General features: G+C 58.1%; 55 protein-coding genes (1 of these 55 only partly in view). 29 read left to right on the forward strand and 26 right to left on the reverse strand.

Annotated elements, in window-relative coordinates; genetic code table 11:
• Window positions 1-138: 138 nt before the first annotated feature.
• On the reverse strand, window positions 139-1,620 hold the full coding sequence (locus tag HCU74_RS13475; protein WP_168450962.1) for a YifB family Mg chelatase-like AAA ATPase: 1,482 nt from the start codon (window positions 1,618-1,620) through the stop codon (window positions 139-141).
• Window positions 1,621-1,674: 54 nt separating this feature from the next.
• Entirely contained in the window at window positions 1,675-1,932 is a 258-nt protein-coding gene (locus tag HCU74_RS13480) for an accessory factor UbiK family protein (RefSeq protein ID WP_168450963.1), read from the reverse strand.
• Between the two features lie 239 nt (window positions 1,933-2,171).
• Here HCU74_RS13480 and HCU74_RS13485 point away from each other — a divergent pair, with 239 nt between their 5' ends.
• From HCU74_RS13485 to ureG, 7 genes are read left to right on the forward strand one after another with little or no spacing between them, the layout of a single operon-like run.
• On the forward strand, window positions 2,172-3,068 hold the full coding sequence (locus HCU74_RS13485) for an urease accessory protein UreD (protein WP_168450964.1): 897 nt from the start codon (window positions 2,172-2,174) through the stop codon (window positions 3,066-3,068).
• 40 nt (window positions 3,069-3,108) lie between these two features.
• Window positions 3,109-3,411, forward strand: coding sequence for an urease subunit gamma (gene ureA, locus HCU74_RS13490; protein WP_168450965.1), 303 nt, complete (start codon window positions 3,109-3,111; stop codon window positions 3,409-3,411).
• A gap of 30 nt (window positions 3,412-3,441) precedes the next feature.
• Window positions 3,442-3,792 (forward strand): urease subunit beta, encoded by a 351-nt coding sequence (locus HCU74_RS13495; RefSeq protein WP_168450966.1) that lies wholly within the window; start codon window positions 3,442-3,444, stop codon window positions 3,790-3,792.
• Complete coding sequence (gene ureC / locus HCU74_RS13500; RefSeq protein ID WP_168450967.1) at window positions 3,789-5,492, forward strand: urease subunit alpha; 1,704 nt, start codon at window positions 3,789-3,791, stop codon at window positions 5,490-5,492. Before HCU74_RS13495 ends, ureC begins: the two co-directional genes overlap by 4 nt.
• Window positions 5,493-5,510: 18 nt before the next feature.
• The gene (gene ureE / locus HCU74_RS13505) at window positions 5,511-6,047 is read left to right on the forward strand and encodes an urease accessory protein UreE (protein WP_168450968.1); all 537 of its coding nucleotides are present in this window, start codon (window positions 5,511-5,513) and stop codon (window positions 6,045-6,047) included.
• Window positions 6,040-6,708 carry an urease accessory protein UreF gene (locus HCU74_RS13510; RefSeq protein ID WP_168450969.1) on the forward strand — a complete coding sequence of 223 codons (669 nt, stop codon included), beginning with the start codon at window positions 6,040-6,042 and terminating at the stop codon, window positions 6,706-6,708. The genes ureE and HCU74_RS13510 overlap by 8 nt, the downstream gene beginning before the upstream one ends.
• A gap of 43 nt (window positions 6,709-6,751) precedes the next feature.
• Window positions 6,752-7,369 carry an urease accessory protein UreG gene (gene ureG / locus HCU74_RS13515; protein WP_168450970.1) on the forward strand — a complete coding sequence of 206 codons (618 nt, stop codon included), beginning with the start codon at window positions 6,752-6,754 and terminating at the stop codon, window positions 7,367-7,369.
• Between the two features lie 35 nt (window positions 7,370-7,404).
• Here the strand turns inward: ureG and HCU74_RS13520 are convergent, their stop codons facing one another.
• Both HCU74_RS13520 and HCU74_RS13525 read right to left on the reverse strand, forming a co-directional pair.
• Window positions 7,405-8,235 (reverse strand): SDR family NAD(P)-dependent oxidoreductase, encoded by an 831-nt coding sequence (locus HCU74_RS13520; RefSeq protein WP_246864643.1) that lies wholly within the window; start codon window positions 8,233-8,235, stop codon window positions 7,405-7,407.
• Window positions 8,236-8,327: 92 nt separating this feature from the next.
• The gene (locus tag HCU74_RS13525) at window positions 8,328-9,317 is read right to left on the reverse strand and encodes a zinc-dependent alcohol dehydrogenase family protein (RefSeq protein ID WP_168450971.1); all 990 of its coding nucleotides are present in this window, start codon (window positions 9,315-9,317) and stop codon (window positions 8,328-8,330) included.
• A gap of 146 nt (window positions 9,318-9,463) precedes the next feature.
• Here HCU74_RS13525 and HCU74_RS13530 point away from each other — a divergent pair, with 146 nt between their 5' ends.
• The 10 genes from HCU74_RS13530 to HCU74_RS13575 all read left to right on the forward strand — a co-directional run bounded on the left by HCU74_RS13530 (window position 9,464) and on the right by HCU74_RS13575 (window position 20,614).
• Window positions 9,464-10,378: a LysR family transcriptional regulator gene (locus HCU74_RS13530; RefSeq protein ID WP_168450972.1), complete on the forward strand. Its 915-nt coding sequence runs from the start codon at window positions 9,464-9,466 to the stop codon at window positions 10,376-10,378.
• Between the two features lie 642 nt (window positions 10,379-11,020).
• Complete coding sequence (gene urtA, locus HCU74_RS13535) at window positions 11,021-12,337, forward strand: urea ABC transporter substrate-binding protein (RefSeq protein ID WP_210425282.1); 1,317 nt, start codon at window positions 11,021-11,023, stop codon at window positions 12,335-12,337.
• A 63-nt stretch (window positions 12,338-12,400) separates the two neighbouring features.
• Window positions 12,401-14,116: an urea ABC transporter permease subunit UrtB gene (gene urtB / locus HCU74_RS13540; RefSeq protein WP_246864644.1), complete on the forward strand. Its 1,716-nt coding sequence runs from the start codon at window positions 12,401-12,403 to the stop codon at window positions 14,114-14,116.
• A gap of 39 nt (window positions 14,117-14,155) precedes the next feature.
• A complete protein-coding gene (urtC, locus tag HCU74_RS13545) occupies window positions 14,156-15,283 on the forward strand; it encodes an urea ABC transporter permease subunit UrtC (protein WP_210425312.1) in 1,128 nt (375 codons plus the stop codon).
• The gene (gene urtD, locus HCU74_RS13550) at window positions 15,280-16,056 is read left to right on the forward strand and encodes an urea ABC transporter ATP-binding protein UrtD (RefSeq protein WP_210425283.1); all 777 of its coding nucleotides are present in this window, start codon (window positions 15,280-15,282) and stop codon (window positions 16,054-16,056) included. Before urtC ends, urtD begins: the two co-directional genes overlap by 4 nt.
• 1 nt (window position 16,057) lies before the next feature.
• Complete coding sequence (gene urtE / locus HCU74_RS13555) at window positions 16,058-16,753, forward strand: urea ABC transporter ATP-binding subunit UrtE (protein WP_168450974.1); 696 nt, start codon at window positions 16,058-16,060, stop codon at window positions 16,751-16,753.
• A 132-nt stretch (window positions 16,754-16,885) separates the two neighbouring features.
• Window positions 16,886-17,761, forward strand: coding sequence for a coiled-coil domain-containing protein (locus tag HCU74_RS13560; RefSeq protein WP_168450975.1), 876 nt, complete (start codon window positions 16,886-16,888; stop codon window positions 17,759-17,761).
• A 466-nt stretch (window positions 17,762-18,227) separates the two neighbouring features.
• Window positions 18,228-18,872 (forward strand): TorF family putative porin, encoded by a 645-nt coding sequence (locus HCU74_RS13565; protein WP_168450976.1) that lies wholly within the window; start codon window positions 18,228-18,230, stop codon window positions 18,870-18,872.
• 90 nt (window positions 18,873-18,962) lie between these two features.
• The gene (gene glnK, locus HCU74_RS13570; RefSeq protein ID WP_168450977.1) at window positions 18,963-19,301 is read left to right on the forward strand and encodes a P-II family nitrogen regulator; all 339 of its coding nucleotides are present in this window, start codon (window positions 18,963-18,965) and stop codon (window positions 19,299-19,301) included.
• Window positions 19,302-19,369: 68 nt separating this feature from the next.
• Entirely contained in the window at window positions 19,370-20,614 is a 1,245-nt protein-coding gene (locus tag HCU74_RS13575) for an ammonium transporter (protein ID WP_168450978.1), read from the forward strand.
• 142 nt (window positions 20,615-20,756) lie between these two features.
• Here HCU74_RS13575 and HCU74_RS13580 read toward each other — a convergent pair whose 3' ends face one another.
• Both HCU74_RS13580 and HCU74_RS13585 read right to left on the reverse strand, forming a co-directional pair.
• Window positions 20,757-21,983 (reverse strand): hypothetical protein, encoded by a 1,227-nt coding sequence (locus tag HCU74_RS13580; RefSeq protein ID WP_168450979.1) that lies wholly within the window; start codon window positions 21,981-21,983, stop codon window positions 20,757-20,759.
• A gap of 2 nt (window positions 21,984-21,985) precedes the next feature.
• On the reverse strand, window positions 21,986-22,768 hold the full coding sequence (locus HCU74_RS13585; protein ID WP_246864645.1) for an outer membrane lipoprotein-sorting protein: 783 nt from the start codon (window positions 22,766-22,768) through the stop codon (window positions 21,986-21,988).
• 183 nt (window positions 22,769-22,951) lie between these two features.
• On the opposite strand from HCU74_RS13585, the gene HCU74_RS13590 reads away from it, so the two are divergent.
• Window positions 22,952-25,390 carry an efflux RND transporter permease subunit gene (locus HCU74_RS13590; protein WP_168450980.1) on the forward strand — a complete coding sequence of 813 codons (2,439 nt, stop codon included), beginning with the start codon at window positions 22,952-22,954 and terminating at the stop codon, window positions 25,388-25,390.
• A gap of 4 nt (window positions 25,391-25,394) precedes the next feature.
• Here the strand turns inward: HCU74_RS13590 and rsmD are convergent, their stop codons facing one another.
• The gene (gene rsmD / locus HCU74_RS13595) at window positions 25,395-26,003 is read right to left on the reverse strand and encodes a 16S rRNA (guanine(966)-N(2))-methyltransferase RsmD (RefSeq protein WP_168450981.1); all 609 of its coding nucleotides are present in this window, start codon (window positions 26,001-26,003) and stop codon (window positions 25,395-25,397) included.
• Window positions 26,004-26,075: 72 nt separating this feature from the next.
• On the opposite strand from rsmD, the gene ftsY reads away from it, so the two are divergent.
• Genes ftsY through ftsX form a run of 3 tightly spaced genes read left to right on the forward strand, consistent with a single transcriptional unit; the run spans window position 26,076 to window position 28,907 of the window.
• Window positions 26,076-27,206, forward strand: coding sequence for a signal recognition particle-docking protein FtsY (gene ftsY, locus HCU74_RS13600; RefSeq protein ID WP_210425285.1), 1,131 nt, complete (start codon window positions 26,076-26,078; stop codon window positions 27,204-27,206).
• On the forward strand, window positions 27,203-27,880 hold the full coding sequence (gene ftsE, locus HCU74_RS13605) for a cell division ATP-binding protein FtsE (protein ID WP_168450982.1): 678 nt from the start codon (window positions 27,203-27,205) through the stop codon (window positions 27,878-27,880). The genes ftsY and ftsE overlap by 4 nt, the downstream gene beginning before the upstream one ends.
• Window positions 27,867-28,907 (forward strand): permease-like cell division protein FtsX, encoded by a 1,041-nt coding sequence (gene ftsX, locus HCU74_RS13610; protein ID WP_168450983.1) that lies wholly within the window; start codon window positions 27,867-27,869, stop codon window positions 28,905-28,907. The genes ftsE and ftsX overlap by 14 nt, the downstream gene beginning before the upstream one ends.
• Before the next feature lie 139 nt (window positions 28,908-29,046).
• On the opposite strand, the gene HCU74_RS13615 is transcribed toward ftsX, so the two are convergent.
• The 4 genes from HCU74_RS13615 to HCU74_RS13630 all read right to left on the reverse strand — a co-directional run bounded on the left by HCU74_RS13615 (window position 29,047) and on the right by HCU74_RS13630 (window position 31,695).
• Window positions 29,047-29,628, reverse strand: coding sequence for a YceI family protein (locus HCU74_RS13615; RefSeq protein WP_168450984.1), 582 nt, complete (start codon window positions 29,626-29,628; stop codon window positions 29,047-29,049).
• Entirely contained in the window at window positions 29,628-30,218 is a 591-nt protein-coding gene (locus HCU74_RS13620; protein WP_168450985.1) for a cytochrome b, read from the reverse strand. Before HCU74_RS13620 ends, HCU74_RS13615 begins: the two co-directional genes overlap by 1 nt.
• 102 nt (window positions 30,219-30,320) lie before the next feature.
• Window positions 30,321-31,199 carry an LLM class flavin-dependent oxidoreductase gene (locus tag HCU74_RS13625; RefSeq protein WP_168450986.1) on the reverse strand — a complete coding sequence of 293 codons (879 nt, stop codon included), beginning with the start codon at window positions 31,197-31,199 and terminating at the stop codon, window positions 30,321-30,323.
• Between the two features lie 106 nt (window positions 31,200-31,305).
• Window positions 31,306-31,695, reverse strand: coding sequence for a septal ring lytic transglycosylase RlpA family protein (locus HCU74_RS13630; protein WP_210425286.1), 390 nt, complete (start codon window positions 31,693-31,695; stop codon window positions 31,306-31,308).
• Between the two features lie 260 nt (window positions 31,696-31,955).
• On the opposite strand from HCU74_RS13630, the gene HCU74_RS13635 reads away from it, so the two are divergent.
• Complete coding sequence (locus tag HCU74_RS13635; protein WP_168450988.1) at window positions 31,956-34,601, forward strand: TonB-dependent receptor; 2,646 nt, start codon at window positions 31,956-31,958, stop codon at window positions 34,599-34,601.
• A 22-nt stretch (window positions 34,602-34,623) separates the two neighbouring features.
• Window positions 34,624-35,502 (forward strand): SDR family NAD(P)-dependent oxidoreductase, encoded by an 879-nt coding sequence (locus tag HCU74_RS13640; RefSeq protein WP_168450989.1) that lies wholly within the window; start codon window positions 34,624-34,626, stop codon window positions 35,500-35,502.
• A gap of 117 nt (window positions 35,503-35,619) precedes the next feature.
• Here the strand turns inward: HCU74_RS13640 and metF are convergent, their stop codons facing one another.
• The 6 genes from metF to argH form a co-directional block, all read right to left on the reverse strand.
• Window positions 35,620-36,450 carry a methylenetetrahydrofolate reductase [NAD(P)H] gene (gene metF, locus HCU74_RS13645; RefSeq protein ID WP_168450990.1) on the reverse strand — a complete coding sequence of 277 codons (831 nt, stop codon included), beginning with the start codon at window positions 36,448-36,450 and terminating at the stop codon, window positions 35,620-35,622.
• 206 nt (window positions 36,451-36,656) lie between these two features.
• The gene (ahcY, locus tag HCU74_RS13650; protein WP_168450991.1) at window positions 36,657-38,051 is read right to left on the reverse strand and encodes an adenosylhomocysteinase; all 1,395 of its coding nucleotides are present in this window, start codon (window positions 38,049-38,051) and stop codon (window positions 36,657-36,659) included.
• Window positions 38,052-38,122: 71 nt separating this feature from the next.
• Window positions 38,123-38,476 (reverse strand): four helix bundle protein, encoded by a 354-nt coding sequence (locus HCU74_RS13655; RefSeq protein ID WP_168450992.1) that lies wholly within the window; start codon window positions 38,474-38,476, stop codon window positions 38,123-38,125.
• A gap of 127 nt (window positions 38,477-38,603) precedes the next feature.
• Entirely contained in the window at window positions 38,604-39,812 is a 1,209-nt protein-coding gene (gene metK, locus HCU74_RS13660) for a methionine adenosyltransferase (RefSeq protein ID WP_168450993.1), read from the reverse strand.
• A 48-nt stretch (window positions 39,813-39,860) separates the two neighbouring features.
• Window positions 39,861-40,880, reverse strand: coding sequence for an ArsR/SmtB family transcription factor (locus HCU74_RS13665; protein WP_168450994.1), 1,020 nt, complete (start codon window positions 40,878-40,880; stop codon window positions 39,861-39,863).
• A 165-nt stretch (window positions 40,881-41,045) separates the two neighbouring features.
• A complete protein-coding gene (gene argH, locus HCU74_RS13670) occupies window positions 41,046-42,443 on the reverse strand; it encodes an argininosuccinate lyase (protein WP_168450995.1) in 1,398 nt (465 codons plus the stop codon).
• Between the two features lie 206 nt (window positions 42,444-42,649).
• Here argH and HCU74_RS13675 point away from each other — a divergent pair, with 206 nt between their 5' ends.
• The 6 genes from HCU74_RS13675 (at window position 42,650) to HCU74_RS13700 (ending at window position 48,853) form a co-directional block, all read left to right on the forward strand.
• Window positions 42,650-44,257: a hypothetical protein gene (locus HCU74_RS13675; protein ID WP_168450996.1), complete on the forward strand. Its 1,608-nt coding sequence runs from the start codon at window positions 42,650-42,652 to the stop codon at window positions 44,255-44,257.
• A 149-nt stretch (window positions 44,258-44,406) separates the two neighbouring features.
• Entirely contained in the window at window positions 44,407-45,351 is a 945-nt protein-coding gene (hemC, locus tag HCU74_RS13680) for a hydroxymethylbilane synthase (RefSeq protein ID WP_168450997.1), read from the forward strand.
• Window positions 45,335-46,141, forward strand: coding sequence for a uroporphyrinogen-III synthase (locus HCU74_RS13685; RefSeq protein WP_168450998.1), 807 nt, complete (start codon window positions 45,335-45,337; stop codon window positions 46,139-46,141). The genes hemC and HCU74_RS13685 overlap by 17 nt, the downstream gene beginning before the upstream one ends.
• Window positions 46,122-47,267 (forward strand): uroporphyrinogen-III C-methyltransferase, encoded by a 1,146-nt coding sequence (locus HCU74_RS13690; RefSeq protein WP_168450999.1) that lies wholly within the window; start codon window positions 46,122-46,124, stop codon window positions 47,265-47,267. The genes HCU74_RS13685 and HCU74_RS13690 overlap by 20 nt, the downstream gene beginning before the upstream one ends.
• Entirely contained in the window at window positions 47,264-48,472 is a 1,209-nt protein-coding gene (locus HCU74_RS13695) for a heme biosynthesis HemY N-terminal domain-containing protein (RefSeq protein WP_168451000.1), read from the forward strand. The genes HCU74_RS13690 and HCU74_RS13695 overlap by 4 nt, the downstream gene beginning before the upstream one ends.
• Window positions 48,473-48,529: 57 nt before the next feature.
• Window positions 48,530-48,853 (forward strand): tetratricopeptide repeat protein, encoded by a 324-nt coding sequence (locus HCU74_RS13700; protein WP_168451001.1) that lies wholly within the window; start codon window positions 48,530-48,532, stop codon window positions 48,851-48,853.
• Window positions 48,854-48,953: 100 nt separating this feature from the next.
• On the opposite strand, the gene HCU74_RS13705 is transcribed toward HCU74_RS13700, so the two are convergent.
• The 9 genes from HCU74_RS13705 to proC all read right to left on the reverse strand — a co-directional run.
• The gene (locus HCU74_RS13705; protein ID WP_168451002.1) at window positions 48,954-49,298 is read right to left on the reverse strand and encodes a HopJ type III effector protein; all 345 of its coding nucleotides are present in this window, start codon (window positions 49,296-49,298) and stop codon (window positions 48,954-48,956) included.
• 176 nt (window positions 49,299-49,474) lie between these two features.
• Window positions 49,475-51,121: a TIGR03545 family protein gene (locus tag HCU74_RS13710; RefSeq protein WP_168451003.1), complete on the reverse strand. Its 1,647-nt coding sequence runs from the start codon at window positions 51,119-51,121 to the stop codon at window positions 49,475-49,477.
• Between the two features lie 140 nt (window positions 51,122-51,261).
• Window positions 51,262-51,876 (reverse strand): 2Fe-2S iron-sulfur cluster-binding protein, encoded by a 615-nt coding sequence (locus HCU74_RS13715; protein WP_168451004.1) that lies wholly within the window; start codon window positions 51,874-51,876, stop codon window positions 51,262-51,264.
• 5 nt (window positions 51,877-51,881) lie between these two features.
• Window positions 51,882-52,481, reverse strand: coding sequence for an RdgB/HAM1 family non-canonical purine NTP pyrophosphatase (gene rdgB / locus HCU74_RS13720; RefSeq protein ID WP_168451005.1), 600 nt, complete (start codon window positions 52,479-52,481; stop codon window positions 51,882-51,884).
• 2 nt (window positions 52,482-52,483) lie between these two features.
• Window positions 52,484-52,951, reverse strand: coding sequence for a DUF4426 domain-containing protein (locus HCU74_RS13725; RefSeq protein ID WP_168451006.1), 468 nt, complete (start codon window positions 52,949-52,951; stop codon window positions 52,484-52,486).
• Between the two features lie 29 nt (window positions 52,952-52,980).
• On the reverse strand, window positions 52,981-53,571 hold the full coding sequence (gene metW, locus HCU74_RS13730; protein ID WP_168451007.1) for a methionine biosynthesis protein MetW: 591 nt from the start codon (window positions 53,569-53,571) through the stop codon (window positions 52,981-52,983).
• Entirely contained in the window at window positions 53,571-54,740 is a 1,170-nt protein-coding gene (metX, locus tag HCU74_RS13735) for a homoserine O-succinyltransferase MetX (RefSeq protein WP_168451008.1), read from the reverse strand. Before metX ends, metW begins: the two co-directional genes overlap by 1 nt.
• 162 nt (window positions 54,741-54,902) lie before the next feature.
• Window positions 54,903-55,490 carry a YggT family protein gene (locus tag HCU74_RS13740; protein ID WP_168451009.1) on the reverse strand — a complete coding sequence of 196 codons (588 nt, stop codon included), beginning with the start codon at window positions 55,488-55,490 and terminating at the stop codon, window positions 54,903-54,905.
• Window positions 55,491-55,495: 5 nt separating this feature from the next.
• Window positions 55,496-55,844 carry the 3' end of a pyrroline-5-carboxylate reductase gene (proC, locus tag HCU74_RS13745; protein ID WP_168451010.1) on the reverse strand. The gene runs 479 nt beyond the window's last position, so only the last 349 of its 828 coding nucleotides appear in the window; its start codon lies off the right edge, out of view; its stop codon occupies window positions 55,496-55,498.

Consider the following 55,844-nt stretch of genomic DNA (forward strand, 5'->3'; position numbering starts at 1 on the left):
GACCCCCGGGACAGACCCCCGGGACAGACCCCCGGGACAGACCCCCGGGACAGACCCCCGGGACAGACCCCCGGGACAGACCCCCGGGACAGACCCCCGGGACAGACCCCCGGGACAGACCCCCGGGACAGACCCCGGTTAAAGGTCGCCGCGGTAGAGAATGGCTTCGTGGAGGTGGGGCAGTTCAATATGGTCAGCGGCGGCGAGGTCGGCGATGGTGCGGGCGACTTTCAGAATGCGGTGGTGGGCGCGGGCGCTGAGGTTGAGTCGCGCTTCGGCCTGCATCATAAATTGCGTGCCGTCGCGGTTCAGGCTGCAATCTTCGGCCACCTCTGGAGCGTCGAGCAGGGCGTTGACTTTGTTCCGGCGCTGCATTTGCCGCTGACGGGCTTCGCATACCCGCTTGCGCAAGGTGGCGCTGTCTTCTCCGGCGGGGCTTTGTTGCAGTTCGCCCACCGCCATGCGCTGTACCCGCAGGCGCAGGTCGATGCGGTCGAGCAAGGGGCCGGAAATACGATTGCGATAGCGTTGTATCTGGTCCGGTGTGCAGCGGCAGGGTTGGCGGTCGTCGCCATCGTAGCCACAGGGGCAGGGGTTCATGGCGGCGATAAGTTGAAAACGAGCCGGAAATGTCAGTTGCTGGCGTGCGCGGGAGATCACCACTTCGCCGGATTCCATCGGTTCCCGCAGTACCTCCAGCACTTTGCGGGGAAACTCCGGTAGTTCGTCCAGGAACAGCACACCCCGGTGGGCCAATGAGATTTCTCCAGGGCGGGGGCTGCTGCCTCCGCCAACGAGGGCGGCGGCGGAGGCGGTGTGGTGGGGTGTGCGGAAGGGGCGTTGCAGCTTTAACGGCTGGCCGGCCACCGATTGCATAATGGCGATATCGCACTGCTCCTCATCGGTGAGCGGCGGCAATATTCCGGGCAGACGGCTGGCGAGGAGGGTTTTCCCAGTGCCAGGAGGGCCGCTGAAAAGGAGGCTGTGGCAACCGGCGGCGGCAATTTCCAGCGCACGTTTGGCCATCGCCTGCCCCCGCACATCGGCAATGTCCGGGTAGCGCCCGCCGTCGTCGATAATATCGGCGCAGCTGCCCTCGGGCAGTGGCTGGCGCTGGCAGAGGTGGGCGGCCACGCTGAGCAGGTCGGTCGCTTCCCGCAGTGCGCTGGCGTTCACCAGTGAGGCCAGACCGCTATTGTCTTTGGGGAGAACCAGGGTTCTTTGGGCCTGTTCGCACTGGATGGCGGCGGGCAGGGCGGCGGCAACGGCGCGCAGTTCTCCGCCAAGACCGAGTTCGCCGAGAAATTCATAGTCGGCGGTTTGCTGCTGGGTAAGTTGGCCGGTAGCGAGCAAAATACCGATGGCAATGGGCAGATCGAAGCGGCCCCCTTCCTTGGGAAGGTCTGCCGGTGCCAGGTTGACGGTGATGCGGCTGACGGGGAAGTTGAACTGGGAGTTTATTAATGCCGATCGCACACGGTCCTTTGCCTCGCGCACGGTGGCCTCGGGCAGACCGACTATATTGAAGGCGGGCAGTCCCCCTGAGAGGTGGACTTCGACGGTGATTAGTGGGGCATCGACACCCAGGCGGGCGCGGCTGTATACCGTGGCAAGGGCCATAGACTCATCCTTGAGTAGACGGCACCGAATCTGCGCGAGGGCGCGCGGAGTCGGCTAGGTCGGAGTGTTGTCGTCAAGTTGACGGGTGATGTCGGCGAGCTGTGCCTCGAGGGCCTCGACCCGCGCCCGAGTGCGGTTGAGCACGGCCAGCTGCGCGTCAAACTCGTCCCTGGACACCACATTCATTTTGCTGAAGGCGTTCTGCACCAGTACCTGGAGTTTGGCCTCGATATCCTGCTGAATCTCGGGCCCCTGACTGATAAGCCGGCCCGCCTGTTCGGCGAGTTGAGAAATAAAGTCCGGTCGTGCCATGGATCTGCTACCTTTTTTAACAATGGGGCATCGCCGCTTAGTGTACTGTATTTTACCCGCAGGCGCGTCGTGGCCGGAGTTGGCGGCACGCACAAATGAGGTGCGATTAGCGGCTGTAAATTAATGTTGCGCGAGGGTGGTGCACAATTCTGGTACAAAGTTTGCTGTCGGTAGTTTGAATCAGGCGACTCACGCGCCACCAAAGTGCAGCACACTCGCTGTCAAAGTAAGGGTATTTTTTGAAGGTTTTACCACGTATAGCGCCGATTTCGGCACCTGCCGGGACACCGGGCGTCGCCGCGACGGCGGCAAAGCACTGGGCGGCGGCCATTGAATTGGACTTTGAACATCGACGGGATCGCACTGCTTTGGTGCGATCAAGCCATGTTGGTCCCCTGAGAGTGCAACGACCCTTTTACCCGGAGGGAGGGTGTTGCCACTTATATTTACTGCACCCACCGGGCGGCATGGTGCCCGGTGATGAGCTGAGTGTTGCCCTGTCGCTGGCCAGCGGCAGCCATTTGTTAATGACCACGCCCTCTGCCGGCAAGGTGTATCGCAGCGATGCACATGCCACCCGTCAGCGCCAGGGCGTTATGGCCAAGGTGGCTGCGGGGGCGATGCTGGAATGGCTGCCCCAGGAAACGATCGTCTTCGAGGGTGCTCAAGGCATTTTGCACAACCGCTTTGAATTGAGTGGCGACGCCCGCCTGTGCGCCTGGGATATTGTGGTGCTGGGCCGCCGCGCCAGTGGTGAGGCCTTTCGCCATGGCCGCTGTGAGCAGCTCTTTGAGGTCTATCGGGAGGGGCGCCCCCTGTTGCACGAGCGCACGAACTATATTGGTGGCTCGGCAATGTTAACGGCACCCTGGGGCATGGCCTCGGCTTCGGTCAGCGGCAGTATGGTGGTTACGCTGAGCACTAACCGCGACCAGTTGGACAGCCTGCGCGAGTCACTGGCGGCGTTGGCGCTGGCCGGTGAGTGGGGGCTGAGCCAGAAGGGAGAGTTGCTATTGGTGCGATACTTGGGCGATTCAGCGGAAAAGGCGCGCTGGGGGTTTGAGCATATCTGGGCGCGTGTGCGGCCGATGATGGGGCAGGCGGTGGTGAGCCGTCCGCGTATCTGGAATACCTGATTTTGATAATTCGACAAGCTGATAAGGCAGGAAATTAACGATGGAATTGAGTCCACGGGATAAAGACAAACTGCTGATTTTTACCGCGGCCCTGCTGGCCGAGCGGCGCAAGGCCAAGGGATTGAAACTGAACTACCCCGAGGCCATTGCGCTGATTAGCGCAGAGGTGATGGAGGGGGCCCGTGAGGGGCGCAGTGTGGCGGAAATGATGAGTGCCGGTCGTCAGGTGCTGGGCCGGGATGATGTGATGGATGGTGTGGCTGAAATGATCCACGAGGTTCAGGTAGAGGCCACCTTTCCCGACGGCACCAAGCTGGTGACCGTGCACAACCCCATTGTTTGATTGCCTCAGTGGCAGCATAAGGAGACAGCCATGATTCCCGGAGAAGTGCAGGTTGCCGAGGGCGAAATCGAATTGAATGCAGGGCGACAAACCCTGCGCATAGACGTGGCCAATAGCGGCGACCGCCCGATACAGGTGGGCTCTCACTACCATTTTTACGAAACCAACCTCGCACTGGTGTTTGATCGGGAGGCGGCGCGGGGATTTCGCCTGAATATAGCCGCGGGCACGGCGGTGCGTTTCGAGCCCGGACAAAGCCGCGAAGTGGAGCTGGTCGCATTGGTCGGCAAACGAGAAGTATATGGATTTCGCGGCGATGTGATGGGACCGCTGGATGGTCCTTCGGCATCGTCAACCGCAAATAAGGGAGCAGACGCATGACTCGCATTGACCGCCGCGCCTACGCGGATATGTATGGCCCCACGGTGGGCGATCGCCTGCGTCTGGGTGACACCGAGCTGTGGATTTCGGTCGAAAAGGACTACACCCATTACGGTGAGGAGGTGAAGTTCGGGGGAGGCAAGGTCATTCGCGACGGTATGGGCCAGAGCCAGCTGGGCAGCGCCGACACCCCTGACACGGTGATTACCAATGCCATTATTCTCGACCACTGGGGCGTGATCAAAGCCGATGTGGCCATCAAGAGCGGGCGTATTGCGGCAATCGGCAAGGCCGGTAACCCGGACATCCAGCCCGATGTCGATATTATTGTTGGCCCCGGCACCGAAGTGATCGCCGGTGAGGGTCAGGTACTCACCGCAGGGGGCATCGACGCTCACATTCACTTTATTTGCCCCCAGCAAATTGAAGAGGCCCTGATGAGTGGGGTGACCACCATGATTGGTGGCGGCACCGGCCCGGCCACCGGCACCAATGCCACTACCTGTACGCCGGGGCCTTGGCATCTCGGCAAAATGCTGCAGGCGGCGGAAAGTTTTCCGATGAACCTCGGCTTCCTTGGTAAGGGTAATGCCAGCCTGCCCCTATCGCTGGAAGAACAACTGGAAGCGGGGGCGATGGGCCTCAAACTGCACGAGGACTGGGGAACCACTCCTGCGTCGATAGACTGTTGCCTGAGTGTGGCGGAAAAATACGATGTGCAGGTGGCAATTCACACCGACACCCTCAATGAGTCCGGTTTTGTTGAAGATACCCTCGCAGCCTTCAAGGGGCGTACCATTCACACCTACCACACCGAGGGTGCCGGGGGTGGTCACGCGCCGGATATTATCAAGGCCTGCGGCTCCGACAATGTGTTGCCCTCGTCAACCAACCCCACTCGGCCGTACACGGTGAATACCGTGGACGAGCATCTGGATATGTTGATGGTGTGCCATCACCTCGATCCCAATATTCCTGAAGACGTCGCCTTTGCCGACTCGCGTATTCGCAAGGAAACCATCGCCGCCGAAGATATTCTTCACGACCTGGGGGCGTTTTCGATGATCTCGTCGGATTCCCAGGCCATGGGCCGCGTGGGTGAAGTGGTGTGCCGCACCTGGCAGACTGCCCACAAAATGAAGGTGCAGCGCGGTCCTCTGCCCGAGGACAGCGAGCACAACGACAACTTCCGCGCCCGTCGTTATATTGCCAAGTACACGATTAACCCAGCCATCGCTCACGGTATTTCCCATGAAGTGGGATCGGTGGAGGTGGGCAAACTGGCAGATCTGGTGCTGTGGAAGCCGATGTTTTTCGGTATCAAACCGTCGATGATTATCAAGGGCGGGGCGATTGCCGCGGCGCCGATGGGCGATCCCAATGCCTCGATTCCCACCCCGCAGCCGGTGCATTACCGAATGATGTTTGGTGCCTATGGCAAGGCCTGTACCGCAACCGCGGTGACCTTTGTCAGCAAGGCGGCGTTGGAGACTGATCTGGCAGAGCGGTTGGGGCTGGAGCGCCCGCTGGTGGCGGTGAAAAACTGCCGCTCGGTGACCAAGGCCGATATGGTGCACAATAATTATCAGCCGGTGATGGAAGTGGACCCCGATACCTACGAGGTGCGCGCCGATGGTCAGCTGCTGATCTGCGAGCCTGCCACGGAATTGCCCCTGGCCCAGCGCTACTGTCTGTTTTAAGAGAAGCGAATACCCACTATGCTCGAATGTTATGAATACTTTACCGGTGCCGACGCCCAGGCGTTGTCGGTGGCAGCTGACGCCGAATTACGGCTGGTGTTTCAGGACCGGCAGCGCAGCCGCTGTCGCGCCCGTGCTGTAGATGGCCGGGAAGTCGCCTGGTTTGTGGAGCGCGGCGTGGTGCTGTGTGATGGCGATGTATTGACCGCAAGCAGCGGTGAAACCGTGCTGGTGTTGGCGGCGGAGGAAACCCTGTCGGTGGTGACGAGTAACGATGCCCTGCTGTTATGCCGAGCGGCCTACCACCTGGGCAATCGGCATATGCCCTTGCAGGTTCTAGAGGGGGAGCTGCGCTACCAGCACGACCATGTGCTGGACGATATGGTGCGGGGTTTGGGGCTCTCGGTGGAAGTTGCACAGCGTCCTTTTCAGCCGGAAAACGGTGCATATCATGGCTCGGGTCACGGCCATGCCCACGGTCACTCCCACTCTAACTCCCATGGGAATGGCCATTCCCATGGGCACAGTCACAGAGATGAGCACGCCCATGGCTAAGCCACTGCTGCACCTGATGCAACTGGTCAGCCCGGCGCTGCCGGTGGGGGCCTATGCCTACTCCCAGTGTCTGGAGTTTGCGGTGGAGAGCCGCTGGGTGAGCTCACTGGCAGAGGCCGAGGACTGGATCGGCGAAGTTATGGGGCACAGCCTTGGCGGGCTGGACCTGCCGGTACTGCGCAGGCTTCATCAGCTGGCCACTGCTGACGATGACGAGGGGCTGATTTACTGGAACGACTTTTTACAGGCCAGCCGGGAATCCCGGGAGCTGCTGCTGGAAGATGTGCAGATGGGCGAGGCCCTGCTGCGGCTGATGCGGGATATCGACCTTCCTGCCGCCCAGCGCTGGCCCGAGGAGCGCCCGCCCAGCTTTGCCACCATGTTTGCCCTGGCCGCTGTGCATTGGCAGGTGGAGCTTGACGACTGCCTGGATGGCTTTGCCTGGAGCTGGCTGGAAAATCAGGTGGCGGCGGCGATAAAGCTGGTGCCGCTGGGACAGACCGATGGCCAGCGACTGCTGCTGCGCCTGATGCCGAAACTGAGCGAGGCGGTGGCCAAGTCGGCCCACCTCGGCGACGACGAATTGGGGGTGGGGCTGCCGCGTCTGGCGATGGCCTCGGCCCAACACGAAACACAGTATTCACGTTTATTCCGCTCCTGAGTCAGGGTGACTCGCTGCGGAACTATCTGGTTTGGAGAGATACATGAAAAAACCCGCCTTGCGTTTGGGAATCGGTGGCCCGGTGGGCTCTGGTAAAACAGCACTGGTAAAAACCCTCTGCGCAGAGTTGAAGGACCGCTTTAATATCGCGGTCATTACCAATGATATTTACACTCGGGAAGACGCCGACTTTCTGCTGCGCCACGAGGTGCTCGACGAAGACCGCATCCTCGGTGTGGAAACCGGCGGCTGCCCCCACACCGCGATTCGCGAAGATGCGTCGATGAATTTGTCGGCGGTGGGTGAGCTGAATCGCCGCTTCCCTGGCCTGGAACTGGTGATGATTGAAAGCGGCGGTGACAACCTCGCGGCCACCTTCAGCCCGGAATTATCCGATTTGACCATCTACGTGATTGACGTCTCTGCCGGAGACAAAATTCCCCGCAAGGGCGGCCCGGGGATTACCCGCAGCGATTTGCTGGTGATAAATAAAATAGACCTGGCACCGCTGGTCGGCGCGAGTCTTGAGGTGATGGATCGCGATGCGAAAAAAATGCGCGGCGATAAGCCCTTTGTCTTCAGCAACCTGAAAGACGGCACCGGTGTTTCCACCATCATCGACTTTATCGTGCACCAGGGAATGCTGGAAACGGCGCAATAGGCTCGACGGGCTGAGCTGGATGTTTCGGGGGGCTGTTACTCCTCCATTGCCCCCATTATTGCCTCTGCCATTGCCGCCAGCACGGCACCGCGTGTGTCGGCGTTCAGTGCGTCGGGGTGGGGGGCGGCATACTTGCCCTGATCGTTATCAAAATATTGGTGAGAGCGGATCGCTCCGGGGCCGGTGGCCAGTTGGTGCAAAATCCGCACACCGATGCCGATATCCTTTCCCGCCGAGGCAAAGCCTTCCTTGACCATTTTACTGGCGAGCATTGAGGCGGGGTTGACCGCAACGATACTCTGATTGGCCGAGAGGGGCAGCGCGGCGGTATCCATTGACCACATCGTCAGCGCCAGCTTGCTTTGGGCGTAGGCATTGAAGTCGTCGGCGATGGTTTCCTCTCCCCGTAACGCCCGCAGATTAACCGGCGCCTGCGCCGCTGAGGAAAGATTGATAATGCGGGCGTCGTCGCTCAGTGCCGGGTGGAGCTGGCGGCTTAACACCCACGGCGCAATGGCATTGACCATGAACCGCATATCAACGCCGTTAGCGGCAATCCGATGGGGTGTTTTGAAAATGCCGGCATTATTGATAAGAACGTCGATGGTACCGACCCGTTGGCGAACATTCGCCGCCAGTTGATAAACCTCGGGGAGCTTGGCCAGATCGGCGACGAAGGTCTCTATCGGGTCGCCGGTGCCGAGCCCGGCGAGTTGCTCTGCGCTGGCTTTAACCTTGTCGGGGTTGCGCCCATGCAGCAGTACGCGGTGTCCCGCTGTTAACAGCGATTTTGCGGTTTCCAGGCCAATGCCGTCGGTTGAGCCGGTAATGAGCAGTGTTTTTTGCATCGGAGTATCCTGTTGCATAGAAGGTTCCTTTGTCTTGCCGGCCAGCAGAGTAGCGCTCTGAGCCCCTTATGTGCAGAAGTGAATCACTGCTCTGCCGGTTGAGCCCGTCTTTAAAAACCCTCAAGCACGATCTTGCCCATCGCCTTGCCGCTGACCAGATGCTGATGGGCCTGTGCGACCTCTCTTACCGAAAAGGTGCTGCTATCCAGTAAGGGCTTGTAGTGGCCCTCGTCGGTGAGTCGGGCAATGTCACGGAGAATACGCTGATGTACCTCCCGCTGGTGGTTGTGCAGCATCGGGATCAGCATAAATACCACATGAAGCGACAGGCCGCGCAGGTGGGCGGTGCTCAGATCCAGGTTCAGTAGCGTGGTTGTCGTGACCACCTGGCCGTTGAGGGCGGTGGCTTCAAAGGATTTCAGCAGATTGGTATTGCCCACCGTGTCGTATACCACGTCGAAGCCGGCACCGTCGGTGTACTGCTCAACGTATTCTGCGACTCCCTGGGTCTGATAGTTAATGGGGGTGGCGCCCATGGCCTTGATCGCGGCCAATGCCTCGTCGTTGCCGCCGGTGGCGTACACCTCAGCGCCGCGCTGTACCGCCAGCTGTACGGCAACATGGCCGACGCCGCCGCTGCCACCGTGGATCAGCACCCGCTGACCGGCGTGAACATTGGCCCGCTCTAGCCCTTCCAGGGCGGTAATGCCGACCAGTGGGATAGCCGCGGCTTGCCGCAGCGACAGGCTGGCGGGCTTATGGGCAACGAGACGGGCATCAGCGGCAATATATTCGGCCTGACTTCCCGCCAGGTCTGCCAGCCCACCGGCGCATCCGTAAACCTCGTCGCCGGGTTTAAAACCGTCCACGGCGTCTCCTACGGCTTCAATGGTGCCGGCGAAATCCATACCGAGGATGGCGGGCAGGTCAGGCGACAGTGGCAGGTCCTTGCCCATCGCGCCGATCATGGTGTCTACGGTATTCACACTGGTGGCCGCGACGCGAACCAGCACCTGGCCTGCAGCGGGTTGGGGGGTGGCGACATCGCGGAGTTCAAACTGGGCTTGTGGGCCGTATTGGGTCAGTACCATGGCTTTCATCGGGTGATCTCCTGATAACTAAGGGTAGCGTGGTTATTTATGGGGTGGCTGTGTATCGGGCCTCTGGGTATGGAGTGACTGTACATATTTCTGATAAGCGATAGAATTGGGGTGAAATGTAATTCACTATTCGGTTATTTTTGAAAATGGACACGCTTTCCCTGCGCCTGTTTATTCGTATTGAGGAGCTGCGCTCGATTACCGCTGCGGCACGTGACCTCGCCCTGTCGCCGGCCAGTGCCAGCGCTCGACTGGGTAAGCTGGAAGCCAGCCTGGGAACCCGCCTGTTCCACCGCACGACCCGGGAGGTCACGTTGACCACCGATGGCAGTGCCTTCCTGCCCTTTGCCCAGGACGCGCTGGAACTGCTGGAGGCGGGGGCGGCGACACTTTCAGGCGAGGCGCAACAGGCCCACGGCCTGTTGCGTATGTCGATGCCAGGCTCCTTCGGGCGGATGTACATCATGCCGGTGATCGGTGAGTTTCAGGCCCGCTACCCCGATATCACGCTGGATTTGCGCCTGTCTGACGAGGTGCAGGACGTGGTCAAGGGGGCCTTTGATCTGGTGATTCGCAATGCGCCGCTGGAGGACAGCGGTCTGATCGCCCGCCAGCTGGCCAGCGATCAACGGTTATTGGTGGCCTCGCCGGAGTATCTGGCCGGGGCGGGAGTACCACAAAGCCCTGAAGATCTTTCTCAGCATCATATTGTGGCCTTTCCGGGAGACACGCAGTGGGCGTTTGAGGATCACCGTTCCGTGGGTATTACGCCGACGACAACCGTTAACGACGGCGAAGCGATGCGGCTGCTGTTGGAGCGCGGGGCAGGGATTGGTGTGAAATCGCTGTGGAATGCCAGTCAGAGTCTGAGAGAGGGGCGCCTGGTGCCGGTGTTGCCCGGCTACCCGCTGCTCACCCGCTCCGCGATTTGGGCGGTGCATCCGAGTGGGCGTGTCGTTGCTCCAAAGGTGAGGGCGATGATTGATTTTCTCCTGGGGGTATTTTCGCCGGTGGCACCCTGGGAGGTCGGTACGGCCCAAGGCATTGTCCTCACCGATTAAGCCCTCGACGTTGTCAGCGGAGTGTTGTGTCGGCGGTGCTGGTTCCCGGTCTGTTTCGTCGAAGTTTGTGTTGGAAGTGCCAAGTCAGCAATGATCTTGCCCCAAATTAGTTCGATTTTTATTTAACAGCTTTTTCTTGTCGTGGCTTCATTTGGTGCAATATTGCAGTGCAGGTGGAGTTATAGCGCTGTGCTTCATAGACCAGTTCCTGTCGATTTTACTCTGGACTAAAACCCGGTGAAATCGAAAACTCATCAGCCTGGCTGAGGTAGTTGGGCGCTGAAGTAGCGTATTTATCCGGGGGATTTCTGCGCTCCCTCCCGGTTTTCGCGTGGGGCTTATCTTTATTTTTTCTCCTCAAAACCTTTTCAGCGATCATCTGGACGATAGCGAAAAGCGGTGCTTTATACCTGTTGCGCACCAAGTTGGTGTCAGTGCACCAACATAAAACCACTATCTGCACGGATTTTTCAATTAAGCATGGCTCTCTGCCACTTATTTGTGCGCAATTCGCGCTAAGACCTAGCACTCACGTCGCTTTCCATCTGTTGGCACCAAATCTGCTTTAAGCACGCGGTAGTTTCGCGAGCACAGTGTTGTCGCTGTCGCTGCGTTCTTAACAAAAGAGTATGGAGCTCAAATATGGAAAGTCGAAAATCGATAAAGACATTCGCCAAGCGCGGTGGCATTGCTCTTGCGGCAGCGACGCTTAGCCTGAGTGCGTCCATTGCCCAGGCGGCGGATACCATCAAGGTTGGTGTACTGCACTCTCTGTCAGGCACGATGGCAATCAGTGAAACCACGCTGAAAGACACGGTGCTGATGTTGGTGGAAGAGCAAAACAAAAAAGGCGGTGTGCTGGGTAAGAAACTGGAGCCGGTTGTTGTAGACCCTGCCTCCAACTGGCCGCTGTTTGCCGAGAAGACCAAAGAGCTGCTGGAAAAAGAAAAGGTCGATGTTATTTTTGGTTGCTGGACATCGGTATCGCGTAAATCAGTACTTCCGGTTATCGAGGAGCTGAACGGCCTGCTGTTCTATCCGGTTCAGTACGAAGGTGAAGAATCGTCGAAGAATGTGTTCTACACCGGTGCGGCGCCCAACCAGCAGGCGATTCCTGCGGTGGACTACCTGATGAGTAAAGACGGTGGTTCAGTGAAGCGCTGGGTACTGGCGGGTACCGACTATGTTTATCCCCGTACGACCAACAAAATCCTTGAAGCCTATCTGAAAAGCAAAGGCGTCAAATCATCAGATATCATGATTAACTACACGCCTTTCGGTCACTCTGATTGGCAGACCATTGTGTCTGATATTAAAAAGTTTGGCTCGCAGGGTAAGAAAACCGCAGTGGTTTCCACCATTAACGGCGACGCCAACGTGCCCTTCTACAAAGAGCTTGCGAACCAGGGTATTTCAGCGGGTGACATTCCTGTTGTTGCCTTCTCGGTGGGTGAAGAAGAGCTTTCCGGCTTTGACACCGCGCCATTGGTTGGTCACCTGGCCGCATGGAACTACTTTATGAGCGCCCCTTCAGATGCCAACGATGCCTTTATCGACAAATGGCTGGAATTTATCGGCGACAAAAAGCGCGTGACCAACGACCCCATGGAAGCGACCTACATCGGCTTCAAAATGTGGGTGAAAGCGGTTGAGAAAGCCGGTACGACCGATGTTGATAAAGTGCACGATGCCATTATCGGTATCAGCGTACCTAACCTGACCGGTGGCATCGCGACCATGCTGCCAAACCACCACCTGACCAAGCCGGTGCTGATCGGTGAAATTCAGGACAACGGCCAGTTCGATATCGTATGGCAAACCGACGGCGCTGTGCCCGGTGATGCCTGGACTGACTTCCTGCCGGAAAGTGCCAAGCTGGAAGCGGATTGGAAAGATCCAAAGATCATGTGTGGTAACTACAACACTGAAACCAAGAAGTGCTCAGGTCAGAACTACTGATCCAGCCAGCGGGCTCTTTCGAGCCCGCTACTCCCTGCCGCTCCGCACTGATGGAGCTTGTTTATGGATAACGCAATGACTTTGCCCCGTTATATTTTTCGCAGTGCATTGATAGTACTGCTGGCAATGGCAGCCCTGGCCCAGGCAGATATGGCCACAGATTCTGTTGTTCAGGGTGCTCAGATTGAGTCCGCTGACAGCGCTATTGAGGCTTCTGCCGAAATGTCGGTAGAAGAAGTGTTTGCCGAGCTGATTGCTGCGCGCAGTACCTCGGCCAAGACTGACACCATTCAAAAAATCGCTAACTCTGACTTCCCCCAGGCCCAGACCGTGTTGCAGGCGCTTCAGGAAGGGGAGTTGTATTACACCAAGGCCAAGCCTCCGGTACTGGTATTTGCCGTTAATCATCCCGACGGTTATAGCATCAGTTCGGCACTCAATGGCGAAGACCTTGGTGTCGTCGGCCTGCGCGATGTGCGCAAGGTCAGTATTAATAATGCCCTGCGCAATTTGTTGCGTGGCTTGTTGGCGGAAATGGCCCTGCGCAGCGAGTCGGTTGATGTCCGCTTGCAGGCAGCGAAAAATTTGATTCGCAGCCCCGCCGAGGAATACCTGCCCGCGATTGAAAAGGCTATCGCCAATGAGACCAGTGACAAGGTGCTGGTGTCGCTAAGGTTGGCCGAGGGCATGATTAACATCAACAGCGACGAACAGACCAAACGCCTGGCGGCGATCGAGGCATTCAGCGACACTTTGGACAGCGATGTGATGTCGCTGCTGGCGGGAATGCAAATACAGGACGCCGACGGCAATTATCAGGAAAGCGATGAGGTCGTGCGTCTTGCTGCGGCGGAAGTGCTGCGCGATATGAAGGCGCAGGCGCAGTTATATAAAATTGTTGAAAACACCTTTTTCGGTTTGAGCCTCGGCTCGGTGTTATTACTGACGGCGGTCGGCCTGGCGATCACCTTCGGGGTAATGGGCGTGATCAATATGGCCCACGGTGAAATGATGATGCTGGGTGCCTACACCACCTATGTTATCCAGCTGATCATGCCGAACTATATCGACTACTCGATTATCGTGGCGATACCGGCGGCGTTTCTTGTTTCGGGTCTGGTGGGCATCATTATCGAGCGGGGCATAATTCGTCATCTCTATGGCCGCCCGCTGGAGACCCTGCTGGCGACCTTTGGTGTGAGTCTGATTTTGCAGCAGGCCGTGCGCAGTATTTTCTCGCCCTTGAATAAGTCGGTCACTGCTCCCTCGTGGCTGAGTGGTTCCTGGGAAATCAATGGCGCCTTGTCGCTGACCTACAACCGGTTGTACATCATTGTGTTCAGTCTTGTGGTGTTGGCCTTGCTGTTGTTTGTGCTGAAGAAGACCTTTGTAGGTTTGCAAATGCGGGCGGTAACCCAAAACCGGGCCATGGCGAATTCAATGGGGATTCGCACCGGCTGGGTGGATGCGCTGACCTTTGGTCTGGGCTCGGGCATCGCCGGTATTGCAGGGGTGGCCCTCAGCCAGTTGACCAATGTCGGCCCCAACCTGGGCCAGAGCTATATCATCGACTCGTTCATGGTGGTGGTCTTCGGCGGTGTCGGCAATCTGTTCGGTACCTTCTTTGCGGCGATGAGCCTGGGTGTGGCGAATAAATTCCTCGAACCCTTTGCCGGCGCCGTGCTGGCCAAGATCTTTGTGCTTGTCTTTATCATCCTGTTTATCCAATGGCGGCCGCGCGGATTGTTCGCGCTGAAAGGCCGTTTTGTGGAGGATTGATCGACCGTGTCTAAATTTGATGACGTTTTTAAACAAAGCCTGATTGGCCGACTGTTGCAGTCGGACCGGGCGGGAACCTGGCTATTGGGCGCGTTGCTGGCCCTGGCCGTGCTGGTGCCATTTTTTAATCTGGTGATTCCCGCCGACAGCTTCCTGCATCTGCCCACCTATCTGGTGGTGCTGATGGGGAAATATCTGTGCTACGCATTGCTGGCGCTGGCACTGGATTTGATCTGGGGCTATTGCGGTATTCTCAGTCTGGGTCACGGCGCTTTCTTCGCGCTGGGTGGCTACGCGATGGGGATGCACCTGATGCGCCAGATTGGCGACCGGGGTGTTTACGGTAACGCAGAGCTGCCGGACTTTATGGTCTTCCTGAACTGGACGGAACTGCCCTGGTACTGGTACGGCTTTGATAACTTCTTCTTTGCCATGTTTATGGTGGCTCTGGTGCCGGCGGCCCTGGCCTTTGTGTTTGGTTGGTTGGCCTTCCGCTCCCGAGTGACCGGAGTGTATCTGTCGATTATTACCCAGGCCATGACCTATGCCCTGTTGCTGGCCTTCTTCCGCAACGATATGGGCTTTGGCGGGAATAACGGCCTGACTGATTTCAAGGACATTCTCGGTTTCAGTCTGCAATCCGATGGCACGCGCAATGTGCTGTTTGTGCTTTCAGCCTTGAGTGTGGCCGGAGCCTATGTGCTGTGCCGGGCGATTGTCAGCAGCAAATACGGTCGAGTGCTGGTGGCGATTCGCGATGCGGAAAGCCGCACTCGTTTTATGGGCTATCGGGTTGAGCACTTCAAGCTGTTTGTATTTGTCGTGTCGGCGATGCTGGCGGGTATTGCCGGAGCGTTGTACGTGCCTCAAGTGGGCATTATCAATCCCGGTGAGTTCTCTCCGGTGAACTCCATCGAAATCGTTATCTGGGTGGCGGTTGGTGGTCGCGGAACGCTGTTTGGCGCGGTGATTGGCGCCATCGTGGTGAACTACGCCAAGACCTATTTTACCGGTGCCTTTCCCGAGGTCTGGCTGTTTATGCTGGGGGCCTTGTTTGTTATCAGCACCCTGTACTTGCCCAAGGGCATTGTCGGTGTCGTCAATCAATACCGCGAGCGCCTGGCGGTAAAGAACAGTGCTAATAAACCTCAGGAGCTTTCATCATGAGTGCGGTCCCCAAGCCCGGTTATCACTTTGAAGAAATGCAGAGCATGCTGTATCTCAACGGGGTGACCAAGAGTTTCGACGGTTTCAAGGCGATTAATAATCTGTCGCTGGATATCGCCCCCGGCGAATTGCGGGCGATTATCGGCCCCAATGGTGCGGGCAAAAGTACGATGATGGATATCATCACCGGCAAGACCCGGCCCGATGTCGGCGAGGTGCGTTTTCGCGACAGCATCGACCTGACCCGCTACGACGAGGCGGAAATTGCCAACCTTGGCATAGGCCGAAAATTCCAGAAGCCGACGGTCATCGAAAGCCTGAGTCTGTGGGACAACCTTGAACTGGCCCTGGCGGGTAATCGCAGTGTGGTGAAAGCCCTGTTCCACAAATTGTCCGGCGAGCAGCGGGACCGTATCGCTGAGGTTATTGAGCTGGTGGGCTTGGCCAAGCGCGCACAGGAATTGGCGGGCAATCTTTCCCACGGGCAAAAGCAGTGGCTGGAAATCGGCATGTTGATTATGCAGGAACCTGAACTGTTGCTGGTGGACGAACCTGCCGCGGGGATGACCGACCAGGAAACCATGGAGACCGCCGCGCTGCTCAAAGAGATCAACCGCGATCACACGATTGTGGTGGTAGAGCACGATATGGATTTCATCAAGGCGCTGGACAGCAAAGTGACCGTGCTGCACGAGGGCAGTGTGCTGGCGGAGGGTCGCCTCGAGGTGGTCTCGGCTAATCCCCGTGTTATCGAAGTTTATCTGGGGCGTTGATATGTTAGTGGTAGAAAATATCGATCTTTACTACGGCGCCAGCCAGGCGCTGAAACAGGTGAGTTTGACCGCCGAAAAAGGCGAGGTGACCTGTATTCTTGGCCGCAATGGTGTCGGCAAATCCAGTCTGGCCAGGGCGATTACCGGTCGCCATCCGGTGCGCAGTGGCAATATCGTCTGGGAGGGCAAGCAAATAGGGGGCATGGGGCCAGCGGATCGTGCCCGCAACGGCATTGCCTACGTTCCCCAGGGGCGGGAAATTTTTTCCCAGCTAACGGTGCTGGAAAATCTCTACACCGGCTATGCGCCGCTAAAACGTCGCGAGCGCAAAATCAGTTCTGAAATCTACGACCTGTTTCCGGTGTTGAAGGACATGCTGCGCCGCCGAGGTGGCGATCTGTCCGGTGGCCAGCAACAGCAACTCGCGATTGCCCGTGCCCTGGTTACGCGACCGCGCCTGCTGGTATTGGATGAACCCACCGAGGGTATTCAGCCGTCGATTATCAAGGACATTCACAATGTCATCAGCATCCTGCGCCAGCAGGGCGAGATGGCGATTGTGCTGGTTGAGCAGTACTTCGATTTTGCCCGGGAGTTGGCCGACAGCTATGCGGTGATGGACCGGGGCGAAGTGTTGTTGTCCGGTCGCGGTAAAGACATGGTGGAAGAAGAAGTCCGTCGTCATATGACGGTATAAACTCACCCGCTGGGCAGAGCACTCCGTCACTGCGGAAAAGTGCTCGCGCCTGGGCTACACTGTCGTTTTCAACCCCGACGTCAACTTGGCTCGCGCTTCCGCGGGCCCGGTGACCCCGCGATGGAACGAGTTATGAAACGCTTTTTTGGGCTGTTGGCCCTGACCCTTCCCCTTTCTGTATTTTCCGCTGAATTGATTATTCCCGCTGGCGAAGAATTTGTGATCGATGCCGACCGGAGCGACATGAAAGTCAGTCTGCTCAAGATTGGCGACGGTGCCCGTATTCGAGTCGCCGAGGGTGTGGGGCATTGGCATTTACAGGTGGCGCGGGCAGAGATTGGTCGCAATGTGGTAATTGATGCCAGTGGTGCCGCAGGGCGCGCCGGCCGGGATGGCGGCGCACCGCTGAACTGCACTGCGGTCGCCGGCGAAGAGGGCGGCTCTGGTCACGACGGTGCCAACCTGGTTTGGCAGCTGGGGCTCGCGAAGTTGGGTAGTCTGAGAATTGTCAGTTCCGGTGGTGACGGCGGTGCAGGGGGGCGCGGCGGGGCCGGAGCCAATAAAAGTGACAACTGCCCTGAGCCTTCGTCGGGCGGCGACGGAGGCAGCGGCGGACATGGTGGCAATGGCGGTGATATAAGCATTGCCTATCGTCTGCTGGATGACGGTTTGACCGCCGCCAAAGTGCTGGATGGCATCAACCTGGCCAATGCCGGCGGTCGTGGCGGGGCCATGGGGCAGGGCGGCCCCGGTGGTGAAGGCGAGGGCGGCCGTTTTATCACCCGTCGTTCCCTTACAGGCAACCGGCAGTGGGTGGCCGGAGAGGGGCGGGCCGACGATGGTAGAAAGGGCAGCAAAGGTCGCCCCGGTGAGGCGGGGCAAAGCCATCTGCAACTCCTGTCGAGCAGTGTGGCGCCCTCAGAAAAAGGGTCTGATATCGATGCCCTCAGGCTCGAGCTTGAAGCACTGCAGCGCAGAGTGGAGCGGCTGGAGCAGAACCGAAATTAAAGCAGTGCAGCCGGTCTGCGCAGTCCTAGTGCAGTATGGTGCAGCTCGGTGGTGTTGAGGCCTCTCTTGCGAGCGTTCTGTTTCAACATGGTGCGCTAAGCCGCCGGCTGCCGAGGGTCATCGCCACGGCGGCCCGGGGGCGGTGAATAAAAAATATAACTATTTGATAATTATAAAGTTCCACCATTATTTTCAAAAATCACTGCGATTCCTTTCGGTGCGTAGTGCCTCATATCAATGCATGTTTCCCTTCTCTTTTTGGTTGGCGCATCATTATGGTGCGCAATTTGGGTGCTACCATTGGGATTGCCCTTGAATGGCACTGGTTACGGTGCTGTTGCTGAGCGCTTATGTTTTAACTTATTGATAATAAACAACTTTGTTAATGTTGGCATTGAAAATGCTAATTCCGCTGCAAGATTGTGATCAATCACTTTCTTGCAAACCTTAAGTGGAGACTAATGCAATGAAAAACGTAAAAACATTACTCGCAGCCAGCGTTGCTGCAGCATCAATGGCTATCGTAGCTGCGCCGGCTTCTGCTGAAGTATCTGCAAGCGCTTCGGTTGCCAGCATGTACCTGTGGCGTGGGCAGGATTTGTCCAACGGTTCACCCGCCGTGTCCGGTGACCTTGTTCTCAGCGCTGGTGGTTTGTACGGTGGCGTGTGGGGCTCAAGTGGTGACGATTCTGCAGGCCAGGAAGTCGATTACTTTGTGGGCTTTGCCACAGAAATTGGCGGCTTGAGCGTTGATCTGAGTGTCTGGAACTACGTCTATCCCGGCATGGCTGCTTCTGACAACGGCGATACCTTTGGCGACCTGAGTGAAGTTATTCTGGGCCTGGGTGCTGGCCCGGTTAGCCTGACCGTGTATGACAACGTCGCCGGTGATAACGGCTACATGTACTACACCCTGGGTTACGACGTTGGGGCTTTCTCCTTCACCGCTGGCGGCACTGACAACAAGGATGAAGACGGTAACTACGCTCACTTCGACGTGTCTTATGCCTATAACGACAACCTGAGCTTTACCTTCAGCCAGGTTGCTGACGAAGATGTAGATGACGACCTGAAATTCGTCGTTTCCTACAGCCTGCCTATTTCCATGTAAAACGTTTGCCTCTGCGGTCGCTGACTGCGGAGGCATTTTTTAATTCAGGCGATTTCAGTGTGCGTCACGCACATGACAAGGAGAACTCCGATGAAATTGATAACCGCGATTATCAAGCCCTTCAAACTTGACGACGTGCGTGAGGCGCTTTCTGACATTGGTGTGCAGGGTATTACTGTTACCGAGGTAAAAGGCTTTGGGCGTCAGAAGGGACACACTGAGCTGTACCGTGGTGCAGAGTATGTTGTCGACTTTCTGCCCAAGGTAAAAATTGAAGTTGCCGTGGCTGACGACGTTGTTGACAGCACACTTGAGGCGATCAGCAAGTCTGCCAACACCGGAAAAATCGGCGACGGCAAGATTTTTGTTTCGGCCCTTGAGCAGGTGATTCGTATCCGTACCGGTGAAACCGGCGAAGACGCGATTTAAAACAGCGCCCCGAGCACTGTTCCAACAAACTAAAAACAGTTTTTACTTTTCCCTTTGGAGGGCACGTGATGGAAGACATCATACAGGTCAAGTACGCCCTGGACACATTCTACTTTCTGGTCTGTGGCGCGTTAGTAATGTGGATGGCAGCAGGTTTTGCCATGCTGGAAGCCGGCTTGGTCCGTGCTAAAAATACCACTGAAATTCTTACCAAAAATATTTCCCTGTTCGCGGTCGCATGTACCATGTACCTGCTCTGCGGCTACACAATTATGTACGGCGGATCAGAGGGCGGTTTTTTACCCGACAGCTGGTTCGGCAACTCCATTTCTGACGCATCTGTAGAAGAAGTGCTGGCCTCTAACGGCGACACTTACTACTCAGGCTCTGCGGACTTTTTCTTCCAGGTGGTCTTCGTTGCCACGGCAATGTCCATCGTTTCCGGTGCAGTTGCCGAGCGTATGAAGCTGTGGGCCTTCCTGGCATTCGCAGTAGTGATGACTGGTCTTATCTACCCTCTGCAAGGCTCCTGGAGCTGGGGCGGCGGCTTCCTGTCTGAAGCCGGTTTCTCTGACTTCGCTGGCTCCGGTATCGTCCACATGTGTGGTGCTGCTGCAGCTCTGGCGGGTGTGTTGCTGCTGGGCTCGCGCAAAGGCAAGTACGGCGCTAACGGCCAGGTCAATGCGATTCCCGGTGCTAACCTGCCGCTGGCAACCCTGGGTACCTTCATCCTGTGGATGGGCTGGTTCGGTTTCAACGGCGGCTCTGAACTGATGGTGTCCAACATCGAAGAAGCCAACGCGACAGCGCAGGTCTTTGTTAACACCAATGCTGCAGCGAGTGGTGGTTTGATCGCAGCTCTGCTGGTGGCGCGCATCCTGTTCGGCAAAGCGGATTTGACCATGGCACTGAACGGTGCACTGGCTGGTCTGGTCGCTATTACTGCTGAACCCCTTGCTCCCGGCGCGGTTGAAGCAACCCTGATCGGTGCAGTGGGTGGCGTGCTGGTAGTGTTCTCTATCCTCGGCCTGGATAAGATCAAAATCGACGACCCCGTTGGTGCGATCTCTGTTCACGGTGTAGTGGGTCTGTGGGGTCTGCTGGCTGTGCCGCTGACTAACAGCGATGCAACCTTCGGCAACCAGATCTACGGTGCACTGGTTATCTTCGGCTGGACCTTCATCATCAGTGGTATCGTCTGGGCGATTCTGAAAGCGGTCATCGGCCTGCGTGTCTCTGAAGAAGAAGAGTACGAAGGTGTGGATCTGTCCGAGTGCGGTATGGAAGCTTACCCGGAGTTTACCGGCAAGTAATTCCACCTGATCGGCAATATGAAAAGGGCGTCCATAGGACGCCCTTTTTTTGTTGTGAGTATTATGGGAAAAATTGCAGTGTGAATAGTCGAGGTGGGTTGTAAGCCAGGGGAATTACCGCAGCGTGTTCCGGGCTTTTGTATTAAAAATAATAATCGATGCCCAGCTCCACAAAGCTGTCCTGCCGCAGAGGGAACAGTGCGTCTTCAGGTGAATTGCTGTGGAAGTAATTCAGCTCGAGACTGATCCGTGTCGCGGTGCCCACACGGGTGCTGCCTTCGACAACGGCCAGATGGGCATCATTGACGGTCAGATCCTGACTAACGCCCATAAGCAGTTCGGAGCCGGCAATGTCATTCAGGCTCAGTCGTGCGCCCAGAAACAGGTCGTCGTCGAAGGGGGCGACGGAGGCTGGGCGACTGTCATAGGAGTATTCTGCTATCCAGCCGAGATCCCAGCCACTGCCGGCGATATCTACCGTGGTCTTTTCAAAGCCAAAGGTTGTTGCGGCAAAGTCGGTGGCCAGGGTGCGGCTGAGCAGCTTGTTGCCAAGATAATCCCGGTAAATCGCCTCCAGCTTCCACAGCCAATCGCCATTTACATATTGGACGTCCAATCCGCTTTGTTGCATTTGGGGATAATACGGCCGCAGTACCGCTTCGCCGCGCTCGCTGTCGAGAAACAGCAGTGGCTCGCGGGAGGTGCCGCGGAATACCGACAACCCGACACTGACGTCGTTGACGTAGTGGCTCCAGCGCAGGGCCGTGTCGATATGCTCATCGCCGTCGCTGCTGGCATAAACGCCCTCCTCGACAGTAACCGGTATGGAACGCAGGCGACCGGCTTCTCCGGCGAAGGTGCGCTCACGAAAGCCGGGCAAGACCAGCAGGTCGAGAACGCCCCAGTCCTTTAACAGGGCCAGGTGAATCATGGCCTGGCCGAGCTTTTCCTCGCCATCGGGGGCTTCGACTTGATCGGTCTGATTAACAATGTCGACCAGGTGCCGGGATTCGGTGACCCCCCAAAACAGGGTGTTCACACCAACGGTCAGCTCGTAGCCGCCGCCAACATGTCGCCAGTAAGCCTCGCGAACATCGCCGTGGCGGCGTTCGGGATCATTGTGGTCGTGGCGGTAAAACAGTTTGATATTGATGCTGTCGTCGCCGTTGTTGAACTGCTGGTACCATTCCGGCACCACAACCAGCGACTGGCTGGCACTGCGCTGGCGTTGATCCAGCGGGGTGTCGGGAAACCAGCGGGACTGTATACCGACATAGCCCTGAACCTCGGCGTGCCCACCTGGCGGTGCGGCCAGGAACGCCGCCAGGGCCCACAGCGGAGCGGTTCTTGCCTGCCCGGTGCGCGCCACGGTTAGCGTGCCCGCATCAGGCTGTTGCGGGTGAAGTCCTCGCCGGTGAGGCCGGTATTGAACTGGTAGTCCTTCATCAGAATAACAGTGCGGTTGCCACTTTGATGGTTGACCATCACCTGCTTGCCGGGCCGCCAGAAGCGATCGAGGTATTTGAGGTAATCGCTGAGGGTCAGGGTTTTCAGCAGGCTTTGGCGCTTGTCGTAGTATTTGACCTTTAATGGTCGATATTCATCTTTATCAATCCAGATGGTTTCCTTGGAGTAGCCGGTGTAGGGGTCTTTGGAGCGGGCAAGGATCACAAAGCAGGTGGTGTCGCCGCAGGGCTCGTCGCGCAACCAGGTGTAGCTGTAGCGGGGCACCTCAAAGGAGTTGAGGTCTTCATAGGAAAATTCGCTGCCCATAAAGGGACTGGTTTTGTTTTTCGAGGAAATCTGTTTGACCCGCTTTAGCGCCGGTAAATAAAGCCACTGCTCATCGTCCTCAAGAACGTGGGTAAAGGTGAGAAACGCGGTACCCTGAACGTCGCGGGGGGTGTCGAAAATGGTTAAAGATTTGTCGCCGTCATCCACAACCTCCAGAGCCTGTATGCGCATTTCCCGTGTGGCGAGCAGCTTGTCGCGCCGGTACAGCTGCATTTCCATGGCAGCTCGACTGTCGTTCCAGCCCCGGTCACGGGCCTTGACCTGTTCGGCGATGGCCAGCCCCTTTTGGTCGGCGCTCATATCGCCGAAATCGGCTTCTGCATTGGCCTGTGCGGCAAGGAGGGTCGTTATTAAGACCATGAACAGTTGTCTGGCCGCGATCATAGAAACTCCGTTATTTGTTATGTAGTGGTGCAGTGCGCGCCGTTGTCGAGGTGGCGAACATACCGATCGTTATATATTATCTGCCCATTCAGGGAATCGCAAAACGCTGCCAAAGGCAAGGTAGGCAGCTTCTAACAATAACATCGGGACACCGTGCAGATGCCTACTGAGCAAAATAAGTTTGTCGATATTATCGACCGAGTATTCTATCGCTTTGCCGGATGGGCAGTCGCCCACCGAGCGGTGGTCGTGGTGTTGAGCCTGGCGCTGCTGGCGGGAGGGCTCTACTTTGCCGGAAAGGTTCAGAGCGACAATAGTCTGGATGCGTATTTTGATAAATCCGATCCGGCCTATATCGCCTACAGTGAGTACCTCAGTGCCTACCATTCCGACGAGGTGAGCTACATCCTCTACCGCATACCCGACAGCGAGCACGGGGTATTTGATTATCAGGCGATGCAAAAAATCGCCCGGCTCACCGAGGCGCTGGAGAATGAGGTGCCCTTCGTTCGCGAGGTTACCAGCCTGACCAATGTGGAATTTATCCGCGCGGATGGCGATGACATCACCATCGACGAGCTGATGCTCGACTTTCCCAGGGACCAGCAATCGCTGCTGACATTGCGTGAGGCGGTGTTGGATAAGCCGCTGTATGTCGATTATCTGGTCAACAGCGACGCCAGTTACGCTGCCATTATTATCGAGATGGAGCGCAGTAGCGTGGATACGCTAGAGGAGATTATTCACGACCCCGAGCTGGGGCCGGCGATGGATAACCTCTATCCCCAGGTCAGTGATCTGGCTATTCGCGACATACTCAACCGCCCTGAATTCGCCGGTATCGAGTTCTACCTTACTGGTGATGTGGCGATGAACGCCGCCTATAACAATGTGTTTATGAATGATACGGCGATTGGCACCCTGCTGACTCTGGGCCTGCTTGCGCTGATGTCCTTTCTGCTGTTTAGGGTCAGCCTGCTGGGTTTGCTGGGGCCGCTGGCGGTGGTGATTCTGAGCACGGTGCTGGTGCTGGGGGTGATGGGAATCTTCGGCTGGGTGCTGGGGCTGTTCTTCGGCATTGTGCCTACCCTGCTGTGTGCGGTGGGGGTCGCCCAGTCGGTGCATATTATTCTGGAATACCAGCGAGCCAACAGTGAAACCGGCGATCGCCGCCAGGCGGTGCAAATGGCAATTGGCAAGGTGGGCGGCGCCTGTTTAATGGCCGCTGTCACCACCGCCTTTGGCTTTCTGGTAATGACTGTGTCTCATCTCAAGGTACTCAGCGAGATGGCTATGTATGCCGCGGCGGGGGTGATGTTTACACTGGTTTTCTCGGTGTCGCTGCTGGTGGTATTTCTCGCGGGGGGCAAGCAAACGTCGCCGGGGGCGAAGTCCGCCGCGACGGGCAATCGCTATGTCGGCGCCGGTGTGCAGTGGTGTATTAATGCCAATCTGCAATACCCCAGAGTCCTGTTGGGGGCCGGAGCCGGGGTGTTTGTGGCCAGCGTCATCGGGCTGTCGATGCTGAAAACCGATTTCAATTTTCTCACCGAATTCAAGCCCCATGTAGAGTGGCGTGAGCATACCGAAAAGGCGGAATCGGTCATGGGGGGAATGCTGAATTTCGCCTACCTGATCGATACTCAGCGCGTCGATGGTCTCAAGGAGCCGGAGCTGCTCAACGCCATTGATGCGCTTCAGCAATATGCGGAGTCGCTACCCCACGTTAAAAAGACCTATTCCGTGGTCGATATCCAGAAAGACTTGAACCGCAGTTTCCACGGCGATGACAAGGCCAGGCACACCGTACCCGATGACCGCAATCTGGTCGCACAGTATTTTCTGCTCTATGAAATGTCCGGCGGCGAGGAGCTGGAGGACTTTATTACCCGGGACTATTCCCAGGCAGTGTTGGAGTTGCGCATAGAAATTATTGAGTCCTCGAAGGTGCGCCGGGTAATGGATGCGATAGACAGTTATCTGGAGGCCAACCCCTTGCCCGGAGCCGAGGTGCGCAAGACGGGCATCGGGCTGATGTGGGTGAAAATCGCCGACTATATTGCCGACACCCAGCTCTACGGCTACAGCCTGGTGTTTGTCGGCATTGCGGTGATTTTGTGCATCGCCTTCGGCTCGATCAAGGTGGGATTGCTGACGATGATCCCCAATGTCATGCCGGTGCTGGTGGTGATGGGGCTGATGGGCTGGCTGGATATGCATCTGGATTATATGAAGCTGTTGTTGGCCACCATTGCCATCGGTATTGCCGTGGATGACAGCATCCATCTGGTCACCCGTTTTCGCCGCCGCTTTTATGAAACCGGGAACTACGCCTCGGCGCTGGAACTGTCCATGCGTGATGTTGGCCCCGCGCTGGTGATAACTACGCTGATTCTGCTGGGGGCCTTTTCCTGCTATCAGATTTCCAATATGGCGGTAATCGCCGATTTTGGCATGTTGCTGTCGGTATCGATTGCCGCGGCTCTTGTTGCCGATATGCTGTTTATGCCGGCCCTGTTGATGACAGTGAAGCCCTTTGGCCCGGAGCGAGAGGGCATGGCAGATGCGGGCAAGGGGGCGGAAAACCGACCTCGCTAGTGGTTTATTCGCCGACGATATACAGCCGGTATTCAACTTGCCCGGCGGTTTTGTGTTTCTCCTCCCGCCAGTGGCCGGGCACGGTGACGGACTCACCCTTGGCGGTTTCGATGTAGATCAGGCTGTCTGCCCGAAGAAGGGGGGACAGACCCCCAATGGCCGGTGGCAGCAGTTCCTTGCCGAAGGGAGGGTCGAGAAACACGATATCCCAGGGGATATTGTTGCGACTCAGGTAGTGATCCGCCGTCATGGTGTGCACCTGTCCCTCGCGGCAAAGCAGGGTGTCCAGGTGGCGGCGAATCTGATTGGCGGTGGCGCTGTCGCTCTCGACAAAATCGCAACTCGCGGCGCCCCGGGACAGTGCCTCCAGTCCCAGTGCCCCTGATCCGGCAAACAGATCGAGGCAGCGCGCCCCGGCGATGGTGGGCGCCAGCCAGTTGAACAGGGTTTCGCGAATGCGGTCGCTGCTGGGGCGCAGACCCTCTGCGCTGTGAAAGTGCAGCTTGCGGCTGCGCCACTGGCCGCCGATGATGCGCACCACCCCGTCGCCGTGATGACTGGGGGCTTTGGTGGAGCGGGCGGGGCTGGGTGGTGATTTCGGTCGGCGGGGCATGCGGGTTCCGGTGCCAGTCATTTGCGAGAAGTGGTAGGATACGTCTTTTATTCCAGCTGTAAACCTAAGCCCATGACTGATCAAGAGAAGTCGGCCCTGTCCGGCGCTGAAGACGCGCAGGAAAACGGGGAAAAACCGGCGAAAAAGAGCTTTTTTACCCGCTTTAAAGAGAGCTTTGTCGGCTCGGAAGAGGATCTCGCGGCGGCCGAAGGCTTCATTGCCGATGAAGAAATCGCACCCTGGCAGCATCTCGAACTGTCGCCGGAGGAGCAAGCCTCTCTGCTGGTGAAATTCAAGGAAGGCCTGAGCAAAACCGGCGCCCAGTTGGGCGAAGGGATGGCCAACCTGTTTCTCGGTCGCAAGGAAATCGACGACGAGCTGCTCGACGAGATCGAGACCCATCTGCTGATGGCCGATGTCGGCGTAGATGCCACCACCGAGATTATCGGCAATCTAACCCGGCGAATGTCGCGCAACGAGCTGGATAACCCGGAAGCCCTCTATGTCGCCCTGCAGGAAGAGCTACGAGTGCTGTTGGAGCCTGCCGAACAGGAGCTGGTCATTCCCGACAAGGAAGGCCCCTACGTTATTCTGATGGTCGGGGTGAACGGCGTCGGCAAAACCACCACCATTGGCAAGCTGGCCAAACAGTTCCAGGCCGGGGGCCGTTCGGTAATGCTGGCGGCGGGGGACACCTTCCGTGCCGCTGCTGTGGAGCAGTTGCAGGTGTGGGGCGAGCGCAACAATGTGCCGGTGATTGCCCAGCACACCGGCGCCGACAGCGCCTCGGTATTGTTTGACGCCCTGCAGGCCGCCAAGTCGCGGGATGTAGACGTGTTGATCGCCGATACGGCCGGGCGCCTGCACAACAAAGACAACCTGATGGAAGAGCTCAAAAAGGTCGTGCGGGTGATGAAAAAAATCGACCCCGAAGCGCCCCATGAGGTCATGCTGGTGCTCGATGCCGGCACTGGCCAGAATGCACTTTCCCAAGCCAAGCACTTCCAGCAGGCCGTCGGTGTGACCGGCTTGACCCTGACCAAGCTCGACGGCACCGCCAAGGGCGGTATCGTGTTTGCGATTTCCAAACAGCTCAGCCTGCCCATTCGCTTTATCGGCGTTGGCGAAGGTATTCTCGATCTGCGCCCCTTCCGCGCCGATGAATTTGTCGGTGCCCTGTTTGGCTGGCGACGCAGTCAATGATCCAGTTCGATCAGGTCAGCAAGCGCTATCCCGGTGGCCACGAGGCGCTGAATAAGCTCAGCTTTCATATGCCGCCCGGGGATATGCGTTTTCTAACCGGTCACAGCGGTGCGGGTAAAAGTACCCTGCTCAAACTCATCATGGTGATGGAGCGGGCCACCAGTGGACAGGTGTTGATTGGTGGCCGCAATGTGTCCAAGTTGCCCGCCCGCAAGATTCCCGAGCTGCGCCGCGATATCGGTGTGGTGTTTCAGAATCACCAACTGCTGTTTGACCGCTCGGTGTTCGACAATGTCGCTCTGCCGCTGATTATTGCCGGTTACGGCCATCGCGATGTTGGTCGGCGAGTGCGCGCAGCGCTGGACAAGGTCGGCCTGCTCGACAAGGAAAAGCTCAACCCCATTACCCTGTCGGGGGGTGAGCAGCAACGGGTGGGTATCGCCCGGGCGGTGGTGAACAAGCCGGCGCTGCTGCTGGCCGATGAGCCTACCGGTAACCTCGACCCGCAACTCTCCGCCGAGATCATGCGCCTGTTTGAACAGTTCAACCAGGTGGGTGTAACGGTGCTGATTGCCACCCACGATCTGTCGCTGATCGCGCGTATGCCCTACAAACTGCTCAGTTTACGAAATGGCCAGTTGGTCAATGCCGGGGGTGGCGATGAGCGGGAATAAGGGCGGGGCGAGTCCCAAGCCAAGACGGTTAAGCAAGCTTCAGTCGCCGGGCAAGCCCCCCCGCCGAGAGGTCGTTGGTGCGAAAAAACACCGCACCGGATTCCGCGACCGGCTGGACAGCTATCGCAGCCATCACCGTCAGGTCGCGGGGGAGAGCCTGCGGCGTTTGCTCAAGCGTCCCCTCGCCACGCTGATGACGACCCTGGTGATTGCCATTGCGATGGTGTTACCGGCAGGTTTGTATATCGCGCTGAATAATGTGGATGAGCTGAGTCAGGGCTGGGACGGCGCGGCGCGGGTGTCGATGTTTCTCAAGTTCAGCGTTGACGACAGCGCGGCCGAGTCCCTGCGCAGTGAGTTGCTCAAGCGCGAGGATATCGCGGTGGCGGAATATATTTCGCCCTCGGCGGCACTGGCGGAGTTTCGCGAGCGCTCCGGTTTTGGCGAGGTGTTGGACCAGCTGAACAGCAACCCCTTGCCGGGGCTGATTATTCTGACTCCCCATGCCGAGCACAGTGGCACCAAACAGCTGGATGCCCTGCGCGGTGAGTTGGCGGCAATGCCCCAGGCGGATATTGTCAAACTCGATATGGAGTGGTTGCAGCGGCTCAACACCATCACTGAGATCAGCCGACGCTTGACCCTCGCGCTGGCGGTGATGCTGGCGGCAGGGGTGCTGCTCATCGTGGGCAATACCATCAAGCTGGCGATTGAAAACCGCCGGGCGGAAATTCTGGTGGTGAAGCTGGTTGGCGGCACCAATGCCTTTGTGCGTCGGCCCTTTCTGTATATGGGGTTTTGGTACGGGCTGATGGGGGGCGTGCTGGCGTGGTTGCTGCTTCAGGCCTGCCTGTTGTGGCTGCGTGGGCCAGTGTCGGAATTATCCGGTTTGTATCACAGCGATTTTCTGCTGATTGGTCTGGGTTTGGGCGAAAGCCTGTTGCTGTGGCTGGCCGCCGCCGGGCTGGGACTGCTGGGTGCGGTGCTGGTGGTCGGGCGGGAATTGCGCGCGATTGAACCCCGATAGGCGGTGTTGCGCCCGCTGTCAGAAGGGTGTATTTCCGCAATATGTTCAGGCAAAAAAAAGCGGAGCCGCGAGGGCTCCGAATGAGGGTATTGAGATAGGTCGGTAATTAAGACCGGGGTGGGTAATGAAAAGTTCCCGCTTACATCATGTTTTGTGCAATGCCCTCAACGTCGAGGATCAACTGCACGGTGCGCGATGCCGGGCCAAGGTTGTAGTCGATGCCAAAATCTTTCAGGGCGAATTCCGTTGTGCCGTGGAAGCCCTGGCGGTAGCCTCCCCAGGGGTCCTTGCCGCCACCGATTTCAGTCACATCAATGGTGATTTCACGGCTTACTCCATGCAGTGTCAGCGTACCTTTTAACTCTGCCTTGCCATCGCCTTTGGGGGTAAAACTGGTGCTTTTGAAGGTGGCCTTGGGGTATTTGTCCACTTCCAGAAAGTCCTTGCCGCGCAGGTGCTTGTCCCGCTCTGCGTGGGCGCTGTTGATACTGGCGGTGTTGATGGTGACCTCGACGCTGGAGGCTTCCGGTTTTTTCGGGTCGTAATTGAAACGGCCCTCGAACTCATCAAAGCGTCCATAGAGCCAGCTGTAACCCAGATGTTTGATCTTGAACTGGATAAAGGCGTGGGCACCGGCGGTGTCAATTTTGTATTCAGTGGCGTGGGCGGTGGCGCCAAAGCCAAGCAGCAGGGCAAATCCAAGGGCAATCAAGCGATTCATCAGCGGTCTTCCTTTTGGGCAGAGGTTGGGGTTGCAGGGTTTGCGGCAATGCCGAGCATTTTTTTCAGGGTATTGTCGCGGTCAAAAAAGTGGTGTTTCAGGGCGGCGAGGCTGTGTACGGCGACGATTGCCATCAGCAGCCAGGCGAGAATTTCGTGAACTTCCCCGGCGATATCCTCCTGATTGCTCAGGCCGTGCAGGGTGGCGGGCACTGAGAACCAGTCAAAGACCTCAATCGACCGACCATCGGCGGTGGAAATCAGGTAGCCGGCGAGCATGATCGCAAACAGTAGGGCGTACAGCGCCAGGTGGGTGAGGTGGGCGGTGATCCGCTCCCAGGTCTTCAGGCTCGGAGCGTCGTCGGGACGGATATTGCTGGCCCGCCACAGTACCCTCAGGACAAGCATCATCAGCAAAATAATGCCGACGCTTTTGTGGATAAAGGGCCCGTCGCGATACCAGGGGTCGTAGTAGGACAGGTCGCGCATCCACAAGCCCAGAGCAAACATGCCAATAACGGCAATGGCCATCGACCAATGCAGGGCGATGCTCAACCAGCCGTAGCGCTGAGGCGTATTTTTGAGCGGCATGGCTGGACTCCCTGTCGGTGTTGAATAAGCACCCAGTATAGATAATCCCAGCCGATTAAAAAGCGCATTAAGCTGTGCGATTCAATCGAATATTTCGATGGATTAGCGGCGAGAGAGGAGATCAGCCAGACCTTCGACCTCCGCAATACTGCCCGTGGCGGGCACCAGCTGAAGTTCGTCGCAGCCCAGTTCCTCAATGGCAGCGATGCCGGCGAGAATGGCGTCGGGGTCGTGCATGGTCATGCCCCGGGCGACTTTCCGAGCCTCGTCTTCGCCGAAAATTTTCAGGTAGTCGAACACATAATCCTGCAGGGCGGCGGCGCTGTTCTCGGCCAGCGAGTACCAGAATCCGCCCATGCGATAGGGTTTGCTGTCCCGCCCCGCATCAGCCCAGGCGCGGTCGGCGCTGGTGAAAAAATGATTAATCAGTGCCGGGTCACCGTCCATGGCAAAACCGTAGAGTCCGTCGGCCCATTTGGCAACCCGGGAGATGCTTTTCGGTCCCATCGCGCCCACCATAATCGGCGGGCCGCCGACCTGCACCGGATTCGGGCCAATCTCGTCGAAGTCTTCAATCTGTTCGCCGCGCCACACCCGTTTCATCAGTGCGACCTGCTCGTCCATACGCTGAAAGCGCCCCCGCATGTCGGCTCCGAGGGCCTGATAGTCCTTTTCGCGCCCACCGACACCCACGGTGAGGGTTACCCGCCCCTCGGAGAGAATATCCAGAGTGGCGATCTCCTTGGCGGCCTGTACTGCGCTGTGCATGGGCAGTACATAGAGCGCAGGAACAATACGCACCCGCTCGGTACGGGCGGCGGCAAAGGCGAGAATATTGCGCATTTCCAGACTGTAACCGGTAATGCGTTCGCCACAGGACAGGCTGTGGAAGGGCCCCTGATCGATGACCCGGCACCAGTCGGTGAAGGTACTGCGATTCAGGTCGCGCTTCATATAAGGCAGGCAAATACCGATTTTCATTATTGTTCCGTTTTTTCGGCGATAAGAAGGAGAGATTCTATGGCCTTACGCGGAATTTGGCCTCATCCGGACAAGGGAGGCCCACCAGTGCCGAGCTTGGTAACGGTCAGCGAAGCACCTCAATGTCGACATCTACGATACCCGCAGATAGATTGCCGATCTGGCTGAACGCTGACTTCGACAGGTCGATGATACGTCCTTTTACAAAGGGGCCGCGGTCGTTGATTTTGACCACGACACTTTTGCCATTGTCGGTGTTGGTCACCCGTACCCGCGAGCCAAAAGGCAGTCTTCGGTGGGCGCCAGTAGGGTGTTCGTGCTTGTAGGCCTCGCCGCTGGCGGTCTTTCTATTCTGGTATTTGTCGGCGTAATACGACGCCTTCCCCGTTTCGGTGAACCCCGCCCAGTTGCCGTTCTCAATCGTGGTTGTGCTGCTACAGGCGGCCAGCGCAAGCAGGGAGAGGGTGATGGCTAGCTGTCGAGCTCTGGTATTCATCTGCTTTTCTTCTGTCGGTTTAATTCGCGAAACATTATGCATTGCGCCGGGCCAGCTTATGACACCGAGCGCGCTGAAATATTCAACGACGTCGCCTCCTTCCTCTCACTTTGCCTGGCGTGTGTACGGAGCGGAAGGTGAGCAGGTGTCTTGTTGTCTATTATTTCTGATCGGCTATTGCCAAATAAATGCACTATAGTGTAATAATACTCGTAAGTTTAATAATAATTGGCCGCCGTGAGTGGTGTGAGGGTGGAGATTTGTCTGAAAACAGTGATGTCGTACTTCCTGCGGTGCAGAGGGTGATGTACAAGCGTTGGCCCCCTCGGCGCCGAATGAGTCTAGGTTTGGGTGGTGGGTTTTGTTTGCTGGCAATGATTGCGGCAGAACCGGCGGCGGCTGCTTCAGCGCAAATAGAAGAAGTGCTGGTCACGGCGCGAAAGCGCAGTGAAAGCATGCAGACTATCCCCATCGCGGTGACCGCGATAAGTGCCGATGATCTGCGCGACCGGGGTATCGCCAACACCAGTGAGTTGACCAAGTCGGTCCCCAGTCTGGAAATCCGCAAAGGGCAGGCCAACCAGATTTACATTCGTGGTATTGGTGAACGCACCGGGTTTACCCGTGTAGATCCCACGGTGGGTGTGTATATCGATGACCTGTTTTTACCCCGCTCTGACGGACAGCTGTTGGATACCGTGGACATCAGCAGTATTCAGGTTTTACGAGGACCTCAGGGTACGCTGTTTGGCAAAAACACCACCGGCGGTGCGATGGTGGTGAGCCTGTTGAAGCCCGATGACAGCGACGATGCCTACATTGAAGTCGGCGTGGGTAATTACTCGCAGCGTCGTTTGAAGGCAGGGGCAAATGTGCCGATCAACGACCACTTCTTCAGCCGTGTGGCGATCAATATCACCAAGGACGATGGCTATATCGAAAACATCGGGCAGGGTGGCGCTGGCAGCCCCAGCAATGACCGCCAGTCCCTGTTGGTTCAGACCCGTTGGGAGCCCAGCGCCGAGTTCAGCCTGGACACCCAGGGCTTTCTCGGCAAAGTGCGGGAAAATATCAGCGGCATTAACTGTACGGTGCCCAACAAGGATGCGCTCTACTACCAGGGCCTGTGGTTAGCTCACCCCGGAGATACTGACCCGTCCAATCCTCGTGCCTTTCAGGAGAATTGCGATGCCAACTCGCGGGCGCGCCTTGGCGATTTAAAATCCAACCAGGGATCGAACCCCCGTTTGGGCAGGGATCTGGATACCCTGCTATTGGCCGCCACCGCTGAATGGCAAATGAGCGAGACACTCAGTGTTAAGGCGGTTATTGGATTGAGGGGGGAGAAAGAGGGGCCGATACAAGCCAGTGATCCCGACGGTGGACCGGCACTGTGGAGCAGCTACATCAATACCGACGATAGCGACCGTCGCTCCTATAGTCTGGAGTTTCAGGTAAACGGCTCCGCGATGGAGGAGCGCCTGCGCTATACCGCGGGTGTTTTTTTGATGCGTGAAACCAATACTGAAAACTTCTCGGTGTCGAATACCTTCCGCGGCCTCGATAGTCCGACCCTCGCTGAGATAGCTGCGGGGGAGGAGCCAAGCCAGCCCGCCCCCGGCGGATCGATTCCCCTTGTCGGTTTTATCGGCGCGCCCTTGGTGTCATCGGATTTTGAACTGGCGAATACGACGGGGGCAATGTTCGCCCAGGCATCCTTCGATATCAGCGACAATATCGAGCTCACCCTGGGCTACCGGGTTACCGCTGAAACCCGCCGTGCCGAACTGGGAACGATCGAAGCCGATATGGCCGCGATTGGCCAGCGTGTGACTGGCAGTGGCTTGTTCACCGCGCCGAACAATGTCGGCGTGTTTGGCCCCGGAGCCGCCGATTTTTACGCCTATCTTGGGCCGTTGCGCTGGCTTGACGATCCGGTGGGTTTGGCGGCGTCCTTATTCCCCGACGCCAATGGCGACGCGCTATTGGACTATCCTCTTGACCCCGCTTCCCAGCGCAGTGAAATGCGCGAAGAAACCTTCAGCCAAAGCACGCCGATGATGTCCCTGTCCTATAGTTTGCCCGAGGCGTGGCTGAACAGCACTGTGCTGGGTAATGCGATGTTGTATGCCACCTGGAGCCGGGGGTTTAAATCCGGGTTTTTCGAGCCTCGCGGTATCGATGGCTTGCAGCGGATCGAGCCGGAGGTGGTGACCAACCACGAAGTGGGTTTCAAAATTGATGCCTTTGAACGCAGCCTGCGCTTGAACGGTGCGGTGTACGCCATGGACTTTGAGCAGCAACAGTTGATTGCTGTGGGTGCCGATTCCGGCCAAAACGTTGTTGTGGTGTTTGGTAATGCCGGCCAGTCGGAAATTCACGGCGGCGAGCTGGAATTACTGTGGCTACCCAGTATAGCGCTGCAAATCAATGCCAGTTTGAGCCTGAATAATTACCGTTATACCGAATTCAATGAGCTGGATTTAATGGCGGCAGTGCTGGGGCGGCAGGAGACCGTCGATCGCACCAATGAAACCTTTCCCGTATCGCCGGATAAATCTGCGGCATTGGGGCTGCAATATATCTGGTCCGGTGACTATGGCCTGATCAGTGCTCGGGCTGACCTCAGCTATAAAAGCAAGGTGTTCTACGGCTTTGACCCCGGCTCATATGCGGCCTTTCAACGTGATCCCGCATCAGCGGGGCAGCCCGCCTATCAGCTGTTGGATGGCCGGGTGAGCTGGCAGCATCCGGAGGGAGACAGAACCGTGTCGTTGTGGATGAAAAACGTAACGGATGAGCGCTACCGCATTGGTGTTGTCGCGGTGGCGGATTCCTCCGGGGTGTTCAATGAAACCTGGGGCGAGCCCAGAATGTTAGGTATCGACTTTCACCAGCAGTTTTAAACAACATAATAAGGATCAGGCGATGCAAAATTTCAGCAATAAAGTTGTAGTGGTTACCGGTGCTGCCAGCGGTATTGGCAAGGCGTTGGCCAGGGCGTTTTTAGCCGAGGGTGCCAAGGTCGTCATGTCAGATGTGGAACAGGGGGCGCTGGATGCCACCGCATCGGAGTTAGCCGCAGGGGGCGGCGAAGTGCTGGCGGTGGTCTGCGACGTGTCCAAGGCAGAGTCTGTCGAGGCTTTGGCCAGCAAGGTTTACGAACACTTTGGCGCCTGTCATGTGCTGTGCAATAACGCGGGGGTGAGTGTGCCCAATGCCAATGTGTGGGACACCACGCCTAACGACTGGCAATGGGTGTTGGGGGTGAATCTCCGCGGCATTGCCCACGGTGTGCAGGCCTTTGTGCCGCGTATGCTGGCCGGGGGTGAGGAGGGTGTGATTATGAATACCTCCTCCGGCGATGGTGGTATTTCACCGCTTGCGGATCAGTCGGTCTATGCCTCAAGCAAAGCGGGTGTGTCGATTATGACCGAGTGCCTGAACGCCCAGCTCGTTGGTCAGAACAGCGCTTTGCGCGCGTGTATTTTTTATCCCTCCGGTGGCATTTTACCAACCGGAATCTGGACGACGCGGCGTAACCGCCCTGCAGAACTGGCCCGTGAAAAACCGCCGGCGGAGGGGGCGGAAATGACCTTCGACGAATTTATGAGTGGCATGAAGGAGATCGGTGTGGACTTGCCAGTGCAGGATCTGGATGAACTGGCACAGTTCGCTCTGGCGGGTCTGAAACAACGCGACTTCGTGATTATGATTGGCCGTGAAAGTATGGAAGAAACTCTGGTCGCGAGGGCGCGGAAGCTGGCGCGGGGTGAGTGCCCGATTGAGCATGGCTTGCACGGCTAAACTCAAAAGCGTTTTCAGGGAAAGTTGGTGAGTAGTGTTTGGCTGTGTGCGGGAACTGCAAAAAGTGAGAGCGATGTTTCGCTCTCACTTACAACACCGGGATTTATGGCGGGAAGGTTAGTCCTCGGCCTTTAATTCCTGCAGCATGGTTTTCACCGGCTCCACCTGATTCATTGTGTAGAAATGAATTCCGGGGGCGCCGCCTTCCATTAGAATCTGGCACATCTCGGTGACAAATTCGTTGCCGAACTTGCTGACGCTCTCCTGATCGTCGCCGTAACCTTCGAGTTTTCGGGTCAGCCAGCGGGGGATTTCCGCGCCACAGTTCCGTGAAAAACGGGCCAGATTCGTGAAGTTCAGTATTGGCATAATGCCGGGGTAGATCGGCTTATCTATGCCCGCCTTCTCGCAGTCTTCCAGAAAGTAGAAGTAGGCATCGGCGTTAAAGAAATACTGGGTGATGGCGCTGTTGGCACCGGCATCCAGCTTGGCTTTCAGGTAGCTGATGTCCTTGTCGTAGCTTTTGGCGTCGGGGTGAATTTCCGGGTAGGCCGCCACCTCAATCTCGAAGTGATCGCCGGTATGCTTGCGGATAAACTCCACCAGCTCACGGGCATATACCAGCCGCGTCGCACCCATGCCCGAGGGAATATCCCCGCGCAGGGCGACAAGGCGTTTTACCCCGGCGTCCTTGTACTGCTGGATCAACTCCAGCACATCGGCTTCCTCGTCACCGCCAAAGGACAGGTGAGGGGCCACGTCGATTCCCGCCGCGCGGGTTTCCAGTACGATTCCGCGAGTGTTGTCCCGAGTTGAACCGCCAGCACCGTAGGTAACGGAAAAAAAGCTGGGGTCGAGGGTGTTCAACTCCGCCCGGGTTTGTTTCAGTTTTTCCCGCCCGGCTTCGGTCTTGGGGGGGAAAAATTCAAAACTGTAGCGTTTGTTCATTGGATCTTCCTGTTTAGGGCAAGACGCTAAATGCGAGACGCAAGACGTAAAATCATCCCGGTGCTGCTTGACACAATCCAAGCCCCACCAAAACACTGTCTAGCGTCTAGCGTCTAGCGTCTAGCGTCTAGCGTCTAGCGTCTAGCGTCTAGCGTCTAGCGTCTAGCGTCTAGCGTCTAGCGTCTAGCGTCTAGCGTCCCGCCGCCTTAGTACTTATAACTCTCAGGCTTGAACGGCCCGTCCACGCTCACACCAATATACTCTGCCTGCTCGGGCTTGAGTTTGGTGATCACGCCACCAAAACCAGCAACCATGTGGGCCGCCACTTCTTCGTCGAGTTTCTTGGGCAGTACCTGCACGGTCAGTGCGGCGGCTTTTTTGTCGGCGTCGAGGTCGGCGAAGCGGCGCTCATAGAGGTGAATCTGCGCCAGTACCTGGTTGGCGAAGGAGCCGTCCATGATGCGGCTGGGATGACCGGTCGCATTGCCCAGATTAACCAAGCGGCCTTCCGACAGCAGGATCAGGTGATCGTTGCTAGCGCGGTCGCGGTATACCACATGGACCTGGGGTTTGATCTCGTCCCACTCCCAGTTGGCGCGCATATAGGCGGTGTCGATTTCGTTGTCGAAGTGACCAATGTTGCAGACCACACAGCCGTTTTTCAGGGCGCTGAGCATATTGGCGTCGCAGACGTTGACGTTGCCGGTGGTGGTCACCAGCAGGTCGGTGTTGCCGAGCAGGTCGGTGTTGATGGAGTCGGCGGTGCCGGTGTTGATGCCGTCGATGTAGGGCGATACCACTTCAAAGCCATCCATGCACGCCTGCATGGCGCAGATGGGATCAACTTCGGTGATTTTTACTATCATGCCTTCCTGACGCAGTGATTGCGCAGAGCCCTTGCCCACGTCACCGTAGCCAATGACCAGCGCTTTTTTGCCGGATAACAGGTGGTCAGTGCCGCGCTTGATAGCATCGTTCAGGCTGTGGCGGCAGCCGTATTTGTTGTCGTTTTTCGACTTGGTGACCGAGTCGTTCACATTGATGGCGGGCACTTTCAGCGTGCCTTTTTTCAGCATTTCCTGCAGGCGGTGAACCCCTGTGGTGGTCTCTTCAGTGATGCCGTGAATCTTGTCGAGCATCTGCGGGTATTTCTTGTGCAGAATTTCAGTCAGATCGCCGCCATCGTCCAGCACCATGTTCGCGTCCCAGGGCTGGCCGTCTTTCAGAATGGTTTGCTCGATACACCACTCGTATTCTTCCTCGGTTTCGCCCTTCCAGGCAAATACCGGAATACCGGCAGCGGCAATCGCCGCAGCGGCGTGGTCCTGGGTTGAGAAAATATTGCACGACGACCAGCGCACTTCGGCACCGAGGGCGATCAGGGTTTCGATCAGCACGCCGGTTTGAATGGTCATGTGAATACAGCCGAGAATTTTGGCACCGGCCAATGGTTTTTCATCACCGTATTTTTCACGCAGTGCCATCAGAGCGGGCATCTCGCCCTCGGCGATAGCCAGTTCCTTGCGACCCCAGGCGGCCAGTGAAATATCCGCGACTTTGTAGTCGGTGAAGGTGGTGTTGCTTGCTGTTGCGGTGGTCATAATGTCTACCTCATGTTTGATTTCTGGCGAGACGCAAAACGCGAGATGCGAGACGCTTTTTGCCAAAGCCCTTAGCTCTGTTTCAGTTTTCGAATAAGCCCGGATAACTGAGCAAATATGGCGTCGGTTTTTTCCCGCCAACTTGCTGTGTCATTCAAATACCCCAGGCTCGATGCGATTAATAATTGTGTTTCCAGCTCGGCTAAAGAGCCTCGCGCGATGTAAAGAAAGCGTAAATACTCCCTGTCACTCTCCCGGGCAGCGCCCTCGGCAATATTCGACGGAATACTGACTGCAGCGCGACGCATCTGGCTGAACAATCCAAACTGCTCATGAGCAGGGAATGCATTGGTCAGCTGATAAATCTCCGGCACAAGTGCCATGGATCGCTGCCATACCTGCAATTTTGTGTGCTTGCGTTCCATCGCTTTGCACCCTCATTAAAACTCCAATAATTTCTCTAGCGTCTAGCGTCTAGCGTCTAGCGTCTAGCGTCTAGCGTCTAGCGTCTAGCGCCGTTGGCCTCTCCCGTCTCCCGTCCAGCCTCTCCCTTCAAAGCGCCGCTTTCAGTGCCTCGGCGCGGTCGGTTTTCTCCCAGCTGAAGGCGGTGGCGGTTTCGCTGCGCACTTCACCGTTTTCCTTGTAGGTGTAGGTGTGCTCGTAGGGGTCGCGGCCGAAGTGGCCGTAGGCGGCGGTCGGCTGGTACATCGGGTGAGCCAGGTCGAGCATTTTGGTAATGCCGTAGGGGCGCAGGTCGAAAACTTCCCGTACCGCGGCGACCAGTTTGTCGTCGCTGACTTTGCCGGTGCCAAAGGTGTTGATGGAGATTGATGTGGGCTCGGCAACGCCGATGGCGTAGCTCACCTGAATTTCGCAGCGGTCGGCGAGGCCGGCGGCGACGATGTTTTTGGCGACGTAACGGCCAGCATACGCTGCGCTGCGGTCAACCTTGGAGGGGTCCTTGCCGGAGAATGCCCCGCCACCGTGGCGAGCCATGCCGCCGTAGGTGTCAACGATGATTTTACGGCCGGTCAGGCCGCAGTCGCCCACGGGGCCACCGATGACAAAGTTGCCGGTGGGGTTGATATGAAACTTGGTGCCAGCGTGCAGCAGTTCGGCGGGCAGGACGTTTTTGATAATTTCTTCACGCACCGCTTCCTGCAGGTCGTTTTGGCTGATTTCGGGGTTGTGCTGGGTAGACAGTACCACCGCGTCAACGGCTACCGGCACGCCGTTTTCGTAGCGCAGGGTAACCTGGCTTTTGGCATCAGGGCGCAGCCAGGGCAGCACGCCGTTTTTGCGCAGGTAGGCCTGACGCTCTACCAGACGGTGAGAGAAAAACAGCGGGGCGGGCATCAGCGACGGGGTTTCGTTGGTGGCGTAGCCAAACATCAGGCCCTGATCGCCCGCGCCCTGATCTTCCGGCCTGGCGCGATCTACGCCCTGGTTGATATCGACAGACTGTTTGCCGATAGCGTTCAGTACCGCACAGCTGGCGCCGTCGAAGCCGACGTCGGAGCTGTTGTAGCCGATGCCGGTAATGACATCGCGAATGATATCTTCCAGATCGACGTAGCAGGAGGTAGTGACCTCGCCGGCAACGACCGCCATACCGGTTTTTACCAGGGTTTCCACGGCGACACGGGCGTGCTTGTCGCGGGCGATAATCGCGTCGAGTACGGCGTCAGAAATCTGATCGGCCATTTTATCCGGATGTCCCTCGGAGACGGACTCGGAGGTGAAAATACTGTATTCAGACATGCTGTCTTCCTCTGTAAAAGACCCTGCCGTGGCAGTGGGGTCGCGGTATTAAAGGTGGTTCGGCTTGATAAATTGCCGAACCTGTACTCGAAATCCGTTGAGCTGAGCCAAATAGGCTGCGGGGCCTTCCTGCAGCCCGCAGGCACTGGCCCACTCGCTTAAGTCATCTGGCTCAATGCCCAGCCACAAATCGCCGCAGGCGTCTCTGGCCCAGTTTTGGTCGTGGGGGCACAGCTCTGTTACCGAAAACAGGCCGCCGGGTTTTAGCAGCCGCTCGGCGTCGTGAAAAATATCCGACGGTGAGGGCACATGGTGCAGCACCATATTGCACACCACGCAGTCCGCTGCCGCCGTTGGCAGTTCGTCACTGCTGCTGTTGCCGAGAATAAAACGGGCATTGTTCAGGCCCTTTGCTTCGGCAAACTGCTGGGCCTGGGCCAGCATGGCGTCACTGTTATCCAGCGCGATCACTTCGTGGTAATGGCCTGACAGTTCGGCGAGAAAGGCGCCTTCGCCGGGGCCGATTTCAATGGCCAACTCACCGCCCTCGGGCTGGCTGGCGCGCAACAGTTCGGCGCTGCTCTGGCCGTATACCGCATAGGCGACCATCTGCTCCTGTTGCTCGTGAAACTCCCCGGCGTGCTCGGCAAAAAATGCTCTGCTGCGTTCGGCCCGCTCGGCGACCACTTCTTCCAGTCGCTGTTGTTGGTCTGCGCTCAGTGCCAATTGGTCGGCGCTATTCAACAGGGCTTCATGCAGTGCGGCTAGCGCTGAGTGTTCACTGCGCCAGCAGCGGCGATAGAACAGACTGTTGCCCTCGCGCCGTTTGGTGACCAGCCCTGCTGCGGCAAGTATTTTCAGGTGGTGGCTGAGCCCGGACTGCCGCGCATCCAGAATGTGGCACAGCTCCTGTACCGAATAGGCGTTGCGGCTCAATACTCGCAAAACCTGCAGGCGCAACTCATCCCCCCCGGCCTTGCAGAGTTGTTGCAGGGCAGTGGCGTAAGCGGCTTGTGCTTCCGGTGGCGATGTCGCGTCGGTGGCCACGGAGCGGATACGGGCTTCCATGCCGCGCAGTGTAACAGTGATTTAATCTATATCAAAATATTTTGATATAGGTTTTGCTGTGATGGGGTGTCATGGAAAGGGCGCGTGCAGGGAAGCCCCACCGCGGGCGGCGGTGGCTGAAAAGAGGAAGGGGTCGTTGTCTGCGGGGCGGAAAGCCCCGCGCAGCTAGCGTTGGTTCAGGCGTTGTGCCGCACGGTCGGCGGCGGCCAGCACCTGTTTCGGGGCGGTGCCGCCAATATGGTCGCGGGCGTTGATAGAACCTTCGAGGGTCAGTACTTCAAACACGTCTTCGTCGATGTCGCCGCTGAACTGACGCAGCTCTTCGAGGCTCATCTCAGACAGGTCTTTCTTCCGGGCGATACCGTAGGCCACGGATTTGCCGACCACTTCGTGGGCGTCGCGGAAGGGCAGGCCCTTGCGAACCAGATAGTCGGCCAAATCGGTTGCGGTAGAGAAACCGCGCATGGCGGCTTCGCGGGTCACGTCGGCGTTGACGGTAATCGCCGGCACCATGTCGGCGTAGGCCTTGATGCTGTCCTTGAGAGTGTCGATCACATCGAAGATCGGTTCCTTGTCTTCCTGATTGTCCTTGTTATAGGCCAGCGGTTGAGACTTCATCAGCGTTAACAGGCTGATCAGGTGACCATTTACCCGCCCCACCTTGCCGCGAATCAGCTCGGGCACGTCGGGGTTTTTCTTTTGCGGCATGATCGACGAGCCCGTACAGAAGCGGTCGGGCAGGTCGATAAAGTTGAACTGGGCTGAGGTCCACAGTACCAGTTCTTCGCTGAAGCGGGACAGGTGGGTCATCAGCAGGCTGCCGGCGGCGGCAAATTCAATGGCAAAATCGCGATCGCTCACCGAGTCCAGTGAGTTTTCTGTAGGGCGATCAAAGCCCAGCAGTTCGGCGCTGTAGTGGCGGTCTATGGGGTAGGTTGTTCCCGCCAGTGCCGCCGCGCCCAGGGGGCTTTGGTTCATGCGCGCGCTGCAGTCTTTCAGTCGGCTGTAGTCCCGCTCCAGCATTTCATTCCACGCCAGCATATGGTGGCCAAAACTCACTGGTTGCGCGGTTTGCAGGTGGGTGAAGCCGGGCATAATGGTATGAGCTTCGCGGCGGGCCAGCTCGACCAGCCCGGTTTGCAGGCGGGTTAATTCGCCGCAGATAGCGTTGATTTCGTCGCGCAGGTACAGGCGGATATCGGTGGCGACCTGGTCGTTGCGCGAGCGACCGGTGTGCAGCTTCTTGCCGGTGATGCCGATTTTCTGCGTCAGTCGCGCCTCGATGTTCATGTGTACGTCTTCAAGGCCCACAGACCACTCAAAGGTGCCCGCTTCTATTTCACTGCGAATTTCTTCCAGTCCGGTCTGGATCTGGATCAATTCATCGCCGGTGAGAACCCCGACCTTGGCCAGCATGGCGGCGTGGGCGAGAGAGCCGTTGATGTCGTGGTGGTAAAGGCGCTGGTCAAAGCTGACTGACGCGGTAAAGCGCTCGACAAATTTATCGGTGGCCTCGGCGAAGCGACCGCCCCAGGGCTTGATACTTGGCTCTTTGTTACTCATTGTCTGGTGGTCCTGTTCTGCGGTTGGGCCCGTGCATCTAGCTTCTGGGCCGCTTCTAGTCAAGGCGCGCAGTATATCAGACTTCCTTGTTTGTGACGGAGTCTGAGCTAATGCCGAAGAGTGTGGCATCGTCATATAACTGTCATAAACCCCTCGCATACTTCGCTTCATTTCCCCCTGTGTAACCTTGTCGCGAAGGAGTGATCATGAATAAGGTCAGCGCCCCCCGCGCGAAACTCGTCGAACTGCTCTGGCAGTTAAAGCAGAACTATGACCAACTCGATGGTGAGCGCAATATTCACTTCAATACCTTGCTGCGGGACTCGGATTTTCGCCGCGAACTGATTAACGAAGCCGCAGTAAGCAGCAACCGGGAACTGCGGGAAATTGGCCAGAGCTTGAGGGTGTTGAATACCGACGGCGAGTTAACCCAAAGTCGCATTCGTAGCGCACCGCTGAACCCCGATATTGCCGAAACCGTGGCGGCGGTCACTGGAAAGAAAAAACAGAACAGCGGGCGACTGGCGCTTGCTGCGCTGGTGCTGCTGGCGGTGGCGATAGGAGGCTTTGTTGCCCTGAACCCCATGTCCGGTAACGAGCAAAGTGTGCGCGGTTCCCTGAACGGCGAACATTTCTGGACGGCAGATAAATCGTGGCTACTCGATGGCATTGTGTATCTTGAGGCGGGCGCTCGCCTGACCATAGAAGCGGGTACTGTGGTCAAGGGCTTGCAGGGTAGCGCCTTGGTGGTCACCCGCGACGCCACAATTATGGCCCGGGGCGCGGCGCAGGCGCCGATCGTATTTACCAGTGCCAAGGACGCGGGTGCGCGCCAGGCGGGAGATTGGGGTGGCCTGGTGCTGTTGGGCAATGCGCCGGTGAACACCCGCGATGCCCAGATTGAAGGTGTACCATTGACCGACACCCGTGGGATGTTCGGGGGGGTGGATAGTCGCCACAACTGCGGTGTTCTGGAGTACGTGCGTATTGAGTTTGCCGGTTACGAGGTCTACGCCAACAACGAGCTGAACGGTCTGACCCTGGGGGGCTGTGGCAGCAATACCATTGTGCGTCATGTGCAGGTGCACCGAGCCTCTGATGACGGCATTGAAGTATTTGGCGGCACGGTTGATCTGAAGCACGTGCTGATCAGCGGGGCAGCGGATGACTCGCTGGACTGGGATATGGGCTGGACTGGCCGCGTGCAGTTTTTGCAGGTGCTGCAGTACCCGGGCATTGGCGACAACGGCTTTGAGGCGGACAACCGCGATGGTCGCCACGATGTCGAGCCAGTGTCTCAGCCGACCTTTTACAATGTGACCTTGCAAAGCATGTCCGGTGCCGAGAAATATCAGCGCGGAATGACTTTGCGCCGCGGCACCGGCGGCCATTTCAATAATATGATTATTGATGGCTTTTCCGGCGAGGCGATTGATATCAAGGACCTCAGCACAGTGAGCCGGCTCGGCAGCGGTATGATGAGTTTCTCCGGTTTGCTGATCCACAATATTGGCGCCGACGGTCGCAGCTTTTTTGCGGCGGAGCTGGGCGCGCAGGACGACGATGGCGGCTTTGATGAGCTGACCTTCTTCAGGGACGCAGCGCGCCTTGGTGTTTCGCCACAGCATCGCCCCGGCTCAGCGCTGCTGGAACAGCCGGAATTCCGCCTGGCGGCGCAATCGCCCGCCCGTGAGGGTGCGGTGGCCGTGCCCGAGGGTGAATTCTGGGATGAAGCCGCAAACTACCTGGGCGCAGTGCGCCCCGGCAGCAACACCACCTGGATGGATGGCTGGAGCGCGTTTCCGGTCCATTGACGCGACTACTGCCGCCGCGCCGGGGTAATGTGCTGACATGCCTCGGGGGCGGCTACTGCCCCTTTTCCTCAGATCCACTCAGTTCAGTGGTTCAGTCTGGCAGATGGCTGGCGTATGATAAGACGCTTTAGCTATTCTGGACCCCCTCTATGCCCGATCGAATTCTCCGTATCGCCACCCGCGAAAGCCTCCTTGCTTTATGGCAGGCGGAATATATCAAGGCGCGTCTCGAAGCCGCACATTCGGGCCTGCAGGTTGAATTGCTGGGTATGACGACCCGCGGCGACCAGCTGTTGGATTCGCCGCTGTCCAAAATTGGCGGCAAGGCGCTGTTCGTGAAGGAGCTGGAGCAGGCCTTGATCGATGGCCGTGCGGACATTGCCGTGCACTCGATGAAAGACGTGCCGATGGAATTTCCCGAGGGGCTGGGCCTGAGCATTATCTGCGAGCGGGAGGATCCCCGCGATGCCTTTGTCAGCAATCATTTCAGTAGTGTCGATGATCTGCCCGAGGGCGCTCATATCGGCACCAGTAGTTTGCGCCGCGAGTGCCAGTTGCGGGCCCTGCGCCCGGATTTGAAAGTATCCAGCCTGCGCGGCAATGTGCAGACCCGTCTGCGCAAGCTCGATGAAGGTCAGTTTGACGCGATTATTCTGGCGGCGGCGGGCCTGATTCGCCTCAAGCTGGAAGACCGAATTGCCGACTTTATGGCGGTGGAGCAGAGTCTGCCCGCCTGCGGCCAGGGGGCGGTGGGTGTCGAAACCCGCAGTGATGACCAGTGGGCGATAGACCTGCTGGCGCCGCTGCACGACCCGGCAACCGCTGAACAGGTGCTTGCCGAGCGGGCGATGAATCGGCGTTTGCAAGGCGGCTGTCAGGTGCCCATCGCGGGTTATGCGATTCCCGCCGAGACCGATGAGGGCGGATTGTGGTTGCGGGCGCTGGTTGGCGAACCCGACGGCAGCCGGGTGCTGCGAGCGGAGCTCACCGCTGCCAGCGACCCGGAGGCATTGGGGATCGCGGTCGCCGACCAACTGTTGGCGCAGGGCGCGGGCGAGATATTGAAAGCGGTATACGGTGACGCGAACTCCTGATATGCCCGGCCTGGGAGTGTTGATAACCCGCCCCGAAGGTCGTAACGGCGACCTGCAGGCCGCTCTGGAAGGGGCGGGTGCCCGAGTGTGTGTGCAGCCCCTGCTGGACATTCAGCCGTTGGCAGATAGCGAGCCGGAGTGGCAGGCCAGCCGACGGCGGCTGATGGACCTCGACCTGTACCGGCACCTGATTTTTATCAGCGTCAACGCGGTTGAGCAGGGTTTGCTGCGCATTGAAAGCCTCTGGCCCCAGTGGCCCCAGGGCATCCAGTGTTATGGTGTGGGTGAGGCGACCCGCGCAGCCCTGGCTAATTGCGGGTTGCCATTGCAACTGGTGGATAGCATTGGGGCCAACGACAGTGAAAGCCTGCTGGCCTGTCCCTCACTGCAAAAGGTTGCCGGCGATGGGGTGCTGATCGTGCGCGGGGTGGGGGGCCGGGAAACACTGGCGACTAAATTGCGTGAGCGCGGCGCCCGGGTAGACTATGCTGAATGCTATCGACGGCGTCCCGTGGCACATGCGGCGGAGCGCCTGGCGGAGATATTCCGCGCAGGTGAGGTCGAGGTTGTCTGTCTGAACAGCGGCGACACCCTGAAATATTTTTGTGAGTGCACCGACACGGCGTTGCGAGGTCAACTTGCTGTCGTGGTGCCGGGCGCTCGTGTGGCAAGGCTTGCGCAAGACGCTGGTTTTCAGCAGGTTCTATGCGCAGAAAATGCAGGCACAGCAGCAACGCTGGCCGCAATAACCCAATGGCTGAGAGAGAAGCATGTCGGCACAAGACGGTGATAACAAAGAAAACGCTGAGACCGGTGTGATCGTTGCGGAAACAGGGGCCCCTGTTTCAGCGGACGACAAGGGTGAAAAAACGTCGAAAGCGAAACCTTCGAAAACCAAGTCCGGCAGGGGGCTGGCGGCGCTGGCGCTGCTGATCGGGCTCGCTGGATTAGCGCTGGCGGGCTGGGTTTACTACCAGCTTATTTATCTAAATGCCCAAAAAGCCCAGGCGGCGTCTGCCGAGGCGGCGCAAATCACTGAGCTGGTGGGCGAGCTCGAAAGTGCACAAAGTGAGACCAGTGCGGCGCTGGCCATGCAGCGCGCACGGGTCGCCGAATTGGAGGCGGCTCTGTCACAGCAGCAGGCGGTGGGGCAGCGGCAATATCAACAGATTACCGATCGGCTGCAAACCCTTAGCACCGTCGATCGCGATGATTGGCTGCTGGCAGAGGCTGAGTACCTGCTGCGGCTGGCGAATCAGCGCTTGCAATTGAGTGGTGATAACCGTGCTGCGGCGAAGCTGTTGGTCAGTGCCGACGATATTCTGCGCAGCATGGACGAGCCTGCGCTGCACCCGGTGCGAGCGGCGCTCGCTAAGGAACAGGCCGCGCTGCGCAGTAGCGCTGACTACGATCTGGAAGGCGCCTACCTGAAACTGCAGGGTATTGCTGACAGTGCAGCCAGTCTGGAGGTTTACGAGGCGCCAAGCTATGAGCCTGAGCCGGTGCCCGTGAGTGAAGAAGGGGATTGGCAGGAGAATCTGAAAAATGGATTTGAGCGGGCCTGGGGCAAGTTGCGCAGCTACATCCGCGTGCGCCAGCACGACGCCAACTTCCAGGCGAATCTGGCTCCTGAACAGGCCGAGGCCGTGCGCGCGAGCCTGCGGATGATGATCGAGCAGGCCCAACTGGCTCTGCTGGCCGAGCGCCCGGCACTGTATCGCCGCTCACTGGAAAAGGCCGCGAAGTTTTTGCGCGAATACTATCCCTTGAACGATCGTCGAGGGGCGGTACTGGCGCAGCTCGAACCGCTTATCGATGCACCGGTAAAGGCTGAGCGACCTGATTTGTCCGGGTCTTTGGCCGAATTGAAAGAGTTTATCAAGGCCCGCCGCTGGCAGCGTGAGGTTGGCCAATGATTCTCTTTTTCTATGCGTTGATTGCCCTGGTGGTCGCTGCGGGTGTAGCGGTTGCGATTCAATACGACAGTGGTTACCTGCTGTTGGCCTATGGTCAGACCACAGTGGAAATGACCCTGTGGGTGGCGGTGGCCGTGCTCGCGGTATTTTGCTTTGCCGTGTGGCTGCTGTTTTCATTTCTGCGGCGGGGGGCGAAGCTGACCGACCGCCTGGGATCGCTGCGCAGTGAGCGCCGCGCCCAGCGCGCCCGTCTGCAGCAGCACCGAGGGGTTGTCGCCTATGTCGAGGGCAATTGGCAAAAGGCCCGCCGGCTATTGCAGGACGCTGCCCACGACGGTGAGGGCCCGCTTATCGGTTATCTCCTCGCGGCGCGGGCTAGCCAGAGGCTGGGCGATGACAAGGGTGTGGTGCAGGCGCTGAGTCGGGCAGAACACTGCGGCGTCCGTGCCGATGTTGCTGTTGCCCTCACCCAGGCGGAGATCCAGATTGAGCGGGGGCAATTGGAGCCCGCGCTGGCGACCCTGAGCAGGTTGCGCAGTCGGGCTGATCGCCACCCCGCTGTTCTTGGGCTGCTGGCGCGGGTCTACCGCGGCCTTAATGACTGGACGGGCCTGCGCGAGCTGATACCGGAACTGCGCAAGCGCAGCCTGCTCGCCGACAATGATCTGGCCAGTCTCGAGGAGTTGGCCCTGCGCGGCGAAATGCGTAATTTGCAACAGGCCGGCGATGCCGCGGCATTGAAACAATGGTGGCGTCAGCTGTCCAAGGGCGACTGCCAGGCTGCGCTGCTACGGGACTATATTCCCGCGCTGCTGGCCGTGGCGGAGGCCGACGAAGCCAGCAATCTGTTGCGTCAGGCGATAAAAATGGAATGGCAGGATGACCTTGTTCTGCTGTACGCAAGCATCGATGACAGCAATCCCCAAAAGCAGTTGTCTACGGCGGAAGGCTGGCTCAAGGAGCACGGCGACAGCACCACCCTGCTGCTCGCGCTCGGGCGCATCAGCCTGCGCAACGAGCTATGGGGCAAGGCCCGGGAATACCTGGAGCAAGCCCATCGCGTGGCACCCTCGGCGGCGGTGTGCTTTGAGTTGTCGCGGTTGTTGGGCAACCTTGGGGAAACCGACGCGGCGGCGGCCTATCTGAGCGAGGGTATGCAATTGCAGGGGCAGCAGCTGCCAAGTTTGCCCCAGCCCAGAGGGTGACCGGCTTTCAATCAACCGTTGGCGACGTGCAGAGCGCGTTGCCCAAGTGAATAAAAAATGAATCTGGATGCACTGCGAAAAATGTTGGCCCGTGGCGCCGATAGCTCAATGTTGCGCTTTGGCTTGGGCTCTGCCCTCCTTGAGGAGGGCAGCTACGACGAAGCCTGTGAGCACCTGATACGTTGTGTTGAACAGGATGAGGACTATTCCGCCGCATGGAAGTTGCTGGGCAGGGCTTACGAACGCAGCGGCAACATTGGCGAGGCGCGGCGAGTGTGGCAGGAGGGCCTCGCCGCCGCCCAGCGCAGCGGCGACAAGCAGGTGGAGAGGGAAATCGAGGTTTTTTTGCGCAAACTCGCTAAACGTGATGCGTCCAACTAAATCCCCTGTGCCCGCGAGCTACTATCGTATCCAGTACAACTCTGGCGTTGTACTGACACGAGAACACGACGGCGAAGGGAGTGCGTGTCGCCGCTGAGTTTCAACTGGTCTTGGGGGTCAGTGCCTCGCCGTCAAAGTGAACGCCCGCCCAGCCGCTGCGGATAAAATTGCGGATATTCCCGTGATTGTCGGCCTCTGGCTGCTGCAGGACTTCCACCGTGTAAAAATCGCCGAAGGCATTCAGGGTAGCCTGTGGGCTGAGCTGGTGTAGCTGGGCGAAAGCGAAAATCTTGCAGGAGCCGTTATTGCTGCCGGCCTCATTGACCTGCTCACCATTGCGGAAACGGGTGGGGCTAAAGTCGTAATATTGATCGATGTGGCCGATAACCTCGGCGAAATCGACGGGGCCGTTGTTCAGTTTTGCAATCAGGGTGTCGTGACTCATGTGTACTCCTTGTTCAAGGAGGCAGAGTATACGGGATTGGTCAGGGCGGCGCAGCGGCAAGGCGGAATGCCACCTTGAAATGTCGCCGGACCGCAGCGGGCCGCCCCAGTCCGGCGAGTTGCTCCAACATCCGTGGCAGGCTGTGCTCAGCTAAAGTGAACTCAGCCGAGCAGGGCTCAGGATTTCAGCAACTCCTTCATCAGAGCCTGCAAGGCCGCTTCGCGGTCGCCGAGCAGCGACTGATAGCTACCCAGCAGTTCTTTCTTCTCCTGAAGGCCGCTGAGCTTGTCGCCATACTTGGCCTGTAGCTCGGTTTTCATTTCACCCTCCCATTCCTTGACCCGGGCCTTGAGCTCTGCCCCTAGAACATCGCCAAGAATACGGTCGAGATTGGATTTCAACTTGATAATGGGGTCGTCTACGCTGCCGTTAACATTCATGTCCATCACCAGCTTGCTGACACCCTCAAGGGCAGAGGCCAGGCTTTTCGCTGTGGCATTTTCTTCAGCGGCATTTTTGACCAGCAGTGAAGCCTGGTTGACCAGTCCCTCAACGGAGCCGGACAGTGAGTCGCCGTTGATACCAAAATTGGCGCTGATGTCGGCGATGCCTCGCTCCAGTTGCAGGGGGAGGTTGGGGCTTTGCGACAGGGAAATGCCCGCCAGTGCCAGCTGTTTCAGCGCCATGTTGAAGGTGCTCTTCAGGTCGCCGTTACGTTGGTCGAACAAGCCGTCGATGAATAATTGTGCCTGCTCTTCAACGCCGCCGGTCACCTTCAGCGTAGTGGGTTTGTCCCAGAAATCCTGCTGATCGGTAATGTTGAGAATTTCCCCGGTGTAGGCCAGCTTCTGTTCGCCGATCACCTGATAGCCGTCGATCAATACCTCCCGAATCAGTAATTTGACGGGCAGTTCACCTCCCTCGCTGGCGGCGGGTTGCTCTTCCCTGACGGCCATGTCGCCCATGGTTTGCTTGTACAGGGTCAGTCCTCGCTGAACGAGGTTGGTGGCGTCGTCACCAAGGAGAAAGCGCAACATGCCCTCGCTGCCCTGATCCAGGCCGTATTTTGCGGCAATACGGCGGGATTGAGCGCTGGGCAGATTCGCTGCGCGACTGGCCAGCGCCTTGGCTGTGGCGATGTCTGCCTGGAGTTCGCTGTTGAAGCCTTCGTATTGCTTCAGCTCGCCCTTGATATCGTCGCGCAGCTCCTTGGCACCCACCAAGCGTTCAAATTTATTGCGTCGTTTGAGGGCCTCCCAGCGGGCTTTATAGCCGTCAATATTGCTCTCCTCAGGGAGTGACTTTGAGTTTGTAGACCACTTCTCCTGCAGTGCGGCAAAGCCCTGTTCAATCTCTGCGACTTCCGCTTCGATAATGGCTTGCTCCTCGGCGATGACCGCTGAGGCATCTGGCAGGGCAATGCCGGGCATGGCGGAATCCGATTCCGGTGGTGGTGGCGGCATACTGCCATCCAGGGTGCCGGGGGTGCTGCGGGCGGTGTTCAGCTGCATGCCTGAGAGCAACACCTGATCCGCAATAAGCTGTTGTTTAATCAGAGCCCTGGCGTCGACATCGGCGGAAATTGTCGCGCTTTCCAACAGGTTGCGCATGGGCTCCTTGGGGTTGGCGACGGTCACGCCGTGGAGGGCGACATGTGTGGGGTAAAAGGCGATGTCCACACTGTCGACGTTAACCCTGGCGCCAACGGCTTTGCTACCTTCGCTTTCAATGGCCCATTTGGCGATGGGTTCAAGGGCAAACACCACGGTGGCGATCACGATGAGCAGCAGGATGCCGACTCCCTTCATAATCCGCTTTAGCATTCTAGTGTGTCTCCTTATCTTCTACGTTGTGGTACAGCATAGCATTCGCGGTCGGCGGGAAGGTGGAATTCCTCCCCGGTTCCAGTGCTACCGCGTTGAGGCAGATTCAGATCACCGGCGGCGCAGATAGTTTCCCGGTGTCAGCCGGTGGTAACAAACCATTGCCCGCGACCTTTGCGGGCGACGGCCAGTGCCTGCCGGGCGGTGTCTTCGTCCAGACCCTGCCATTGCAAGGACGGTGAGCAGGCGCGGTTGTGCAGTTGCCAGTCGCCGCAGCGGTGGGCGTCGATAAGCACCAGCCCGAGGCTGGGGACGGTGCTGGCGAGGGGTGCGTCGAGGGTGAGGCGGCGGCCTTCGCGGCGGCGCAACGTTGTGTTGGTGATGCTGTTGTCGTGAATAAGCAGAATATGGCAGGCGGGCTCAAGGCCGGAGCTGCGACCTGCGGGCAGCAACAGGGAAGTGTCGTTGATGATTTCGCAGCGCCAGGCCCGCTGGTGCGGCTGCAAGGGCAGCGAACCGAGAACGATGTTTGCGGTGGGCCGTGCGAGGCAAAGGGCGATGGTACTGCCCGCGCGGTAGCGACGGTGGTCGGGGTAGATCACCTCGCCGCTGAGCAGCTGGCAGAAGCAACGCTCACAGTTGCCGTTACGGCAGCTTCGGGCCAGTGGCCAGCCGGCAGCGAGGCCCTGCTGCAAAAGCGTGTCCTCGCGGTTCAGCGAGCAGTGCCGGGGTGTGCCGTCGACGGTGAGTCGCATGTCGTTCAGCTCGCCGGGAACTCCGATTGCAAACGCTGGATCAATTGGGCCACAGCCCGCCCGCGATGGCTGAGTCGATTCTTCTGCTGGCTGGGCAGTTCTGCCGAGCAGCAGCCCAGTTCGGGAATGTAGAAATGGGGGTCGTAGCCAAAGCCGTTCTCGCCTCTGGCGTCGTCAACGATTTCGCCGGGCCAGCGTCCTTCGCAAATAATGGGTGCGGGATCTTCGGCGTGACGGACGAATACCAGCGCGCAGTGGAAGTGAGCCCGGCGATCGTTGATGCCCTTCAGTTCGCGAATCAGCTTAGCGTTGTTGGCGCTGTCGTCGGCGTCGCTGCCGGCAAAGCGGGCGGAATATATACCCGGAGCGCCGCCCAGGGCGTTGACGCACAACCCGGAGTCGTCGGCGAGGGCGGGCAGCTGGGTGTGCAGTGAGGCATTGCGGGCTTTGATCAGCGCATTTTCAATAAAGCTCAGCCCGGTTTCCTCGGCCTCTTCCACGCCCAGGTCACTCTGCGCACTAAAGCGGAAGCGCTCACCCAACAGGCTGGAGAATTCGGCGAGTTTGCCGCGATTGCCGCTGGCCAGAACAATATGCAGTGACATAATCACTCCTCCCGGTAGAGCTTCTTATTGAACTGAATGTCATAGGGCAGGGCGCGGGTGGCGGTGTTGACCTTCAGGCGAAAGTCGCGGCGCTCTTCCTTGGTGTCGAGGCGGAACTCGGCAATGTAGTAGATCGCGTTCTGCTCGATTACCTCGCGAAACTCCAGCGGTGTGCGGTGAATCAGGTCAGAGGTGGTGCCGCTGACCTCGGCGCGTATCGCCTGTTGCTGGTTGCCGTCGCGGTGTTGCACGGCAACGTTGATCAGGAATTTGTCCTTGCCGCGAGTGATGCCGTAGCTGCGGGCGACCTCCGGGGACAGAAAGCTGGTGTTGAACACACTGAAATGCACCGTGTCAGCGCCAAAGGTTTTGGTGGTGGGGGTGGGGTCCGGGGGCGTGTACTGATCCTGAGCCTGTACGGGAAGGCTCAGACTGAACAGCAATACCAATGGTGCCAGCCATGTTGTCATGGTGCGAATTCCTTGAAGCATGTAAAGACTCATTTACTAATATGATAGACCGCAGTCACGCCGAGCAGGTTCGGAAAACGCCGAGCGAGGCCACCATGGCGGTTTTCGCCATTGATGACACTGCTGTGAAGAATGCGAATATTCATGTCCTGACACAGGACTTCGAAGTCTTTGACTGTGCAGAAGTGGATATTGGGGGTGTCGTACCAGGTGTAGGGCAGAAATTTGCTCACCGGCATACGACCGTGGCGGCTGAGATGCCAGCGACTGCGCCAGTGGCCAAAATTGGGGAAGGTGACAATGCACTCGCGGCCGACGCGGAGCATTTCTTCTATTACCAGATGGGGGTAGCGCAGGGTTTGCAGGGCCAGGGTCATCACCACAACGTCAAAACTGTCGTCGCGGAAGTCGCCAAGGCCGGTATTGAGGTCGTGTTCGATCACGTTGACGCCCTTGTGCAGGGCAGTGGTGATATTGTCGGGGTCGATCTCCAGACCGAGCCCGGACACCTGCTTTTCATCGGCCAGCATTTTCAGCAGGGTGCCGTCGCCGCAGCCGAGGTCGAGTACCCGTGCACCGGGTTTGATCCAGGGTTTGATCAGTGTCAGGTCCAAGCGCATTACAGGCCCTCCCCAACGCGGCTCATATAGGCGCCAAACACCGCGATATAGCGGGGAATGGGTATCAAAAAGGCATCGTGGCCGTGGTTTGCCTCAATTTCCGCATAGCTGACGGGTTTGTCGGCGGCGACCAGCGCGTTGACAATTTCCCGGGAGCGGTCGGGGGCGAAGCGCCAGTCCGAGGTAAAGGAGATCACCATAAACGAGCACTTGGCATGACTGAAAGCCGCCACCGGGTCGTCGTCGTATTCCCGGGCGAGGTCGTAGTAGTCCAGCGCCTTGGTCATCAGCAGGTAAGTGTTGGCGTCAAAGCTACCGGCAAAGCGCTCGCCCTGATGGCGCAGATAGCTTTCTACCTGAAACTCTACCGGCCCACTGGCACCGAGTTTTAAATCCCCGGCCTTGAGATCGCGGCCGAATTTTTCCTTCATGCCGTCCTCAGACAGATAGGTGATATGGCCGATCATTCGCGCCTGGGCCAGCCCCTGTTTGGGTGACGTGCCGTGTTCGAGGTAACGGCCTCCGTGGAAGGCAGGGTCGGAACAGATCGCGTTGCGGGCGATCTCGTTGAAGGCGATGTTTTGCGCCGACAGCTTCATGGCCGAGGCAATCACCACGCAGTGGCGCAGGGCGTCGGGATATTCCAGTGACCAGCGCATGGCCTGCATTCCGCCGAGGCTGCCACCAATGACGGCGGCCCACTGCTCGATGCCGAAGTGGGCCATCATCAGTCGCTGACTTTCGACCCAGTCGCGGCAGCGCAGGGGGGGGAAATCCGGTCCCCAGGGCTTTCCCGTGGCAGGGTTGAGGGTCGCGGGGCCGGTGGAGCCGTGGCAGCCGCCGATATTGTTGATGCTCAGCACAAAAAACTTGCGGGTGTCGATGGGCTTGCCCGGGCCAATGCAGCTGTCCCACCAGCCGGGCTTACGGTCGTCGGCACTGTGATAGCCCGCCGCGTGATGGTGGCCGCTGAGGGCATGGCAAATCAGAATGGCATTGCTGCGCGCGGCATTCAGTTCGCCGTAGGTTTCATAAACGATATCGTGCTCAGGTAGTTCCCGGCCACAGGCCAGCATCAGGGGCTGGTCGAAGTGCAGGGTTTGCGGGCTGACAATGCCTACGCTGTCACTGCCAAAGGGCGTGTCGGTGGCGTGCTGCTGCTCGGTCATTACTGTGATTGCGCCTTCTGTTTGCTGTGCGTACCCGCGATGTCGATGTTGCTCCGGTCGGTGTCGGATGGTGCTTGGCGACCGGCCTTTTGAATATGGCAGAACAGCGCTGAATCGCCAGCCTGCCGGTAGTAAAAGCCATTGCTTGCCGCGGGGGCGTGATTATAGCCCCAGCACCAGTCCCCGGGGCATTCCCGCCGAGGCGGCGGCGTGGCGCAGCAGCACTTCAAGTACATTGATCGACAGAAACACCAGAATGGGGGACAGGTCGAGTCCGCCCAGCGGTGGAATCAGCTTGCGAAAGGGCGCCATGACCGGCTCGGTCAGCTGTTGCAACAGCTGCGCACCGGGGTTGTGGCTGCCCTGGGCGACCCAGCTCAGGATGATGCTGCCGATAATCGCAAAAAAGTACAGGCTGAGCAGGGCGGACGCAATGCCGATAGCCGACCACAGCAGGATTTGCGCGGGATTGGGCAGGGCATTGAACAGCAGCTTGCACAGCAAGACAATGCCGATGGCCTGTATTGCATAGGCGACCAACAGCGACGATGAATCGATGCGTCCCATCGGCGGAATGAATCGGCGCAGCGGCAGCACCGCAGGATTACTGACTTTAACAATGGTCTGGCAGATCGGGTTGTAAAAATCCGCGCGGGCCAGTTGCAGCAGCATACGCAGCAAAAACAGCATCAGTGCGAGGCTGACGACGCTGTTGATCAGCAAAACGGTAATGTCGTTGATTGCACCCATGGTCTCTATTCTCCTTCCAGTTCGCGACCGAGTTCTTCCGAACGGTCGGCGGCGCCGCGCAGTGCCGTGCTCATCAGAGTGCGAAAGCCGCCCTCTTCCATGATTTCAATGGCGCGTTGAGTGGTGCCGTTTGGTGAGGTGACCCGGCGGCGCAGTTCGGCGGCGTCAACGTCGCTGTCCAGCGCCATTCGCGAAGCGCCAAAGGCGGTTTGCAGGGCCAGCCGGTTCGCGGTGTCGGCATTCAGGCCCAGTTCCGTTCCAGCCTGCTGAATGGCCTCGATCATCAGGAAAAAATACGCGGGGCCGCTGCCGGATACTGCAGTGACGGCGTCGAGGTCGCTTTCGGTATCGACC

It is taken from the genome of Spongiibacter thalassae (assembly GCF_012272835.1).
GTDB classification, from domain to species: domain Bacteria; phylum Pseudomonadota; class Gammaproteobacteria; order Pseudomonadales; family Spongiibacteraceae; genus Spongiibacter; species Spongiibacter thalassae.

What these genes read in the sequence shown, in the direction of transcription:
- HCU74_RS13475 (WP_168450962.1), bottom strand. Translation starts at nt 1,620, where the DNA reads ATGGCCCTTGCCACGGTATACAGCCGCGCCCGCCTGGGTGTCGATGCC.
- HCU74_RS13480 (WP_168450963.1), bottom strand. Translation starts at nt 1,932, where the DNA reads ATGGCACGACCGGACTTTATTTCTCAACTCGCCGAACAGGCGGGCCGG.
- ureA (WP_168450965.1), top strand. Translation starts at nt 3,109, where the DNA reads ATGGAATTGAGTCCACGGGATAAAGACAAACTGCTGATTTTTACCGCG.
- HCU74_RS13495 (WP_168450966.1), top strand. Translation starts at nt 3,442, where the DNA reads ATGATTCCCGGAGAAGTGCAGGTTGCCGAGGGCGAAATCGAATTGAAT.
- ureC (WP_168450967.1), top strand. Translation starts at nt 3,789, where the DNA reads ATGACTCGCATTGACCGCCGCGCCTACGCGGATATGTATGGCCCCACG.
- ureE (WP_168450968.1), top strand. Translation starts at nt 5,511, where the DNA reads ATGCTCGAATGTTATGAATACTTTACCGGTGCCGACGCCCAGGCGTTG.
- HCU74_RS13510 (WP_168450969.1), top strand. Translation starts at nt 6,040, where the DNA reads ATGGCTAAGCCACTGCTGCACCTGATGCAACTGGTCAGCCCGGCGCTG.
- ureG (WP_168450970.1), top strand. Translation starts at nt 6,752, where the DNA reads ATGAAAAAACCCGCCTTGCGTTTGGGAATCGGTGGCCCGGTGGGCTCT.
- HCU74_RS13520 (WP_246864643.1), bottom strand. Translation starts at nt 8,235, where the DNA reads ATGCAACAGGATACTCCGATGCAAAAAACACTGCTCATTACCGGCTCA.
- HCU74_RS13525 (WP_168450971.1), bottom strand. Translation starts at nt 9,317, where the DNA reads ATGAAAGCCATGGTACTGACCCAATACGGCCCACAAGCCCAGTTTGAA.
- HCU74_RS13530 (WP_168450972.1), top strand. Translation starts at nt 9,464, where the DNA reads ATGGACACGCTTTCCCTGCGCCTGTTTATTCGTATTGAGGAGCTGCGC.
- urtA (WP_210425282.1), top strand. Translation starts at nt 11,021, where the DNA reads ATGGAAAGTCGAAAATCGATAAAGACATTCGCCAAGCGCGGTGGCATT.
- urtB (WP_246864644.1), top strand. Translation starts at nt 12,401, where the DNA reads ATGGATAACGCAATGACTTTGCCCCGTTATATTTTTCGCAGTGCATTG.
- urtD (WP_210425283.1), top strand. Translation starts at nt 15,280, where the DNA reads ATGAGTGCGGTCCCCAAGCCCGGTTATCACTTTGAAGAAATGCAGAGC.
- urtE (WP_168450974.1), top strand. Translation starts at nt 16,058, where the DNA reads ATGTTAGTGGTAGAAAATATCGATCTTTACTACGGCGCCAGCCAGGCG.
- HCU74_RS13560 (WP_168450975.1), top strand. Translation starts at nt 16,886, where the DNA reads ATGAAACGCTTTTTTGGGCTGTTGGCCCTGACCCTTCCCCTTTCTGTA.
- HCU74_RS13565 (WP_168450976.1), top strand. Translation starts at nt 18,228, where the DNA reads ATGAAAAACGTAAAAACATTACTCGCAGCCAGCGTTGCTGCAGCATCA.
- glnK (WP_168450977.1), top strand. Translation starts at nt 18,963, where the DNA reads ATGAAATTGATAACCGCGATTATCAAGCCCTTCAAACTTGACGACGTG.
- HCU74_RS13575 (WP_168450978.1), top strand. Translation starts at nt 19,370, where the DNA reads ATGGAAGACATCATACAGGTCAAGTACGCCCTGGACACATTCTACTTT.
- HCU74_RS13585 (WP_246864645.1), bottom strand. Translation starts at nt 22,768, where the DNA reads ATGGTCTTAATAACGACCCTCCTTGCCGCACAGGCCAATGCAGAAGCC.
- HCU74_RS13590 (WP_168450980.1), top strand. Translation starts at nt 22,952, where the DNA reads ATGCCTACTGAGCAAAATAAGTTTGTCGATATTATCGACCGAGTATTC.
- rsmD (WP_168450981.1), bottom strand. Translation starts at nt 26,003, where the DNA reads ATGCCCCGCCGACCGAAATCACCACCCAGCCCCGCCCGCTCCACCAAA.
- ftsY (WP_210425285.1), top strand. Translation starts at nt 26,076, where the DNA reads ATGACTGATCAAGAGAAGTCGGCCCTGTCCGGCGCTGAAGACGCGCAG.
- ftsE (WP_168450982.1), top strand. Translation starts at nt 27,203, where the DNA reads ATGATCCAGTTCGATCAGGTCAGCAAGCGCTATCCCGGTGGCCACGAG.
- ftsX (WP_168450983.1), top strand. Translation starts at nt 27,867, where the DNA reads ATGAGCGGGAATAAGGGCGGGGCGAGTCCCAAGCCAAGACGGTTAAGC.
- HCU74_RS13615 (WP_168450984.1), bottom strand. Translation starts at nt 29,628, where the DNA reads ATGAATCGCTTGATTGCCCTTGGATTTGCCCTGCTGCTTGGCTTTGGC.
- HCU74_RS13620 (WP_168450985.1), bottom strand. Translation starts at nt 30,218, where the DNA reads ATGCCGCTCAAAAATACGCCTCAGCGCTACGGCTGGTTGAGCATCGCC.
- HCU74_RS13625 (WP_168450986.1), bottom strand. Translation starts at nt 31,199, where the DNA reads ATGAAAATCGGTATTTGCCTGCCTTATATGAAGCGCGACCTGAATCGC.
- HCU74_RS13630 (WP_210425286.1), bottom strand. Translation starts at nt 31,695, where the DNA reads ATGAATACCAGAGCTCGACAGCTAGCCATCACCCTCTCCCTGCTTGCG.
- HCU74_RS13640 (WP_168450989.1), top strand. Translation starts at nt 34,624, where the DNA reads ATGCAAAATTTCAGCAATAAAGTTGTAGTGGTTACCGGTGCTGCCAGC.
- metF (WP_168450990.1), bottom strand. Translation starts at nt 36,450, where the DNA reads ATGAACAAACGCTACAGTTTTGAATTTTTCCCCCCCAAGACCGAAGCC.
- ahcY (WP_168450991.1), bottom strand. Translation starts at nt 38,051, where the DNA reads ATGACCACCGCAACAGCAAGCAACACCACCTTCACCGACTACAAAGTC.
- HCU74_RS13655 (WP_168450992.1), bottom strand. Translation starts at nt 38,476, where the DNA reads ATGGAACGCAAGCACACAAAATTGCAGGTATGGCAGCGATCCATGGCA.
- metK (WP_168450993.1), bottom strand. Translation starts at nt 39,812, where the DNA reads ATGTCTGAATACAGTATTTTCACCTCCGAGTCCGTCTCCGAGGGACAT.
- HCU74_RS13665 (WP_168450994.1), bottom strand. Translation starts at nt 40,880, where the DNA reads ATGGAAGCCCGTATCCGCTCCGTGGCCACCGACGCGACATCGCCACCG.
- argH (WP_168450995.1), bottom strand. Translation starts at nt 42,443, where the DNA reads ATGAGTAACAAAGAGCCAAGTATCAAGCCCTGGGGCGGTCGCTTCGCC.
- HCU74_RS13675 (WP_168450996.1), top strand. Translation starts at nt 42,650, where the DNA reads ATGAATAAGGTCAGCGCCCCCCGCGCGAAACTCGTCGAACTGCTCTGG.
- hemC (WP_168450997.1), top strand. Translation starts at nt 44,407, where the DNA reads ATGCCCGATCGAATTCTCCGTATCGCCACCCGCGAAAGCCTCCTTGCT.
- HCU74_RS13690 (WP_168450999.1), top strand. Translation starts at nt 46,122, where the DNA reads ATGTCGGCACAAGACGGTGATAACAAAGAAAACGCTGAGACCGGTGTG.
- HCU74_RS13695 (WP_168451000.1), top strand. Translation starts at nt 47,264, where the DNA reads ATGATTCTCTTTTTCTATGCGTTGATTGCCCTGGTGGTCGCTGCGGGT.
- HCU74_RS13700 (WP_168451001.1), top strand. Translation starts at nt 48,530, where the DNA reads ATGAATCTGGATGCACTGCGAAAAATGTTGGCCCGTGGCGCCGATAGC.
- HCU74_RS13705 (WP_168451002.1), bottom strand. Translation starts at nt 49,298, where the DNA reads ATGAGTCACGACACCCTGATTGCAAAACTGAACAACGGCCCCGTCGAT.
- HCU74_RS13710 (WP_168451003.1), bottom strand. Translation starts at nt 51,121, where the DNA reads ATGCTAAAGCGGATTATGAAGGGAGTCGGCATCCTGCTGCTCATCGTG.
- HCU74_RS13715 (WP_168451004.1), bottom strand. Translation starts at nt 51,876, where the DNA reads ATGCGACTCACCGTCGACGGCACACCCCGGCACTGCTCGCTGAACCGC.
- rdgB (WP_168451005.1), bottom strand. Translation starts at nt 52,481, where the DNA reads ATGTCACTGCATATTGTTCTGGCCAGCGGCAATCGCGGCAAACTCGCC.
- HCU74_RS13725 (WP_168451006.1), bottom strand. Translation starts at nt 52,951, where the DNA reads ATGACAACATGGCTGGCACCATTGGTATTGCTGTTCAGTCTGAGCCTT.
- metW (WP_168451007.1), bottom strand. Translation starts at nt 53,571, where the DNA reads ATGCGCTTGGACCTGACACTGATCAAACCCTGGATCAAACCCGGTGCA.
- metX (WP_168451008.1), bottom strand. Translation starts at nt 54,740, where the DNA reads ATGACCGAGCAGCAGCACGCCACCGACACGCCCTTTGGCAGTGACAGC.
- HCU74_RS13740 (WP_168451009.1), bottom strand. Translation starts at nt 55,490, where the DNA reads ATGGGTGCAATCAACGACATTACCGTTTTGCTGATCAACAGCGTCGTC.